Below are 57,671 nucleotides of genomic sequence, written 5' to 3'. Positions count from 1 at the left end.
TAATTTTCCATGATGGGTATTTCATCAAGGTTTACCGGACGAAGAGGAAGTGTTCCGGCATCCTTTACTTTACCGTCATACCGGCATTTTGCAAGTGTTGGAACAAGTGAATCCGGAGTTACATCAAGAGCTACAGAAATCGCTTCCCTGCTTGCAACAAGATTCATAACCGCTTTCTTACCGTCAAGATTGTGAAAAAACACCAGTTTATCTGTGTTAAAGGCAATTTTTGGTGCTTCAAATCGTGATGAAACAGGTTCATGTATGTCAGTTACAAGACCCCTCGCTCTCATTTGTTCAATAAATGTTCTCATGTAAAACCACTCCATCTGCCGCCTATCGTGTGTTCAATATTCAGGTGATCAAGTATCCGGGCAACCACTGCGTCAACAAGTTCCGTGATATCATTCGGACGGTGATAAAATGGAGGACTTGCGGTCATGATCAGGGCACCGGCATCATGTGCCTTTAGCATATTTTCCATGTGAATCCGGGAAAGAGGATTTTCTCTCAAGAGAAGAATACACGGTCTTCGCTCTTTGAGAGTTACATCAGCAGCTCTTGTCAATAGATTTGGGGTAAATCCGTGGGATACTGATGACAGGGTTTTCATACTGCAGGGAGCAATGACCATACCATCATGACGAAAAGAACCGCTTGCTACAGGGGATGCGAGATTATCCGGCGAGTGAAGAATAAGATCCGGCTCATCAAATATTACTCCTTCATGCCGAGCAATATCCTGAGCAACAGGGGTAATGATGACATGGACTTCAGCTTTTCCTGATAGGTAAAATAAAAGCCGCTTTGCATACAGCATACCCGAGGCACCGGAAATCCCAACGACAATCTTTGGACTCATATATTACTCCTGAATGTTCCTCATTCTGCAGTTTTCACACAGGAGAGATTGAACATTCTCTCCACATACTCCTGCAGGTATCTTTCTCTACATCAATATGAGTATTTCATCTGCATGAGAAGGGGATAAGAGGGATCATTTTTCGCGCATAGAAGATAATTATGACAGGGCATAACAAATACAGCGCGCTAAGGATTTATCGGATCCAATATATTGAGGTAAACCATTAATATGAAAATTATGCCCTGTTTTCCGGTCAGGACGATATTCGAAGCCTTGATTGGAAATGATAGTATTTAATAGAGCTAAGCGTACAGATTAGCACATATATCATGTGAACGGTTCACCTGATTCTACCAGGAGGACCTGCGGATGGGAGGCGTAATGATGAAGATATGGAAATATGTGCCAATTATTCTGCTCATTCTTCTATGTGGTGCGGTCACTGCAGAGGAGATTGTGTTTACTCCGTCAGGGGTATCAGAAGAGGAAATTCAGGCGGGGGACATCACGTTCACCACCCCGCAAAGTACAGGCAGCGGTATTGAAATCCTGGCGGTTTCACAAAATCCGGATGAGTATACAGTTTCCAATGTGGTTACTGTTGATACCTCAATATTTGATTTCTCCTCAGAGTCATGTGGGGGATCTGAGAAGCAGATCACGTTCGGTAACCTCAATCATGTAAATCCACGGGTTTGTGATGGAAGAGTGGTTTTTGAGGAGTGGAGCGCCGGGGTTTCAGCTGTCGGACTTTATGACATTGAGTCTGCGAGTCTGTATCCGGTCTATCCAGGAAAACTTCAGCAGAGTAATCCTGACATTTCTGGAAGAATCGTGGTATATGAACAGGCCGGACCGACATCTAATCCTATTACCAATATTGCCGGATATGACCTGCAGACAGATACAGCTGCAACAATTTCATCTTCAACTTCAAACCAGAACCAGCCGGTAATTTCCGGACGGTATATTGCCTGGGTAGACTGGAGAAAAGGGAATGCTGATATTTATATGGCAGACCTGAATTCAGGTACCAGCGATTATGTAACCAAGGATCTCGCCGAACAGAAAAACCCGGACATATCAGGAAATTACATCATTTGGGAAGACTGGAGAAACGGCAATGCCGACATCTATCTGTATGATATCGTTGCAGAAAAGGAGTACCAGCTGACAAACGATCCGAATAACCAGAGAAATCCACGTATCAGTGGAAAGATAATCGTCTGGGAGGATGACCGTAACGGTATTTCTGATGTCTTCGCAATGACACTTGATACATTCCAGGAATATCAGATAACAGATGCAAAATTCAAGGCAGTAAATCCGGATGTCTCCGGTCCACTGGTTGTCTGGGAAGAATACCGGTACGGTAATGCCGACATCTTCCTCATCGACCTTATCACCGGAAAAATCTACCAGATTACCACAAACCAGGGAGATCAGAAGAACCCGTCAATTTACGGAAATTATCTTGTATGGCAGGATTATCGTACAGGAACTGCAAATATTTTCCTCTACACCTTCTCTTCCCAGAGTTCAGCAGGTAAATATCAGCTCTATGGATCTGCCCTGCTTGGTGGATCTGCAGCTCCGGTAGGAACAAAAATTACCGCATTAATTGATGGGATTGTCAGAGGAACATATACCGTCCAGCAATCAGGACAATATGGTTCTTCATATGGCCCATATCTTGAAATTCCGATTAGTTCAGCAGATGCAGGAAAAACAATTTCATTTAAACTGAATGAATACCAGGCTGACCAGGTGGTAACCGTTGGAACAGGAGGAGTTGCAAAACTTGACCTGAGTGCTCCCTATTCCACTCCAATTCAGACCTACACCCTCTCTGGAAATGTTCTGGTAAATAATCTGCAGGCTCCTGTCGGAACAATTATTTCGGCATCCATTGACTCGCAGGTAAGAGGACAGGTAACCGTAACCAGTACCGGTTCCTATTCAAATCTAAATATTCCGGTAAATCAGAATGATGTTGGAAAAACCATCATATTTACCATAAATTCTGGTGGCTCATACCTCCAGGCAGCACAGACAATCACCGTCGGTCAGCAGATAGGCGGATGGTTTGATCTGACCTTTGGAACAAACCCAGTTCAGACAACATACATCTTTAGTGGTACTGCATTACTTGACGGACAGTATGCAAGTGCTGGAACCGTAATTTCTGCACTCGTTGACAACCAGGTCAGGGGACAGGTCACCATAACAAGTGCCGGACAATACAGCAACCTGAATGTTCCCGTATACCAGAGCGACAATGGGAAATATCTCTCCTTTACTGCCCAGTGGAACGGAGCAACATATACTGCCGGACAGCAGGTGACACTTTCAACAAAGCAGGGAGATATCATCATCGCATCTGCAGATGTCTCCACAGAAAGTGCAGCAATTCAAAAGAAACTTGATCTTACCTTTACCGTTTCCGCCCAGACAAAATATTCATTCTGGGGCAGGGCCAGCCAGGACGGATCCCCGTTACCTGCAGGGACCACCATCTATGCTCTGATTGATAACCAGATCAGAGGACAGATATCCACCCTTTCTTCAGGTTCATATGGATCTGATTACGGACCGTACCTTGATGTTCCGGTAACCAATGCAGATATTGGAAAAACCATCAAATTCCAGACTGCTTCAGGAGCTGAGGGAGACCAGAGCCAGCTTGTTGTCAGCGGAATGAAGGTTCAGAAAAATATCAATTTCAATTCCAAATCATCAGGTTCAGCTGATTTCTCCGCAATCCCGACACAGGGAAATACTCCATTAACTGTCAAGTTCACAGATAAATCATCAGGTAATCCAAAGTCATGGTACTGGGACTTTGGTGATGGAACTACTTCCACTGAAAGAAGCCCGACACATGTCTATACAAAGAACGGTGTGTATTCAGTCGGCCTGATGACAACACTCTGGAACGGACAGACAAAGACATCAGTCAAGCAGAACATGATAACCGCAGGTATTGTAAGTCCGCCTGAAGCCCAGGTCAGTCTGAACCAGGGTTGGAACTTTATTTCTGTTCCAAAAATGCTTGTAGACGGCCAGAATACCGCAAAATCACTGTTCGGGCATGTGGATGTCGGAGGTCACAGCATTTTCACATATAATCCAAGAAGCAAGACCTGGAACACGGTGAGTGCAGGCACTGTTATCAATCCACTCGATGCAGTCTGGATTTATTCAACCAAGAAAGATGCAGTATACCTCTACTTTGCCCAGGATGCCTTACAGATTCCACCGACAAGAAAACTTGTAAAGGGATGGAACACTTTCGGAGTTACCAGCCTGAATACAGTTCCGGCAAATAACGCCCTGCTCTCAGTAAAAGACCAGTGGATTTACATTATTGGATTTGATTCTTCAATTCAGCGGTATCAGGGTACGATAATGAACGTACCGGAAAGCAATACAAACTCCCTGTATCCGGGGTACGGATATTGGATCTACATGAACGAGGATGGAGATCTCGCTGCAATTGGGATATAAACGGGAATTACGGAGGTTGAAAAGAGATGAGATTCGCAATACAATCAATGGCGGTTCTTCTCCTCCTGCTGCTGGTGCCTTGTCTGGCAGATGATGAGGGAGTGGATTTCGAACCGGTTGTAAGTTTTTCAGCAGAAGAACTGATAGCACAGGCACCGGGTATTGAAGAACAGATGTGTTTTGATTCGGTGTATGACTGGGATCCCCGGGTAGATGGACAGTATATCACATGGACCCAGTATGAGGGCCAGGGCAAGGTCTGGTTCTATGACATGAAATCTGGAAACAGAGGGATGGTTGCCAATATTTTAAGCGACCAGAACAACCCGGACGTTTCGGATGGAATAATAGTCTGGGACGATAACCGGCATGGAAATTCGGATATCTACTACTACAACATTGAGATGCATAAGGAAGATCCGGTTTGTGTAGATACAACGAATAAATTCAGGCCTGCAATCTCACATGACATGGTCGTTTACGAAGATTTTGGAAACGATGATATCAGAGATATCGCTTTTACCAAAATTGGATCAACCGGAACTCCGGCTTACATCAATGCAAATGACAAAGATAAAGCCAACCCGGACATTGAAGGGGAATGGATTGTCTATCAGCAGCTTGATGACAACAATAATGACTGGAATATTTATCTCTACAATTACGATACTCAAAAGACCATTCAGGTAACCCGTGATATCAATATTCAGCAGAACCCCCGGATTTCTGAAGATTACGTAGTCTGGGAAGATAACCGGAACGGCAAATGGGATATCTTCATGTATAACATCAAAAAGGACATGACTACCGCCGTGACCTTTGATGATTATGATGATGTTGAACCCGCAGTTTCAGGATCCAAGATAGTATGGACAAGATATGACCAGGAACAGAATAGCGATATCTACATGGTCGATCTTTCTATCCCGAAGACCTATGCAGTCTGCGTAGGCCCTGGAAATCAGATTCGTCCGGATATCAGTGTTGACAAGATTGTATGGCAGGATGACCGGTTTGGAAACTGGGATATCTTCCTGTATACTCTGGAACCTACAACACCATTTACTCCATATCAGTTCTATGGACCGGTTACGTTCAATTACCTGCCGGCACCAATCGGGACAAACATCATTGCAAAAATTGATGGGGTGACAAAAGACTCGATAACTACCACCCAGGAAGGATACTATGGTGGAGAAGGCAGTATGGCTGACCAGCTCACGGTAGATATCCTCCAGGCAGACATTGGAAGACAGATTACATTCTGGAGTGAAGGCATTCAGGGTTCACCATCAATTACCGTCACTGGAGACGGTTCCATGCTGGAACAGCCACTCAACTTTGTATATGCCCAGCCCCTCGGTAACCTGTATTTCTATGGAGCGGTTAGTATTGACGGTCAGCCTGCAGCAAAAGGAACCGTTCTGAAAGCGGTCATTGACGGGGTTGTCAGGGGTTCATACGAAATAACCCAGAGTGGTCAGTACGGTGGCCAGTATGATACCGATCCGGCCCTGACTGTTCCAATTACCGTGAACGATGTAGGAAAACATGTCACCTTCATGGAGGGTGAATACACCGCTGACCAGACTTTCCAGATAACCAGTGGAGGAAGGTTCCAGCAGGATCTTACCATTACCACAATTCCACCGATGAACCCATACGAATTTTATGGGTATGTGCAGATTGAAGGACAATCTGCCCCAATCGGTACAGTAATCGAAGCGAAAATCGATGGTAAGACCGTAACAACCTATGTAACCCGGTATTCAGGATCATATGGAGCTCCAGGTCAGAATCCTGATGATCCCCGCCTGATAGTTCCGGTCACTGAAGCTGATGCAGGAAAGACCATATCATTCTGGATGGGCACCCTGCAGGCAGGAACAAACCAGGTAATCACCCGTGGAGGAGAGAGAATTCTCAGGAAAGACCTTTATTTCTCCTCTTCCCCACAATTTATCAACGCAGATTTCACTGCTTCACCAAGGAGCGGACCAGCTCCGCTGACCGTGCAGTTTACCGACCTCTCAACCGGAAACCCAACTATGTGGAACTGGGACTTCGGGGATGGAGGCATCATTCCGGCTGATGCAAATGCATCATGTGTAGACGGGGACTGCATTAATATTGCAAATCCAAGACACACCTATGCAAAAGAGGGGACATACACTGTTACTCTTACTGCATCAAGCCAGTTCGGATCTGATACCGAAACTAAACAGGCGTTTATTACAGTCGGACAGGTAACTCCTACCATAAACGCAGACTTCACAGCAGCACCAAGGAGTGGAGTAGCACCACTCACCGTGCAGTTTACCGACCTCTCAACCGGAAATCCAACCATGTGGTACTGGAATTTCGGAGACGGGGGAATCATTCCGGCTGATGCAAATGCATCATGTGTAGACGGGGACTGCATTAACATTGCAAATCCAAGACACACCTATGCAAAAGAGGGAACATACACCGTTACTCTTACTGCATCAAACAGTTACGGATCTGATACCGAAACCAAGCAGGCATTCATTACCGTCGGACAGGTAACCCCGACCATCAATGCTGACTTTACGGCATCACCAAAGAGTGGAGCAGTGCCACTCGCTGTGCAGTTCACCGACCTATCAACCGGAAACCCGACCATGTGGTACTGGAACTTCGGAGACGGGGGAATCATTCCGGCTGATGCAAATGCTTCATGTGTTAACGGGGACTGCATTAACATTGCAAATCCAAGACACACCTATGTAAAAGATGGAACATACACAGTCACTCTTACTGCATCAAACCAGTTCGGATCTGACACTGAAACAAAATCAGGTTATATTTCCGTTGGCAGTAGTCCAATACCATCTGATTCAATACCGATTTATCCAGGATGGAACTTTGTCTCTGTTCCAAAGAAACTTGCACCTGGAAAAGACACTGCAGCAATTTTCAGCCATATACAGGTTGATGGACACAGCATTTTCCAGTACGATGCAGGAACCGGACAATGGATGACCCTTAGTGCATCCAGCCAGCTAAAACCGCTCGATGCTGTATGGATTTATTCACGGACTGCAAATTCTGTGCCTTTAACCTATGATACTGATCCGCTCACAACACCTCCGACAAAAGAACTCCGGAAAGGTTGGAATGCGATTGGATTTACAGGTCTTGAATCACTTGAAGCTAAATTCACGCTTCTTTCGGTGCAGGATAAGTGGATCAACTGTCTTGGCTTTAGTGAAGAAAAACAGCAGTATGATGAGATGATTATTAAGGGTCGAAATGACGATGCACGACTCTACCCATTCAACGGGTACTGGCTGTTTATGTCTGATGTAGGGACACTGGCTGCTATTTCAGCATAATTTTTTTTTGGTGTAGAAATGGGGGGATTATGGGATGCAAAAAGATGTAGAAAACAGATGGATATCATTAAGTCGACATGAGGTAACTTACGATTTGCAGAGGTGTGTCTGGAACACATTTCGCAATAACTGGTGGTGGGAAGAATGACAAAAATAGTGTATACGCTGGCTCTATTCCTCATGCTCATCCTTGCGGCATCGGGTGTAGTATCTGCAGGAGGATTAGAGCAGGCTGTAACAAACGGTGCCGGGGAGGCCATTTGCGATGGTCCTGGCGGCGCTTGTATTATTGCTGATTTTATCGGGAGCCCGACTGACGGAGTTGCTCCTCTGAAGGTCCAGTTCCTTGATTCATCAACCGGATATCCGGCAATGTGGACTTGGGACTTTGGAGACGGTACTACTGAAGCAGGGCCTGCAAACCCGGTTCATATCTACGAGGAACCAGGTATTTATACCGTGACCCTGACTGCTACCAGCATTAGCGGAGCGAGTAGCACAAAGATCAGGCAGGAATACATCATTGTGAGGGACAAGAATGCTTTGGTTGCAGACTTCCTCGCAAACCCGACCTATGGAAAAGCTCCTCTCCTTGTCCAGTTTACTGACTGTTCAAAAGGTGCTGTAAAGGAGTGGAAATGGGACTTTGGAGATGGCGGTACAGCATATGAACAGAACCCGACTCATGTGTATCAGAAACCGGGAAAATACACGGTAACATTAACAGTCAGCAGCCCGACAGCAGGGACCAGTACAAAGGTGAAAGAAAAGTACATCATTGTAGAAGGAACCTGTGTCATCGAAGCACGGTTTAACGCTGAACCTTCATCAGGTGAAGTTCCCTTAACCGTGAGGTTTACTGATCTTTCAACCGGAGGGCCAACCATGTGGGCGTGGGACTTTGGGGATGGAACCACCGATATGGTAGCAAATCCGGTTCATACGTACACGAGTCCGGGAACTTATCAGGTTCGCCTGACAGCTTCCAGTCAGACTTGTGAATCTGGAATCAGTGAAACAACGATAAGAGTTACTCCAAAGGCAATCAAAGCTGATTTCTTAGCTGAACCAAGAACTGGGGAAGCTCCGCTGACCGTTCAGTTTACAGACCTCTCTACCGGAAACCCGACCATGTGGAACTGGGATTTCGGAGATGGAAACATAATTCCGGCGTCTGAAAACGAATCCGAAGTTGGCATGGACTGTCATGGAGGAAAGTGTCCGCCACCACAGAATAATGTGGCAAATCCAAGACACACCTACAGGTATCCCGGAACATATGCAGTTACACTGACGGCATCAAACCAGTATACGTCGGATACCGTTACAAAAACTGAATACGTAACCGTTTCACCAAAGGCAATCGTTGCAGATTTCTCTGCCGTTCCAAGAACAGGTGAAGCTCCACTGACCGTTCAGTTTACAGACCTCTCAATTGGAAATCCGACCATGTGGAACTGGGATTTCGGGGATGGAAATATTATTCCAGCGTCTGAAAATGAATCCGAAGTTGACATGGATTGTCATGGAGGAATATGTCCGCCACCACAGAATAATGTGGCAAATCCAAGACACACTTACCGGTATCCCGGAACATATGCAGTTACACTGACGGCATCAAACCAGTATACATCGGATACCGTTACAAAAACTGAATTTGTGACCGTTTCGCCAAAGGCAATCGTTGCAGATTTCTCCGCAGACCCAAGAACTGGTGAAGCTCCGCTGACTGTTCAGTTTACAGACCTCTCAATTGGAAATCCGACCATGTGGAACTGGGATTTCGGGGATGGAAATATTATTCCAGCGTCTGAAAATGAATCCGAAGTTGACATGGATTGTCATGGAGGAATATGTCCGCCACCACAGAATAATTTAGCAAATCCAAGACACACTTACCGGTATCCCGGAACATATGCAGTTACACTGACGGCATCAAACCAGTATACATCGGATACCGTTACAAAAACTGAATTTGTGACCGTTTCACCAAAGGCAATCGTTGCAGATTTCTCTGCGGACCCAAGAGTAGGGAATGCCCCGCTTTCCGTCCGGTTTACCGATCTTTCCACAGGAAATCCAACCATGTGGGCATGGGACTTTGGTGACGGATCTACTGACATGGTGGCAAATCCGACCCATTTGTATACAGTTCCAGGTACCTATTCCGTAACTCTTACCGCTTCAAACCAGTATACTTCAGATACCGTCACGAAGACCCAGTTAGTTACGGTAAACGATGCATCCATTGATGCTGATTTCATCGGAACACCAACAACCGGATATGCTCCACTGACCGTTCAGTTTACAGATCTCTCAACAGGAAACCCAACCATGTGGAACTGGGATTTCGGGGATGGAAATATTATTCCGGCTTCTGAAAATGAATCCGATGTTGATACGAATTGTGTAGGAGGAACATGTCCACCACCACAAAACAATGTCGCAAATCCAAAACACACATACCGGTATCCGGGAACATACACCGTTACCCTGACTGTTTCAAACCAGTATGGGACAACAGATACTGAAACTAAACAGGCATACATTACCGTTTCAGCAAAAGCCATCATAGCAGACTTTGATGGTAATCCAAAATCCGGATGTGCCCCGCTTACCGTTCAGTTCACAGATATGTCTTCAGACTCACCAACCATGTGGAACTGGGATTTCGGAGACGGAAACATTGTTCCGGCATCTGAAAATGATTCTGAAGTTCAAACGGAATGTAAAGGTGGAAAATGTCCGCCACCATACAGCTGGGGAAACCCGAAGCATACCTACACAGTTCCGGGAACATACACCGTTACCCTGACAGCTTCAAACCAGTTCGGTGCAACCGGAACGGTAACCAAACAGAATTTCATTACTGTTGAAAGTTGCCCGCCGGTAAAAGCTGACTTTAATGCAGTCCCAAGAACAGGGGAAGCACCTCTTACCGTAACCTTTACGGATCTCTCAACAGGAAACCCGACCATGTGGAACTGGAACTTTGGTGACGGCTCCACAGATATGGTGGCAAATCCGGTGCATACCTACACAAAAGAGGGAAAATATACCGTCACTCTTACTGCATCCAGTAAATACGGATCAGACACCATATCAAAGTCTGAATTCATCACCGTGGCAACACCGTATGATGATAATATTCCGATTTCAGGAGGATGGAACTTCATATCAGTCCCGAAAAAACTGGCTCCCGGATTTGATACCGCTTCAATCTTTAATTGCGTGGACTCAGCAGGGCACAGCATGTTCCAGTACAATACCGGCGAACACCTGTGGTATGTAATGGATCCGACAACTCCGGTTAAACCGCTCGAAGGATTCTGGATTTATTCACAGGGAACCTCATCGGTCCCACTGAAATATGATAAAAACCCTGTCCAGACTCCTCCGACAGCCTACCTCAAGAAAGGATGGAATGGCATCGGATTTACCGGAAAAACTCCGATTGAGGCGAAGTTTACTCTCCTCTCCGTTCAGGATAAGTGGGTAAACTGTGCAGGATTTAATGCACCAGCCCAGCAGTATGATCCGATGATAATCAAGGGCAGCAATGATGCAACCCTGATGTACCCCTACCGTGGATATTGGTTATACATGACCTCAGACGGAGTACTGGCAGCAAACGCTGCATAACACTTTTTTTTAAATTAGTCGTTCCTGTTTTGTAAAGGGCTTAATACTCAGCACAGAACGTGCAGCTTCTGATACTACATCAGTAAGGCCTTCAGGAGCATAGACCCCAAGTCTCCATTGACTCCGCCGGGTTTCATTCAAAGTCGTGACAAGAGGAGATACTTCCTCAAGGGGATACAGGGAGTTCCTGTCCTGGACTTCTACTTCCATCCAGATATCACGGGGAAAAGCGGGAATATCAACCAGAACCTGTTCAGGATCTACACCTGCTTCTTCTGCAACTTTTTCTGCAAGGGTACGCTCATGAAGAAATGATTCTGAGGTAAGCCGGTGAGCTTCCCGGACATTGTCTTTTCCAATGTATACTGCCCGCTTATAGAGGTGACGTTTATACAAATCCTGTGCAAGTGATGCAACAAAAGGATCCTCAGCATGAAGCAACTGTTGCATACAGCCCCCGTCATCTGCTTGTATCATAGCCGGAAGGAGCGTATGAGGAGAAGATTTGATGAACTGGTAAACCGCCATCGTAAACATCTTCTCGGCAATCCTGCTCACATGATGATAGTACACCGCCGGACGCATGAGAGTTCTGGCTATCAGAAGTGACTCAGCTGCCTGGACTCCGGACTCTTCCAGAATAATTCTGGAGTCAGATAGTCGCATGGCCCGAATAAGCCGCATTGCATCCACGGTACCATAGGGAACACCGGTGTAATGTGCATCACGGAGCAGGTAGTCCATCCGGTCAACATCAAGATCTCCATGAATGATTCCGGAGCACGGATGGGTTCCATTGATTAACTGGTAAATACTGTCCGGATCAAGGTCAGCAGCCGAAAGGGCTTCGGCTAGAAAATCTCCTTTCAGACAATCCAGAATATCAGTGTGTTCTCTTCCAAGAAACTCTACAGATAATCCCTCGATAGCATGAGAAAACGGCCCATGACCGATATCATGCAAAAGACCTGCTGCTGTTACATGCCTCTCGTCTTCTCTGGAGATTTCCAGACGTTGTGCCAGGGCATTCGCAAGGTGCATGGTTCCAAGTGAGTGCTCAAACCGGGTATGATGTGCGCCAGGATAAACCAGAAAAGAAAAACCCAGCTGCCTGATATACCGAAGACGCTGCACCTGTGGTGTATCCAGAAGAGGAAGAAAAGAAGAATCAACCTGGATATACCCATGGACCGGATCCTTAATTGACTTCACTTCGGTCCCCGCATGAGTTATGATCAGGAAGGTAACATAGAAAAGGATGATCACGTTTCTATCCGGCGGAACAGGGACTCCGAAATTATTACAGGGAGCACGAAATATTCTTGATGATGCTGATATTTCTGTTATCGTAAATACCGGCGAGGATATCTGGTACCAGGGGGGTCATATCTCCCCTGATGTGGATACGGTCATGTACCTGTTTGCAGGTATTCTGAATACCGATACCTGGTGGGGGTTAAAAAGTGACACGTTTATCACCAACGAGATTCTCATGAGGGCGTATCCGGACTACTATATCTCAATTGGAGATAAGGATCGTGCGGTGCACATTTTACGAGCTGAACTCCTGGAAAAAGGAATGACCCTGACAGATATCACAAAAAACCTATGCGGTTTTTTTGAGGCGAAAGGAAATATTCTCCCGATGTCTAATGTTCCGTGGACGACGTATATCAGAACTTCAGACGGGGAGATGCACTTTCAGGAATATTGGGTTAAACACCGGGGAACATGTGAAATTTTAGAGATAATTCATAAACCACCAACGCCTCCTTTGGCAACTTCGGAAGTACTGGATGCAATTCATAAAGCTGATGCGGTTATCATCGGACCGAGTAATCCGGTAACAAGTATTCTCCCCATACTTTCCTGCACCGGAGTAAGGGAAGAACTCAAAAAGAAAAAAGTCATCGCAATCAGTCCGTTTATTGGTGATAGTCCGGTATCCGGTCCTGCTGCCGGACTCATGCAGAGAACGGGTTATTCTGCTGATTCAAGAGGGGTGAGGGAGATTTACGGCGACCTAATTGACCATTTTATCCAGGACATACGAGATTCCATTATTGTTCCGGATGCACTTCACTATGACACGCTCATGAAATCACCAAAAATTGCAGAGGATCTAATGAGAGAGATTCTCTCCCTTATATCAGTACATTGATCCGCTGAATAATGAGAGAAAGAGCCTTAAAAGGAACTGGATGATATTTGATATCAGTTCTTCACCAAGAAGATCCTCAAGATCAAAATTATCACTCATCCCGTATTCCTGCTCACCCCAATCCTCACTCACCGAAGAAAGATCAGTATACTCTGAGTAATCTGTTTCCTCAGCGCCTGTCAGAGAGGCAATACAAAGGAATACAAAACAAAAAATAATGGCTGTAATGCCACGAATAGACCGCATACAGTGATATTAACCTATACAATAATCTACCTTATCATTGCCGGGCTGCACGATCCAGAAGATCTGTTGCGCTACTAGAGGCTCCGGTAATAATCTCCTGTTCCTGTGGGATATAACCCTCGTACATCAGAATTTTTCCATTACAAATTACTGTTTGAACAGTACATCCAAGTGCTGAATACGCGACATTTGATACCGGATTGTGCAGAGGGACCATGGACGGGTGGTTAAGAGAGAGCAGACATATATCTGCAGAAAGTCCGGGCTTAATTTCTCCGGCGCTATACCCAAGAGCCCTTGCTCCTGATGATGTTGCCATGGAAAGCACTTCTCCTGCAGGTAATAGGGTATCAGAATTCCAGAAAAACTTCTGGCATATTGCAGCGGTCTTCATCTCTTCAAACATGTCAAGGTTGTTGTTCGAAGAGCATCCGTCAGTTCCGAGACTGACATTTACCTTCTTTTCTGATAAGTGGTGGTACGGCATGGCCCGACCTGTTGCCAGTTTCATATTACTGACCGGATTGTGAGCAATATGAGCACCCCGTTCTCCAAGAAGCCTGCAGTCATCTTCAGTAAGCCAGCATCCGTGGGCTGCAACCGTTCGTGAAGAAAGACAGCCGGTTTTATCCAGAAGTGCGGCAGGTGACATGCCATTGGTTTTCTGACAATCATCAACCTCCTGTTTTGTTTCTGCAAGGTGAGTATGGAGGATAATATCTTCATTCCGGCTGTATTCCGCACAGACTTCCAGATGCTGGGGAGGGACTGTATAGGGAGCATGGGGTCCGATTGCAGGTCTGATGAGTGGATTATTTTGTGAGCGGATATGTCTGACCAGATCTTCCGTGGCTTTCATCTCCTGTTCTAATTTTGCCTCATCTCCAAACGTGATGATTCCATGACAGAGAACTGCGCGTATTCCTGCCTCTTCCACTGCCCGTGCGGTATCCTTCATAAAAAAATACATATCATTCATTGCCACGGTTCCGGATCGGATCATTTCCAGACAGGCAAGTTTTGTACCCCAGTAGACATGATCTCCGGTTAAATGCGCTTCGAGCGGCCAGATTTTTTCTGACAACCATTGCTGCAGATGCATATCATCGGCATACCCCCGGAGCAGGGTCATCGCTGCATGCGTATGAGTATTATATAAGCCGGGTATTGCAAGCGTTCCTGACCCGTCAATAATAATATCTGCATCACCCTTGTGTGCATGACTGATATCAGGACCGATTTCCCGGATTGTTCCGGTCTCATCATACCAGATATCTACCTTCCTTTTATCCGGGAGGAGTGTTCCGGTAATCAGGGTTGACCGGGTTTTTGTATATAATTCCAAATCCTTTACTGATGTTGTATCTGGCTGTTTACTCATGATTATAGGGTACTGTCTCCGGACAGCCCTATTAAACCTGATGGTACGACCATCTCCACAAAGGGTTTTCAGCGTCCCCGCTCATTAAGTAAGGGTATAATATGCGAGTTTCAATCAATACCATTACTCCGGATACACCATCAGCCGAAGTTATCGGATGGGCCCATGAAATCCGTGACCTTGGCGGACTTGCCTTTCTCTTAATCAGGGACAGGACCGGGATTCTCCAGGTAACAATTCCAAAAAAGAAAGTAGCACCTGAGATCGCTGAAACAATCCGTGCCATTTCCCGTGAGTCGGTTGTCAGGGTTCGGGGGATAATAAAACCAGAAGGAAAAGCTCCGGGAGGCAGAGAGTTGATTCCTGACCTTATCGAAATAGTCAGTCTTTCTGCAAGCCCCCTTCCTCTCGATGTAGCAGAAAAAGTCCCGGCAGAACTGGATACGAGGCTTGATAACCGGTTCCTGGATGCACGCAGACCGCGTGTATCAGCAATATTTAAGATTCGGAATGCAGTTCAGCATGCAACCCGAAACTTCTTCTTTGATAACGGGTTTATCGAGATAAATACCTCAAAAATTGTCGCTGCAGCAACAGAAGGAGGTACTGAGCTCTTTCCAATCGCGTACTTTGAAAAGGAAGCCTTCCTCAATCAGAGCCCTCAGCTCTATAAACAGATGATGATGGCTGCCGGATTTGAAAAGGTCTACGAAATAGGCCCAATATTCCGTGCAGAAGAACATAACACCACGAAACATCTCAATGAGGCAACTTCAATAGATATCGAAGTATCCTTTACCGACCATATCGGTGTGATGCAGATTCTGGAAGACCTGGTCAGGGACATCTACCAGTTCGTTGATAAAACTTGCAGTGATGCAATAGCCGATATGGATCTTGACACATTTGCAGTTCCTGAAAAAGGATTTCCCCGCCTGCCCTATGCTGAAGCGATCGAAATCGCAGCGTCAAAGTGCGAGGAAGATATCACTTATGGTGACGATATCGGAACAGCAGCAGAAAAGGCAATTGGAGAAGAGATGGGACGGATGTATTTCATTGTTGACTGGCCGTCATCCATCAGGCCGTATTATGCCATGCCCTATGAAAATGATCCGGAAATCTGCAAGGCTTTTGACATGATGCACCCGAGAATGGAACTCTCTTCCGGAGCACAACGTGTCCACCAGTACGATCTCCTGGTTGATCAGATTGCAAAGAAAGGATTAAATCCTGAGAACTTTGAGTTCTATCTAAACCCGTTCCGGTTTGGTATGCCACCACATGCAGGCTGGGGACTTGGAGCAGAAAGGATGGTAACGACAATGCTCGGTCTTCCCAATGTCCGTGAAGCAGTCCTGTTCCCCCGTGACCGTCACCGGGTAGTACCTTAACCATGCAGTCATTTATTCCTGACACAGTTCTGCCGACAACGGTTGTCGGAAGCTTCCCGGCACAGCCTCAGCGAAGCCTGAAAAGTCTTTTTGATCCATTGCACGGAGCGGTTATCACAGCGGTTGAAAGCCAGAAAAAAGCAGGAATTACTATCATCTCTGACGGACAGGTCAGGGGAGACATGATAGGAGTCTTTGCGTCTAAGCTTCCCGGGGTCAGGGGTAATGATGTAATCGGAAAAGTGATGCCTCCGGACCAGGCAATTACCATCCATGATACCCTGTACGCAGTGAGTCAGCACCCTTACGTGAAGGCAATTATCACCGGTCCTTCAACCCTTGCTCATGGGCTTCACATCAGCACAAAACAATACCGAAACAGGGATGAACTCATCCCTGACATTGCATCAGCTCTTATGGTAGAAGCCCGGGGACTTACGAAGACCGGAGCTGTCATGCTCCAGATAGATGAACCAATATTCTCTACCGGTGCAGCATCACTCGAGACCGGAAAAGAAGCCATCAGGATGATTGCAGAGTCAGTATCCATACCGGTCTGCTTGCATGCCTGTGGAAACATTGCCCATATCCTGGACGATCTTCTTGATCTTCCCATCCGGATTCTGGACTTTGAAGGCACTCAAAACCCGGATAACCTGTCTTCTTTCTCTGGAAAAGACCTGAAAGACAAGTATATCGGATACGGCATTGTTGATTCATCTTCGCCTGTTCTGGAATCACAGGATGAAGTAGTAAAACGATTGTGGAAAGGAATTGATATCCTTGGTCCGGAACGGATACTACCTGATCCCGACTGTGGACTCAGAATGCATACACCTGAAAGCGCTTACGCAAAATTGACCCGTCTTACTGCTGCTGTTTCTGAGGTTCGAAAAGAACTGGATACAGGAAAATAATGAAGGACTTGGAAAACACACAGTTAAGGTACCCCAGATGGCATTTGGTATCTCTTCAATGAATGGGAAAGAACTCTTCGCGATAGTAATTTTCATTTCATCAGTATTTATCCTCGGACTTAAACTGATGAACCCGACTCCTCTTGTAATATGGTACACCGGAGAGGATTATATCATTCAGACCGAGCAGATAGGAGACGTATATACCTCAACCGATGTCATCGTACTCATCGCAGCGTCACTAATCATATGTGCAAGCGGACTCTATCTCCTGTTATACGAACAGATACACCCTGCTTTGACTTCTCCGACTCCCCCTTCCCACTATCCGGTGCAGGAAAATACTCCGGCATTGTCACCTCTTGAAGAGCGGAAAAGAAAATGGGAGACTGTTCTTCCTACATTAAAAGAAGATCAGCAGCTCATCTATCAGACCATCCTTGATGCTGATGGAATCATTCCCCAGAGTGATATCGTTGAAAAGACCCAGCTTTCAAAGTCCAATGTCAGCAGATCACTGGATATGCTGGAGAGCATGGGGCTTATAGAGAAAAGAAGAAGAGGAATGGGAAATCTCATCCTTCTGAAGTGAAAAAAATGCAGAATAACCGGGTAATACTCCTTATTGCTCTCCTTTTTTGCGGACTGTTCCTCTCAATCAGTGCAAATTTTCTCATGGGAATTCATACACCGGTCAGGCAGGAGAGTTCACTTCTTGAAAATTACCTGATAATGCAGTCAATGGCCGGAAAAAACGCATCATATGCCAATCAGACCTACATGATCGGTGATTCCGGCATCGTTGTCAGTTTTAATGACATTCTCAATATCCGTGACAACCCGGCACAGGAATCACAAGGGGTTTTAAGTCCGAAACAGCCCCTCACCCTGCCTAAGAGTTCTAACACGACAGTTCCCTGAGTTCTCTTCTGAGAAGTTTCCACCCGGCAACCCGGGGTAACTGATCCATCAGGATAAGTTTTCTCGGGATTTTGTATCCGGCAAGGTACTCACGGGACCAGGATGCCAACTCCTCAAGAGTTAATGACTCTTCTTTATTCCGGAGGACAACAGCAGCAGCCGGGATCTCACCCTTTTCTTCATCCGGACAACCAAAGATTGCAATATCGGCTATTTTCGGGTGACGGATAAGAACCGTTTCAACTTCAGTCGGGTATACCTTCCATCCGGACATGATTATCATATCCTTTTTCCGGTCAGTAATTACCAGCATACCACGGGAATCAATAAACCCGATATCTCCGGTTAAAAACCATCCGTCTTCCAGGAACACTTCCCTGGTCTCTTCAGGACGGTTCCAGTATCCTAACGCTACAGCCGGCCCACGGAGTGCAATCTCTCCAGCTTCCGGAGACAATAGTTCCTTCGCCGGGTCAGAGATATCAACAACCTTTACCTCGGTATACCCGATGGGTTTTCCAACACTGTTATATTCATCAGCAGTCGGGTAATCCTCCGGTCGGATAACCGTACCCGTACCAAGAACAATTGTCTCGGATAGACCGTATGCATTGATGACCGGAATATGGAACCGTTCGTTAAATTTTTTCCAGGTTGGAGAGTGCATCGGACCACCACCACTGATGATGCGGCGAACCGTGGAAAATGAACGTTCAGTTCCGGCAGCTGTCTCACTCAGGGCATGAATTACCGGAGGCATTCCGGCAAGGATGGTAATCCCGTAATCCTCGGTAAGTTTTATGTATTCATCCGGGTGGTACCGTTCCATGATAACATAGGTGCCACCACTCCGGAGGACCGAAAGACCCCAGGAAATACCAACATGGGCCATCGGATAAATCCCAAGGTATATATCAGAACTGACCAGGTCAAGTGCTTCTGCTTCGGCCTGCAATGCCGCAATCCAGCCTCCGTGAGTAAGCATTGCCCCTTTCGGAGAGCCAGTGGTTCCGGAGGTATACTGAATCTGACAGATGTCCTCTGATTTTTTTGGAACCGGACGGAGAGGGGCACAGACTGATGTAAGATGTTCCCAGGAAACCCTGCCTTCCCCTCCAACCTCGATGATATTATCAAGACAGGGACACAGGTCATGCATGCAATCGGTGATATTCCGGGTAGACACTGAACTGATGAGCAGTTTTGCTCCTGAATCCCGGATTACATAGGCCAGTTCTTCACTCCGGTACACAATATTTGTCGGGACTACCACCATTCCAGCACGCCATATTGCAAAATAACTGATGAGATATTCAGGTGAACTGTCAAGATAGATGACAACCCGGTCTCCCGGAGCAAGGCCCATTCCGGGAAGGCTGGCAGCAAGTGAACCGCCCATCCTGTATAAATCAGTAAAACTATAACTCCGGCCGGATTTTGGATGGATTAAGGCCGTTTTAGTGGAGTCTCTCATCATGCAGGTGTCAAGAAAGGTGGCAATATTAAACATAAACCGGAATCGTCACTCCTGTACTAATCTGTACATGTATGTGCCAAGGAGCCATAACATGTTACAATATGTCTTCGAAAAAAAGGGGTTGTTCTGATTACTGGTACTCAGGAGGCTCTGCCTGCTTTGGGATTCCACCTTTGAAGTGAACTTTCACCCTATCATATGCTTCTTTAAGCCGGGAGTTCATCGTAGGATGCACTTTTTCAAGAGCACGCTCAAAATGTTCTTTTCTTATGTAATGGAGCTGCTCCCGCATGGCAAAAATTCCGGCTTCACGACAGAGACCTTCAAGATCAGCTCCAACATACCCTTCAGTTCTCTGGGAAATATCATTGAACAATCGGTGAATTACCGGATCATCGATGGTAATTCTGAGTTTTTCAAAGACTTCAACCAGCATCTTTCTCCTGGCCAGTCTGGACAAAATTCCCTGTGACGGGGAGATTGCCCGTATCCGCTCCTCAAGTTCAGGCCCGGATACATGAACTTCCTGGGTCAGGGAACCGGCAAGAATCTCAAAATCCTCTTCTGTAAAGTTCTGGGTCAGGTCAACCAGTGATTCAAGCACTGAGCCTTCAATTGGAATTAGCCTGGCATGGATCTTCAGGATTTCTTCCCGGTCATTTAAACCAGGCTCTCCGATATAGATAAGCCGATCAAACCTGCCGGAACGAAGCAGTGCAGGATCCACGATGTCAGGCCTGTTCGTAGCTCCCATCACGACAACATCCCTGAGATCAACAAGACCATCCATTTCAGTCAGGAACTGGTTGAGAACACTTTCCATGGTATGGCTGTCACCTGCTGTCCCTCTTGCCGGGGTAAGAGCATCAAGTTCATCAAAAAAGATGATAGCCGGTGAAACCTGGCGTGCTTTTTTAAATATCTCCCGGACTGCCCGCTCTGATTCACCTACCCACTTTGACAGCAGCTGGGGCCCTCGTACTGCAATGAAATTTGCTCCAGATTCATTTGCAACCGCCTTTGCAAGCAAGGTTTTTCCGGTTCCCGGAGGGCCGTATAAAAGGACACCACGGGGAGAATGAATCCCTAAGTCATCATACCGCTCTCTTTTCGTAAGCGGATATTCTACTGCCTCCCTTATCTCTTCAATCGGATCTGAAAGACCGCCTACATCATGCCATCTGATGTTTGATACTTCAAGCATGACCTCACGCATCCCTGACGGAGTAATCTCCCGGAGAGCCTGCCTGAAATCCTTGGCGGTGACCACCATAGTATTCAGTATTTCTTCAGGAATCTCATCTTCATCAAGGTTGATTTGAGGAAGATATCTCCGGAGAGCTCTGATTGCTGCCTCACGGGAGAGTGCTGCAATGTCAGCACCCGTGTAACCATGGGTCCGCTCTGCCAGCTCTTCAAGTCTGACATCATCAAAGAGAGGCATTCCCCTGGTATGGATTTTTAGAATTTCCACCCGATCAGGATTCGACGGAACGCCTATCTCTATCTCCCGATCAAATCTTCCCGGACGCCTGAGAGCCGGGTCAATGGCATCCAGCCGGTTCGTTGCACCGATAACTACAACCTGACCGCGTTCCTCAAGACCATCCATCATTGTCAGCAGCTGGGCAACCACACGCCGTTCAACTTCACCGGTCACTTCCTCACGTTTCGGTGTTATTGAATCAAGTTCGTCTATGAAGATGATAGCCGGGGCATTTTCCGCTGCTTCTTCGAAAACTTCACGAAGACGCTGCTCGCTCTCCCCATAATACTTAGAAATTACTTCAGGGCCGGCGATAGGAATAAAATGTGCACCTGATTCATTCGCTACTGCTTTTGCAATCAGAGTTTTTCCGGTGCCCGGCGGGCCAAAGAGGAGAACACCTTTCGGCGGTTCAATCCCAAGGTGTCTGAATAGTTCAGGGTGGCGCATGGGAAGTTCGATGGTTTCCCTGAGGCGCTGCAGTTCATCACGGAGACCACCGATATCCTCATAGGTTATCTGACTGATTCCCTCAAATCCGCTGATTGGTTTATCGGAGATAATAATCTCCGTCTGCTGGGTGATGATGACCGCTTCGGGAGGATCCAACTCAATAACCTTGTATGCTACCATCTGTGGCTGTACAAACGGCATCCCGATGGGTATCGGAACTGAATCTCCCATTGAAACAGGAAAGTCAATCAGGTTCTGAAGGATGACTGAAGAGTCAGCCATCGGAATATTCTTCGGAAGGTCTTCAGGAGGGGCAAGGACCACCGTCCCGGCTGCCATGGTATCTTCAACCCTGGTGATTTTTACCGTATCACCAATAGAGACATTTGCATTCATCCGGGTGAAATTATCAATTCGTACCTTCTGCTGATTCCAGTCTGCCAGCTGGGCACGCCAGACTTTTGCAACCGTTGTGTCTCTTCCGGATATCCGGATGATGTCACCTGGAGAAAGCCGCAGCTGCAGCATGGTTTCCGGATCCAGGCGGGCTTTGCCTCCTCCCTGGTCTCCGGGATAAGCACTGTCTACCCTGAGATACAATTCCATTACCTAACCATCATATACGCCGGGACTTAAAAGTATAGGAACCATGCGTCTTCTCGCATTTGACCCTTTTCACGGCGCTGCAGGGGATATGATCTGTGGTTCCCTGCTCAGCCTTGGAGCACCCGAAATGCCGGTAATACAGGCAATGAGTTCTGTAGTCCGGACACCACGGATAGAAACGGTTAGCAGATGCGGGATTTCTGCACTAAAAATCCATACCCTGGCCGGGCCAGCCCATAGAACGCTCGATGAGGTTCTTGAAATTGTCCGGGGAGCTGATGCTCCACACCAGGTAATTGAGAGTGCGGAAAGGATTTTTTTCCGGATTGCAGCTGCTGAAGAGTCAGTTCATGGAGATCATCATGTTCATTTTCACGAAGTGGGCGCTGATGATGCCATTGCTGACGTTATCGGGTCCTGTATGGCCCTGCATCTGCTTGCACCAGAGAACGTGATCTCCCTGCCGGTTGCGTTAGGATTTGGAACAATCAGTTGCACTCATGGAATTATTCCGGTTCCTGCTCCGGCGACAGCAGCCATTATTGCCAAAACGAACCTGCTGGTCAAATCAGGAGAGCAGGAGGGTGAGCAACTGACCCCCACCGGAGCTGCATTACTTGCTGAGTTTTGTGAAGAGGGAGTGACTGCCCTTCCAGTGGGAAAAATTCTGGCAACAGGCTATGGAGCAGGAAGTCGTGACGATCCCAGATCGCCGAATGTTCTCCGGTCACTTCTCATGGAATGTTCAGGATTTCATAAAGATACTATTGATATTCTCGAAACGAACGTGGACGATGTACCCGGAGAAATTTTAGGATCCTTTATTACCGACATTATGGATAAAGGAGCGCGTGATGCTGTAGCCATCCCCCTGTTAATGAAAAAGGGAAGGCCAGGTTTTCTGATCCGGGTGATAACACCTTCTCATCTTTCCGGAGATCTGGCAGAAATTATGGCAAAAGAACTTGGAACTCTCGGAGTGAGAGTCACTCCGGCAGTGCACCGGTTCATTGCTGACCGGGAGATTCGTGAGATCCCGGTTACAATTAATGGAAACACCATTTCTTTTCCAATAAAATTCGGATATCTTGGGGGCTGTTGTTACCTGGTCAAACCAGAGTTTGATTTTGCAGAGACATATGCAAAAAAACATCGGATTCCTGTTCGTGATATCCTCCATCTTGCAGAAGAAGCAGGTAAAAATTATGTCCAGAATGGTGATCAGGAATGATGAGGACTGGTGTTCTCTCCGGTAATGATGATCTTGATGTACTGGTGGGGAATGGTTTTCCAAGGAAGATGATTACCCAGGTATATGGCGAACCAGGGACAGGAAAATCAACGATATGCCTTCTTGCTGCAGTATCTGCGTTAAAGAGAGGAGAACCGGTAATTTACATTGACACGGAGAGTTTCTCTGTCGACCGGTTCAGCCAGATAGCAGGAGACAATGCTGAGTCACTTGCTGAGAACCTCTACTTATTCGAGCCTGTAGACCTTGACCAGCAGGCCCTGATGATCCATGAATCTGAAAAACTCATCCAGGAAACTCATCCAGGAATTATTTTACTTGATTCAGCAACCGGACTTTACAGAACAGAGTTGGATCATATGCAGGAAACCATGCAGCGGTTTAACCGGCAGATGGTTGTTCTGCTTGGATATGCAAAAAGATATGATATTCCGGTTTTAATCTCGAACCAGGTCTACATGGATTTAAACCGGGGTGAATTCGCTCCTCTTGGCGGGACAAGTCTGAACCATCTTTGTAAAGTGATACTGAGAATTGAAAGGAATGATAATGTCCGCAGGATCCGGGTCATCAAACATCATGCGCGACCTGAAGGAGATTATATTGACGTTATTCTTGTTCAGGAAGGAATCCGGACGGTTATGGAAACACCCGAATGATCAGGTTTTGTATAACACACAAGCCATAAACCATTGGGCAACCACCTTTCATGAGACAACTCAGGCAGGGAGAAGATATGAGAATTTGTTTCATCATGAAAGGGATAATTTTTATTTTTTTAGTGGTATTCCTGATTCAGGGTTCTGCAGCAAATATTGTGTTCCCTCCTGAACAGGGGCCGTATACCGGCGATTATGTATTCATCAATGAACCCGGACGGTATACCCTTGAAGAAAATGTCACTCATTCTTACCCGGTCGGGGTAATCATCACCTCTTCATCAGTAATTCTTGATGGACAGGATAGATACATCAGTCCTGCAAAAACGGGAGAACCTGTGGTGGGTATTTGGATAAGCCGAACAGATAGCGAAGGAAATCCGGTAACTGGTGTACGGGTTCTGAACTGTAATATTGAAGATGAGGTAACAGGTATCTATGTCGAGGGTGCAGATTCATCAGAATTTCCCTGGGGAAGCAGAACGATTGAGGATAATATTCATGAAAGTTTCTCAAACAGGGATGTAAAGTTTACCAATGTGCGGGTAACCGGATGCAGAAACGGAATTGGAGTATATGATTCTGGTAAACCGGCAATTTTCCAATCAGATATCAGGAATAATGAAAAAGGACTCATAGTATCCGGAGGTTCTCCTGAGATAAAGGATCTTGTGATAACAAACAATTCAGTATCAGGAATTACCATTCAAGAAACCTCCGGGGGAGAAATTTCCGGATGTAAAATAGAGGGGAACACCAAAGCTGGGATTGTCCTGGAAAATGTATCCGAAGTCCGGATATGGAACAATATTCTTGATAATTATCAAAATATTGAAAGTTTAAATAGCAAAGACGTAATCCTGAACACGACTTTGATAAACCAGACCAATATAATAAACGGACCAGTTACCGGAGGAAATCTCTGGTCCCAGGCAGGAACACCGGTTTATAAATCCCACCAGATAAGTGATGAGAATTTGGACGGAATCGGTGATTCTCCCTTTATTACGGATAAGGATCTGACAGATTATTACCCTCTTATTCCATCAGGAACTGGTTTTTCTCCCGATAACAAAGTTATTCAGGATATTCCGGAAGTAATGCCGGCTATAACCCCTGAACCAGTTTCCACTCCTATGTCAATAATTACCGGAATTCATGCTGCCATTTCAGGAGATACAATTCCTGCCGAGATGAAAACTAACACCAGGTATGAGGCCGGACTAATAATGGTCAATGACGGATCTGATGACTGGCTCCAGATGCATGCTATCGGAATTAAGGCTTACAAAGATGCGGCTATTTGGGGACCGGAGTGGATGCCTGTTCCTTCAGATGTACCCTCAAAAAAATCCTGTACCATAAGTTTCCCGATACAGACACCAGATGAACCAGGAACATATGAACTGCAATACCAGGCAATCCGGATGGGGCAGGGTGTCTCAACCACCTTTGGAAGACCATACAAAAAAGTTGTTACGATAATCTAAACCTTGAAAATGAGAATTAGTATCTACGGCCTCCGCCGTATCCACCGCCACGGTTGTACCCGCCACCTCCGGATCCACCACGGTCAAATTCCCGTCGTGGCTGCATAGGTCTGGCTTCATCAATTCTCATTGTTCTTCCTTCGAAGACGGTCTGGTTAAGGGCATCCATCGCTGCTTGTGCTTCTTCGCTGGTGGCCATTTCCACAAATCCAAACCCTTTCTGCTCGATGATTTTTACGCTGACAACTTCACCATACGCAGAGAACAGGTCCCTGAGCTGGTCTTCTTTTATGGAATACGTCAGATTACCGACGTACAGTCTCTTTCCTTCCATATGGATCTCACAATACCGGTGCATAACGCAGATGACAACAAAGATACATTGTTTTTCTGTGTGTCATGATGCCGGACATAGCAACTAAGTAGCCTGCCACCAGCAGGAAGCGTTCCATTACTATTCAGGACTATACTGCGTCTGCAATGTATCAATGGGTATCACTTATTTATCAGTATTTCTCACTATCAGAAACATCAGGAGATTTAAAGAGATCCCGTACCATTTTCACCGCACAAAGATCCCCACACATCGAGCAGGTCTCATTCTCCGGATCCCGACCATGGATTTCACGTGCAGTTTTTGGAAATAATGCGAGACTGAATTGTTTTTCCCAATCCAGTTTCTGGCGTGCCTCTCCCATTAACCTCTCCCGGTTACATGCATCAGGTCTTCCAGATAGCAGGTCACCAACATGTGCTGCAAGTACCGCAGCCCGAGTACCCTCAGCAATGTCATGTACCCGTGGCAGGGCAAGGTGCTCACTGGGTGAGACCATACAGAGGAAATTTGCCCCGTATTTACAGGCAATAGCCCCGCCGATAGCTCCGGCAACATGGTCATATCCGGCAGCGATGTCGGTAACCAGGGGGCCGAGCAGGTAGAGGGGAGCATTTCTGGTCAGTTCCTTTATCATCCTGACATTGTACCCAATCTGTTCGAGGGGCATATGACCCGGACCTTCTATCATCCGGGGAACACCTAAATCATGTGATCTTCTGGCAAGACGACCGAGGTTTAGATATTCGACGGTCTTTGCTTCCCGTACTGCGTCTTCATAACAACCAGGCCGCATGCCATCTCCCAGGCTTGCAACAACCCCATATTCAGAGAGAATTTCACAAAGATAATCAAACTCAGTCCAAAGGGGATTATCTTCTTCTCTTGCCGCCATCATTGCGACATGAAAGGCTCCTCCCCTTGACACAACGCCCATCCTTCGGGGATCTTCGCAAAGCGAAGAGAATACTTCCTGGTTCACCCCACAATGAAGGGTAAGAAAATCTACTCCCTCCTTACACTGATCCCTGATAACCCGGAAAAGGAGGTCAGCATCCACATCTACTGCATTGCCTGCTCTCCGGACTGCTTCATACACCGGGACCGTTCCGACCGGAACAGGAAATGACAATATCATCCGGCGGATTGCTGTCAGATCCCCTCCCGTAGAGAGATCCATTAAGGTGTGAGCGCCTTCTGATAGTGCCGATTGTGCCTTTTCACGCTCCAGATCAGGGCTGCAGAGATCCTGCGAGGTCCCCACATTGACATTTACTTTAACCTTTGTTGCTTCACCAATTGCAAGAGGTGGATGCTCCCTGATTGTATTATGAGGAATTACCACCCTTCCCTGCTCTATCAATCGCAATAACCGGTCTTCCTCGATTGATTCTGTTTGAGCAATGGTACGAAGGACTGACTGGTCAGGTAGGTAATCCCGGGTATTCACCATATCTTACATGTTGTATGCAAGGGAATATGATAGTCACATGGCTGTGAAATTCATCCCTGGAGGGGGTATGTACGCAAATGCCTATGTTGCACGGGAAACAGTCCTCGTTGATGCGGGAGTGACACCCATGGCTATTGAGGCGCATCGGGACTCAATCACCCATATCATCCTGACTCATTGCCATTTTGACCATATTGCATATCTTCCGGTAATTCAGAAGATGACAGGTGCAAAGGTATGCATACATGAAGCAGATGCAGAAGGACTCCGGAATGACAACTTAAGTCTTTCAATGCATTTTGGTGCTCATTCTCCCGGAATTATTCCAGATATTATCCTTCAGGACGGAGATATCATTGAGGGGTATAAAATAATCCACACACCCGGGCACACCCCCGGAAGCATCTGTCTGTATGATGCAGAATCTAGAGACCTGATATCAGGTGACACGGTCTTTTCAGATGGAGCATTCGGCAGATACGATTTTCCCGGTGGGAGCAAAAGCACCCTGGCACAATCGCTTGAAAAACTGACCACCCTGAAAGTCGGGGGACTTTATCCTGGTCATGGTATTCCGACACGGGAAAATGGAGAACGTTTCATCAGGGCTGCGGCGACCCTGATTCATTCCACTTATGGATAAGGGCGTATATGTACTCCTCATAGAGACGAAGGCCTGTACTATTAAGGCCGGCTCTCTTGGTTCAGTTTTTATCCGGCAGGGATGGCACGCTTATGTCGGATCGGCTCTTGGAACCGGAGGGTTTGCCAGGGTACAAAGACATCTCAATCTAAACAGGAACAAAGACAAAAACCCCAGATGGCATATCGATTACCTCCTCCTTTCCCCACTATGCTCTGTGAAAAACGTGTACTGTATTATTACTGACAAAAGGCTCGAATGCGTTGTTGCAGCGGGAATAGAAGGAGAAGAAATCCCTCATTTTGGTTCATCTGATTGTTCATGTAAAAGTCATCTTTTTTACTTCCCTGACAACCCGCATAAAAACCTGCTCGCATCACTGAATGAAATATCAGGACAATACAAGACCGAAGCAGATCCTTGTACCATACTATCCCGGGAGATCCTTCCAGGGAAGGGAATAGTATAATTATACAGGGATCAGATACCTCCACACAGCCACTTTTAAACAGAGGTCCTATGATGATTAAAGTTGCAGTGAACGGATATGGAACCATTGGAAAGCGGGTTGCAGATGCTGTGGCAGCTCAAAAAGACATGGAGATTATCGGTGTCTCCAAAACAAAACCTTCATCTGAAGCCCTGATTGCAGTCCAGAGAGGATACCCGATTTATATTGCAGATCTCAGTAAAAAGGACGCATTCGAAAAGGCAGGAATTCCCGTGGCCGGTTCAGTGGAAGAGATGCTGAAAAAGGCAGATGTAATTGTGGACGGGACTCCCGGAGGGGTGGGAGAAACGAACAAGAAACTCTATGAAAAAGCAGGAGTCAAAGCCATCTGGCAGGGGGGAGAAGACCATGAAGTTGCCGGATTTTCTTTTAATGCACATGCAAATTACAAAGACGCTATCGGAAGGCAGTTTGTCAGGGTTGTCTCCTGCAACACCACCGGTCTCTGCCGGGTAATTAAGGTGGTAGATGATGCTTTTGGAGTTGTAAAAGTTAGAGCAGTCATGGTCAGGCGGGGCGCAGATCCCCATGTTGTGAAGAAAGGCCCGATAGATGCTGTAGTCCTCGACCCGCCCACCATCCCCAGCCACCATGGGCCGGATTTAAACACAGTACTTCCTCATATCAATATCGTCACTATGGCCATGATTGTGCCTACGACACAGATGCATATGCATGCCATCACCATGGAGCTGAAAAAAGATGCGTCCCGTGATGAAATACTTGCAATCATGAGAAAACATAATCGTATCGGACTAATACAGCCAAAGACTGCCATCAAGAGCACTGCAGAACTAAAAGAATATGTTATGGATATGGGGAGACCCAGGTCTGACCTCTGGGAAAACGGGGTTTTTGAAGCTTCAGTCAATATGGTTGGAAAAGAGCTCTTCTTCTTCCAGGCCATTCACCAGGAAGCAGATGTTGTCATCGAGAACGTGGATGCAATCCGCGCGATGATGGGTGAAGTAAAAGACCCGGAGACATCCATAAGGATGACGAATGAGGCTTTGCAGTTTACTGCCCTCTAACCACTCATCCTATTATCACGGTATAGCACAAACCTCTTGAGAATGGATACATACGCCCGTGTAATACGGAACACGGTCGAGGTTGTTACTGACGAGGAACTGCGTTCCATCCTTGACCGTCCGGTCAAAAAGGTGTACGCAGGATACGAACCAAGTGGAGAGATCCATCTTGGGCATCTTGTTACCATCAATAAACTGATCGACCTGAAAGAAGCAGGTTTTGAAGTAACTGTTCTTCTTGCTGACCTCCATGCTTTTCTGAACCGGAAAGGGACCATGGAGGAGGTTCGAAAACTGGCAGAGTATAACCGCCGTTGTTTTGAAGGTCTGGGCCTTACTGATGTCAAATATGTTCTGGGATCCAGCTTCCAGCTCTCCCCCGAATATCAGCTTCTGGTACACGAACTCTCCCAGGCGATTACCCTGAACCGGGCCAAGCGGAGCATGGACGAAGTAGGCAGACAGATGGATAACCCGACAGTCTCTCAGATGGTCTATCCTATTATGCAGATGGCTGACATTGCACTCCTTGGTGTTGATGCAGCACTCGGTGGAATTGACCAGCGGAAGATCCACATGCTGGCACGGGAATACCTTCCGGCGAAAAATTATCCATCTCCGGTCTGCATTCATGTGCCTATTCTCCATGGACTTGACGGAAAGAAGATGTCATCCTCTCAGGGGAATTATATCTCCGTCGCAGAGTCAGAGGATGATATCAGAAAAAAGATGAAAAAAGCATTTTGCCCGCCTGAACTTGAGGATAATCCGGTCCTTCAGGTCTTGCAGCATCATATCTTCCCACGGCTTGAAACCGTGACCGTTGAGCGTCCGGAAAAGTTCGGAGGTAACCGTTCTTTTGGATCATACGAGGAGATGGAACAGGCATATGCAAAAGGAGAGATCCATCCGGCCGACCTGAAAGCTGCTGTTGCAGAGGGTCTTGTAACAATTCTTGCACCGGTCCGTGAATATCTAAAATAACCCAGGTGAATCCGTGAGAGATCGACACACAGATAAATTTGACAAACAGGTCGATGAACTCAGGACAAAAATCAAGGGCCTGGACCAGTTAAAAGTGAGGGATGATGTATTTGATGAATACACCCTCCTTGGACTTTATAAGCTCCTCACAAAGGGCTGGATCAGTGCAATGGGAGGTCCGATATCCACCGGAAAGGAGGCAAATGTCTATCTTGCCGACCGGAATGGAACTCCCGTGGCGGTGAAGATATACCTCACAAGAACTGCCAATTTTAAAAAAATGCTGGACTACATCGCCGGTGACCGGAGGTTTATAAACATCGGGAAAAGCCGGAGAGATGTAATCTTTGCCTGGACGCGGAAAGAGTATTCAAACCTTAAAAGGGCAAAAGAAGCAGGAATCAGAGTCCCTGAACCACTGGTGTTTGACCGGAATGTTCTGGTCATGGAATATCTCGGAGATGAGAGCAGGGCATTTCCACAACTCCGGCTGGCTGAACCTGATAATTTTCAGAGGGTTTACGACGAGTTAATCGAGGTGGTAAAAAACCTCTGGAAGACTGCAAAACTTGTCCATGGAGACCTTTCCGAATACAATATTCTGTATGGAGAAGGACACCCGTATCTCATTGATATGGGCCAGGCAGTTACCCTGGACCACCTGAATGCTCCCGGTTTTTTAAAGCGGGATCTTGAACAATTAAACAGGTTTTTTTCCGAACGGTGCACTGTCAGGGATGTACCTGGATTACTAGAAGAATTATGTGGAACTTCACCACAATGAGAAGAGAGATAGAAGATTTATGCAACAGGAAACGCGAATAACCCAGGAACGCATTGGCGTTCTTATCGGGAAGAAGGGACAGACAAAGCGGGATATTGAAGAAAAAACAAAGACCCGGATCCAGGTTGACAGCGAGGAAGGCCTCGTTGTGATTGAGGGTGAAGATGCTGACGGGTTTGTCCAGGCTGTAGAAACGGTAAAAGCAATTGCACGGGGATTTTCACCTGAACGGGCATCAATTCTTCTTGATGATCCGGACCTCTACCTTGAAATCATTGAACTTAACGAGTTTGCCGGCAGTGATTCGAAAATTGAGCGAATCCGTGGAAGGATCATCGGACGGGACGGGAGGTCGAGGTCGCAGATAGAAGACATGACGGCTACTGAGATATCGGTATACGGGAAGACTATAGCGATCATCGGAACGGTAGAACAGAGTAAGGTTGCCCGTGAAGCAGTAGAGATGCTCATCAAGGGTGTCTCCCATGAGTCGGTGTTTTCGTTCCTTGAAAAGAAAAAACGTGAATTAAAACAGGATATGATCAGTTACTACTACTAACCTGACAGCATCATGATCCTCTTTCTCACCATTCCATACTGGTGATGTGAATGGATATCCAGTCTCTTCCTCTCCCTGAACCTTTTATTCGTGCATGCAAGAACAAGGGAATTACATCCTTGTATCCACCCCAGGCTGAATGCGTTCATAATGGCCTCCTGGAAGGAAAAAATCTCCTTATTTCTATTCCGACAGCAAGTGGAAAGACTCTTCTTGCAGAAATGGCCATGTGGTCACGGATTGGAGCAGGGGGAAAGTGCCTGTATATTGTACCCCTCCGGGCACTGGCAGCGGAGAAGTACGATGAGTTTTCAAAGAAAGGAGTAATCAGGGTAGGTATTGCAACTGGTGACTTTGATCGGACTGATTCGTATCTTGGAGATAATGATATCATTGTTGCAACCAGTGAGAAGACCGATTCTCTGCTCAGGAACAAAACTCCCTGGCTCTCCCGGATAACCTGCATCATCCTGGACGAAGTTCATCTGATTGGATCAGAAAACCGGGGTGCAACCCTGGAGATGGTAATTACCAAGCTTAGGTACACAAACCCTGGTTTGCAGGTTATCGGTCTTTCTGCAACCATTGGAAATCCCGGCCAGCTTGCAGAGTGGCTTGATGCGAAACTTGTTACAAGTTCATGGCGTCCGGTGGACCTGAAACAGGGAGTTTATTATGACGGGAAGATCAGGTTTGCCGGATCAGAACGACCAGTCCATGCAAAGACAAAACATGACGACTTAAATCTCTGCCTGGATACCATCGAAGAAGGAGGTCAGTGCCTGGTCTTTGTCTCATCCAGGAGAAATGCGGAAGGATTTGCAAAAAAAGCAGCCGGAGCACTCAAAGCCGGAACCCCTGACACACGGGAACTGGGACGGCAAATCAGGAAACTCCGGGACAGGGACGAAGGAAACCTTCTCGCTGATTGTGTGGAAAAGGGAGCCGCCTTTCACCATGCAGGTCTTCTCAGACAGGAGCGTGCGATAATTGAAGAAGGATTCAGAAATGGATTCATCGAGGTTATCTCTGCTACTCCCACCCTGGCAGCAGGCCTCAATCTTCCAGCACGAAGAGTCATCATCAGGGATTATTCACGGTTTTCTTCAGGACTTGGGATGGTTCCCATCCCGGTTGGTGAATACCACCAGATGGCCGGCAGAGCAGGAAGACCACACCTGGACCCCTATGGTGAAGCGGTTCTTATTGCAAAAGATGCCCCGACTGTAGAAAGACTTTTTGATACCTTTATCGATGCAGAAACAGAGCGAATTGATTCACAATGTGTTGATGACAACTCACTATGTGCTCATATTCTTTCACTGATTGCCACCGGATTTGCATCAGATGAGCAGGCTCTCACTGAATTTATGAACCGGACTTTTTATGTGCACCAACATCCGAAAACCCGCTCTCTTCCAAGGATAATATCCGATGCAATCCGGTTTCTTACACAGGCAGAGATGATCCACCAGTCAGAGCAGACATTATCAGCTACCTCCCTTGGAAACCTGGTCTCACGTCTCTATCTGAATCCCTGTACTGCTAGACTCATCCTTGAAAACCTTAAACCTGGAAAAACTCTCACCCTCATCGGACTTTTGCATGTCATCTGTGTATCTCCGGACATGCAGCGGTTATACCTGAAATCTGCCGATACACAGATGCTCCGGACATTTCTTTTCAAACACAATGATGACCTGATCCTTCCACTTCCATTTGAACAGGAAGAGGAGGAATTGTGGCTTTCAGGATTGAAAACTGCCCTTGTATTAGGTGATTGGGCTGATGAGATATCGGAAAAACAGATAGAAGAACGATATGGTATCGGGGCTGGTGATCTGTATAACATCGTCGATTCAGGTAAATGGCTCTTACATGCTACTGAGCGATTGGTATCCACCCATATTCCTGAATTGGGTAAAACAATTGCAACCCTTGCAACAAGGGTCCATCACGGGATAAAAGCAGAACTCCTGCCACTCATTACCCTCAGAAATATCGGCCGGGTAAGAGCTCGAACTCTTTTCAATGCAGGATATCCGGATCCGGAATCAGTAGCAAAAGCAGGTGTTTCAAGGATTGCACGGTTAATAGGAGAGGGAATAGCACGACAGGTCATTGAAGAAATTTCCGGAGTAAAAAAATCAGGAAAATCTGGTTTTGAAGCAGAAAATAAACCGGAATATAAACCACAAAAACTGACTGATATTCCTGGCATCGGCCCAAAAATAGCTCAAAAATTACAAAATGAAGGAATAAATACCATATCAGATCTTTTGACCGCAGACAAGGTCTCCTTGTCTAACATTTTAGGTTCAGCCAGAACTGAAAAAATTCTTGCAATCCTATCAGAGCTTACCCCTGAAACGGGAATAAAAGCTGAAAGAAATGAATCCCCTTTACGTGAACAGAAGATTACCGGACAGTCATCCTGGGAGGATTTTGGATGTTGACTAATAGAAGAATTTTCACTGATGATTATTGCATCATTCCGGTCAGGTTTACCATGGATGACAGAACTTCATTCCTTTCATTTCTCCGGGAAACCGGAGAACAGTATGGAGTTTCAATTGTATGCCTGAACCGGAATATGATGGCAGGGTTTAGTCATGTTGAGACAACCCTTGTTCACGCCATCAGATCATGGAAAGAAGGAAAACAGATAGCCCGCAGTCTTGAGATAGAAGTTCTATTGTATGCCGGAGGTACCAGACAGACCGGTCAGATAGGACCATTTGGTCCGGATAAAGGGGAAAACTCCTGTTATCTCTGTATCATTCCTCCTTCAGAAAAAGTAGTTACCGTTCTTTTAACCCGGATGAAAGAGATCTTAGATGAAGACTGGAATGATCTGGATGAAGAAAAAATAAAAAGACTATCCAACTTTTTTGGAATAACTCCAGAAGAACTCAGTGTGACCGGAGAAGAAAAAATTGCAGAATTGGTTTGTGAGCGGTCAGCTCTTCTCACGGTAAACCATTGATATAATTTATACCCTTTTTGCACCTGATTTAATAATGATATGGATTTTATTTTGAAAAATTCCTCTCCTTTTTATGAAATTACGAATATCCCTATAAACCTGGGTGGCAATTAACCAAAAAAGGATTTTTACGATTTTTATCGGTTAGCATGAGTAAGGATATGACTGATTTCCGGAAGAATAATATCCCGGGTAGCCAGTTCTGCTGCATTTTTCGAACCTGGTATACAAAAGACTGCTTTTCCATCGATGATACCGGCAGTAGCCCTGCTAAGAACCATTCTTGTTCCAATTTCTTCAAAACTTTTTGATCTGAAAAGCTCTCCAAATCCGGTAAGACATTTCTGCAAAAGAGGTTCTACTGCTTCAATGGTACAGTCATCATGAGTTATTCCTGTTCCTCCGGTAATAATTACACAATTTGCTTTTTTCAGAGCAACTTGTAATTCGCCTCTGATTTTTTCAATATTATCCGGAATAACTACATAATGATCAACAGGAATTGAAGCATCCTTACAAAGAGACTGGATTTTTTTCCCGGCTGTATCTTCCTTTTCAGTTCTGGATGAAGATATAACCATAACTGCAACGTGTACAGCTACATCCTGAACATGCGATGGATCCATACACAGTTGTCAGATTTTTGTAAGATATAGTCTTTTATGTACTAAGCCCCACCCCTTAGTTTCCATTGGAAACACATTAGGTTGTAACTCATTATTCTTTTGAACAGTTTTTTTGTATTTTCTTTAAAGTAAAAGAATTGAAAAAATGCATAATATGAAGTAAAAAGTTTAGAAAATTATATATGTACAAACACTGACCTTTACAACAAGGAAATATTCTTTTTTTCATTTTTTATCCCAAGGTAAGGAAAAAATCAGTTCCAGTGGAAACTAAGGGGTGGGGGTACACCATATTTTTGTCTTCTGAGTCCAGTAGTATTATTGGAATATCCATCTAACCATAGAAGGATTACTTATTTCATGACTGATGATACACAGGAAGCTCCCGGCCTTTTTGACAAATTTCTTTCAGAAAATCGAATTTTCCGGGATCGTGAAGTACTCAGACACTCATACCGGCCTCATATTCTTCCTCATAGAAAACCACAGATTGATCAGATAGCTTCGATATTAGCCCCTGCTCTCCAGATGGAAACACCCTCCAATATCCTTATCTACGGAAAAACAGGAACAGGAAAAACAGCCTCAGTCAGATATGTTGGAACTGAGCTTGAAGCAGTTAGTTCCCGGAGAGGGACCATCTGCCGGGTTATTCATCTTAATTGTGAAGTAATTGATACTCAATACAGGGTTTTAGCCCAGATATCCAAACTCATTCTTGGAGAAGATGAAACTCCAAGTGATAAAACCAGAACTCACATTCCAATGACCGGCTGGCCTACTGATCAGGTATACAGTGAATTAAAAAATCAGATAGACAATAGTTCCGGAGTTTTCATAATAATACTTGATGAAATTGATAAACTGGTAAAAAAGAGCGGTGATGATACACTCTATAACCTTACCAGGATCAATACAGATCTTCACCGATCCAAGGTTTCCATTATTGGAATCTCAAATGATCTTGGTTTTAAAACATTTCTCGATCCCCGTGTGTTATCGTCACTTTCAGAAGAAGAACTTGTTTTTCCTCCATATAACGCTCCTCAACTCTGTGATATTCTTCAGCAGCGTGCAGTTATTGGGTTTGCAGAAAATGCTCTGGAGGATGAAGTAATTCCTCTTTGCTCAGCCCTTGCAGCCCAGGAACACGGAGATGCCCGGAGAGCACTTGATTTACTCCGGATATCTGGAGAACTGGCTGATCGGGAGAATAATGTAAAAGTGACTGTTGCCCATGTAAAAAAGGCACAGGCAAAAATTGAAACAGACAGTATGGTTGAGTGTATCAGGACACTTCCAACCCAGAGTAAAATTGTTCTGTATTGTATGCTTCTTCTTCACCGGGCTGGTCAGAAAATTTTTATTTCAGGTGATGTTACCCGAATCTATAAAGAACTCACTCCTTTTCTTGAGATAGATGTCCTGACTTCCCGGAGGATTTCTGATCTTATTTCTGAACTGAATATGCTTGGAGTAATAAACACGAGGCTGGTTAACCGGGGAAGACATGGAAGGACAAAAGAGATGTGGTTTGATACCAATACAGATAAAATCTGGGAAGTTATCATGGATGAGTCTGAAGGCCGGCTTGCACAGGTAGATGAACAAATAGTAATCCAGATACTACGATAGTATATATTTACGGGACTGAAATCAGATGGATGATATTGACCGGTCACTACTCTCCCTTCTGGAAGAGGATTGCACAATCCCTCTACATAATCTTGCAGTTATGCTCGGGTGTAATGAGGAAGAGGTTGCAGGTAGAAAAAAACAACTCGAGGAAGATGGAATCATCCGTCGGTACTCTGCGGTTATCAACTGGGAGCAGGTGGATAAAGGTGCAGTGTACGCAATTATCGAACTGAAAGTAGCTCCGGAGCGTGATCATGGGTATGATCGGATTGCAAGCCGGATTTCCAGATTTGCAAATGTCCGGTCGTTACGGCTTCGAACCGGGACGCATGACCTTCAACTTCTGGTTACAGGAAAAAGTATGCAGGAGATTGCACGGTTTGTTTCTGAACATATTGCTCCCATGGAACGGATCAGGGAGACTGCTACACATATCATCATGAAGACATACAAAGAAAACGGAGTGCTCTATGTTGAGCGTGAAGACGGACAACGATTGCCATTCTCATTCTGATCAAAAGAAACGCGATTTCGTCTCAGAACGGGCGAAAATTATTCCTCCTTCGGGAATCAGGCGTTTTTTTGACCTTGCCAGCCAGATGGAAAATGTTATCTCTCTCGGAGTGGGAGAACCTGATTATTCCACACCCTGGCATATCTGTGATGCTGCAATAACATCAATTGAGCAGGGGCATACCGCATATACTTCAAACGCCGGGATGGAATCCCTCAGGTGTGAATTAAGCCGGTTTTTACAGGACCATTATCAGGTTGAATACAACCCGGTGAATGAGATGATCATTACCACCGGGGTATCGGAGGGTCTTGATATTGTCATTCGGGCTATTGTAAATCCTGGCGATGAAGTACTTGTTGTTGACCCTTCTTATGTCAGTTATTCTCCCTGTGTAACCATGGCAGGAGGAATTCCGGTTCCATTACCTTGTACGGAGAAAGACCGGTTCCGTCTGACGCCGGATGTCCTCATGGAGCACATCACTCCACAGTCAAAAGTTCTGGTTCTTAACTTCCCCAATAATCCGACCGGGGGAGTTATGCGTCGTGAGGATCTTGAAGGAATTGCAGATGTGGCAATAGATCATGATCTTCTGATCCTTTCTGATGAAGTATATGCAGAACTGACATACGAAGGCAAACATACTGCCACTGCTTCAATTGAAGGGCTTTGGGAACGTACCGTTACGTTATCAGGTTTTTCAAAAGCATTTGCGATGACCGGCTGGAGACTTGGGTACGTATGCGCTCCACCTGAAATAACCGCAGCAACATTAAAAATTCACCAGTACGTCATGCTTTCCTCTCCGACCATGAGTCAGTACGCAGCACTTGAAGCACTTAAGCATGGTGAGGATGCAATGCGGGAGATGATTCGGGAGTACCATCTCCGGAGGAACCTTTTTGTTGATGGATTAAACCGGATTGGTCTGACCTGTCACACACCTGAAGGAGCATTTTATGCCTTCCCATCAGTAAAAGGAACCGGCCTGACCGATTACGAGTTTGCTGAGCGATTGATTACCGAAGCCGGAGTTGCAGTAGTTCCGGGTAGTGTCTTTGGATCCGGAGGAGTCGGGCACATCCGGTGTTCCTATGCCGTTTCAAGGCAGGAATTATCAGAAGCAATTCGAAGAATGGATGAATTTATCAGGTCATTACCCTGATTTTTCCATTATAAAAAACCGGTAAGTGTGAGGATACGGATTGCGAGATGAGCTGCGTTATCACCATTATCCACACCTACACAAGCTACGGGAACACCTTTTGGCATTTGTACAATTGAGAGAAGAGCATCAAGTCCTCCCATCAGTTTTCCTGATACCGGGACTCCGATAACCGGCTTTTTTGTTTTTGAAGCAACTACACCCGGAAGGGCTGCAGAAAGCCCTGCAATGCAAATAAAAATACTTGCATCTGATTTTTGTATGTATTCATCCAGTTTATCAGGATCACGGTGGGCAGAGATTACCTGGTAATCATAAGTGATATTATGTTGTTTCAGAACTTCCCAGGCTTTTTTTGCGATCTCTTCGTCTGATACTGAACCACAAAGTATACTCACATGCGGCATGGTCTTTCCACGCATATAATCAGTCAGGAAGAGTAATAGTGTACTCGATTTTTATGGAAGATGAGACGCTCCTGATGCTTCCGGGCCCGGTCCCAATGCCTGAACGGGTTCGTTCAGCTATGGCCCGGCAGGCTATTAATCACCGGGGGGCAGAATTCGGCAATGCATATGCAGATATCGTTCGTGTTCTGAAAGGTCTGTTTGGAACGAAGAATAACCCTCTTGTAATTTCCGGCTCCGGGACATCCGGTATGGAAGCTGCAGTTTCAAATTTTGGAAAAGGCCGCAAAATGGCTCACCTGATTAATGGGAAGTTCGGGGAACGGATGTATACCATCGGACAGCGGTATGCATCAGAAGCCCTTCCGATTGAATCAGAATGGGGAACTCCGCTCAATCTTGAAAAATTAACATCGGCTCTTGAAGATGGTGTTGAGGTTGTCACCATGGTCCATAATGAGACTTCAGCCGGCATTCTCAATCCTGGAGAAGAAGTAGGTAAGATTTGTCGCAAACATGATGCGCTCTTTATCATGGATGGTGTGACATCCATCGGAGGAGACGTATTTAAGGCAGATGACTGGTTTGTCGATGTTGCAATTGTCGGATCACAAAAATGTCTTGCCGCTCCTGCCGGTCTTGCAGCAGTTTCTGTTTCAGACCGGGCCTGGGATCGTGTCGTTAAAAACCCACCATATTACCTGGACCTTCCGGCATATAAGAAAAATGCAGCAAAGGATCCCATGGAAACGCCTTATACACCGGCAGTTCCGATCTTTTTGGCACTTCGTGAAGCCTGTCTTATCATTGAGGAAGAGGGAATTGAAAACCGGATATCACGGCACCACAAGATGGCAAAAGCGGTCAGAAGTGCCGTTGCAGCATGGGGAGTCGACATGTTCCCGAAAACTGATGCAATTCATCAGTATTCAAACACTGTGACTGCTGCATGTATTCCGGCGAATTCCAATGACAAGGACTTCAGAGGTTCTGTCAAGAAATTTGGTATCCAGATTGCCGGAGGACAGGACCACCTGAAAGACAAAATCTTCAGGATAGGTCACATGGGAGCAGTATCAGCACCAGAGCTCCTTGCAACTATTGCAGCAACGGAGTATACCATCCGGAAAACTGGCCATAAGGTTACTGATTCAGGAGTTATGGCTGCGGCAGAGGTTCTTGGATGAAAATAGGAATCGCGGACACAACTTTTGCCCGGGTGAACATGGGTAAGTTCGCGATAGATGAACTAAAAAAACACGGAAGCGTTGTAATCGAACGGTATACAGTCCCTGGTGTCAAAGACCTGCCTGTGGCCTGTAAAAAACTTTTCGAGGAGTACCGGTGTGATATCTGCATGGCTCTTGGTATGCCGGGTGGCAAAGAAAAGGACCGGATGTGTGCCCATGAAGCCTCTCTTGGTCTTATTACCTGCCAGCTGATGACAAACCGGCATATCATTGAGGTTTTTGTCCACGAAGATGAAGCAGTGGATGATGCAGAACTTGCCTGGCTTGCTGAAAGCAGGGCAAGAGAACATGCAGTCAATGTAATCAAACTCATGCGCCCAGGCACTCTTGAACGGGAAGCAGGTACAGGTCAAAGACAGGGTTTTTCTGACGCAGGGGCAGCAAGACAATAATTGAGGTCGAAAATATGGCACAAAAAAAAGCCGATTCAGGAATCAGACTGGGTTTTGTTGTTGCGGAATTTAATCGTGACATTACCTACATGATGGAAATTGAAGCTGAAGAACATGCAAAATTCCTTGGTGCGGAGGTGACGGAGCGTCTCTATGTTCCAGGTGCATATGACATGCCGCTCGCAATTAAGAAGATGCTGAGAGAGAACAAGGTTGATGCTGTAGTGACCATTGGGTGTGTCATCGAAGGGGCAACCCAGCATGATGAGATAGTGGTCCAGCATGCAGCCAGGAAAATTATTGATCTCTCTCTTGAATTTGAAAAACCGGTTACCCTTGGAATATCCGGGCCGGGAATGACACGACTTGAAGCGACTGAACGTATTGATTATGCAAAACGTGCAGTTGAATCTGCGATAAAACTGGTACAGCGGTTAGCATGAGGCCTCTCTCGACAAAAATTGCTGCAATTGCTCCTTCAGCAACGATCGAGATAACGGAGAAAGCCAGGAAGATGCAGGCAGCCGGGATGGATGTTATCAGTCTCTCAATAGGTGAGCCTGATTTTCCAACTCCGGAACACATTACCGATGCCTGTATTGATGCTCTTCGTCGGGGTGAGACTCACTATGCGCCAGGAAAAGGAATTCCTGCACTTCTCTCTGCAATAGCAGAAAAAATTGAGCAGGAAAATAATATTCCCTGTACACCTGATCAGGTTATGGTCGGGTGTGGGGCAAAAGATTCCATTTACGAAGCATGTGAAGCAGTTCTCAGTCCGGGTGACGAGGCTATCATATTGGATCCCTCCTGGGTAAGTTATGAGCCCTTTGTTCAGATTGCCGGAGGAGTTCCTGTTCATCATCCGCTCAATCCCAAAAATTTCCAGGTGGATGACACCCTCTTGGAAAAAGTTACGAATAAGACAAGGCTTGTCATTATCAATACTCCGTCCAACCCTTCAGGAGCGATCCTGAACAGAGAATCGTTAGATCTTGTGGCTGATATCTGTCATGACCATGATCTCATTGCGATTTCTGATGAGATTTATGAAAAACTGACGTATGGAAAGACTCATCTGTCTCTTGGTTCATTACCCGGAATGGCAGAGCGGACAATAACGGTAAACGGTTTTTCCAAAGCATATGCCATGACCGGGTGGAGACTTGGGTATGCGGTCTCGTCAAAAGAGATCATCGGTTACATGAACCGGGTACAGCAGCATACCATATCCCATCCGACTACCTTTGCAATGTACGGAGGGGTTGCTGCTCTCAAGGGACCCCAGCAGTGTATTGAGGACATGAGATCTGAGTTTGAGAAGAGGAGAGCATTTGTTCTCCGGAGCATGGATGATATGGGGCTTTCTTATGCACCGGCTGACGGTGCGTTCTATGCGTATGTCCGTGTCAATGGAAATGATACAGAAGTTGCATCCCGCTGGCTTGAAGAGGCTCATGTTGCCGTAACTCATGGAACTGCATTTAACCATCCGGGCTGGATACGGATTAGTTATGCTGCATCCATGGAGCGGCTCGAAGAGGCGATGAAAAGGATCTCTTCTGTCCTCTGATTTTTTTAAAAAAGATTAGTTGGTAACCTGGTAGGTTACATTATCTGTTACATACAGCCAGTATCCCTGCCATGGCAGGAGTATGAGGCTGTCACTTGTGGAATTTCTGATGATTGGTTCTTCATATTGTCCTGTTTTTGCATCATATCCGACAACATATGTCCAGTTATCTCCGATCTGCAGTAATGTATCTTTAGCCGGGAGAGTTACTGTTCCGTATACTCCAAATCCATTCCATCCGGTCAGAAGTTCTTTTAAATAAACACCACTTTGGTTTTCATCTGGTTTTACCGTGATATTCTGAGTATCACCGGTCCATATCCAGTATGATGAAAGTGGACTGATTATTTCATCTCCCTGGACTGTAATCCAGGTGGTATTGAAGTATTTCAGAACCGAGTGACCCGATGTATTGGTCACTTTTCCAAATACATCAGAGGCAGTATCATTTCCACTCATCAGTCTTTTGGCCACAGAAACATGGTTCCATCCCGGATACAAGCGGATTTTATCAGTATCAGGATTTTTCAGATAGACCATTGCTGCAGAGAGATTTACTCTTCCTCCGGTTACCGTTTTATTCTGAAGGTCCGCGAGAGGATCGCTGCTTTTCATAATAGCCTCTTTTATCATAGAGTATGAGGCGTCAGGAGCGTATGTTTTCAGATTAGCACTCATTCCACTGACAAAAGGAGCTGCCATCGAGGTTCCGGACATATATCCATACCTGGTTTCCGTCAGAGTGCCGTATCCCTCAGAAAGAGTAACATTGTCAAGGAAACAGGTTATGAATGTTCCATCTCCAATGAATCGCAGATACAGGGGATTTTTTAATAAATCTGTGGTGATTTTACATTCACGATGGGTAAAAGGCATCAGTACGAATGATTTCCGATCATACTCCAGTTTTGTCCAGGAGATATTATCGTTTGATCCCTCGATAGAAAAGGTGTAATTCGCCCCAATCAGCTGGAGATCATACGAGATTATCGGATTTGTCAGGTTTTCTATCCTGAGAGGTTCTTTGAGTGTCAGAATTGCAGGAATTTCTGTGTAATTTCCGGTATTATTCACTGTTCCCTGAGCACTGGAGGGTGGTGAAGTATAGTATTCTGTATTGAGTGTCCAGTTTCCATGGGTTGTCCAGTTGGACAAGGTATCAAAACTGTCATACCAAAGGGGTTCGGGACTATAGAGATTGTGTTTGGCTGAGTAAATATCCTCTCCCGGAGCTGCAATGTCCACAGAGGTTTTTCCATAATTTGAGAAAGATGCCAGGTTATCCTGGGCATTTGTTGCTGCGACTGATATGATATTTTCAAGGTCATAAGATGTCGGGTAATGGGGAATTGCATCGTTATCGAGTCCACTATTTCCTGCAGCACAAATAAAAAGACCTGCTGTTCCGGCCATCACTTCATATTCTGCCTGACTGGGATCAGATCCTCCATATGAACATGAATAAATGGTTGCACCATTTCGTGCAGCCCAGAGAATAGCCTCAATCTCATCTGATACCGTTCCGGTGCCAAAACTATTCAGGAACCTGACTGGAAGAATCGTTGTATTCCAGTTTACACCGGTAATGCCAATACTATTGTTGCCAACTCCTCCGATGATTCCGGCGCAATGGGTTCCATGTGAGGCAAGGTCCATTGGTTCCAGTGTTCCGGTAATGGCGTCATATCCATGGGTCCATGTTGATGGGTCTGTCCAGATATTAGAAGATAGGTCCGGATGAAGATAATCAATACCAGAATCAAGTACTGCAACTATTTCTTTGGAGTTTGTGCTGGTATTCCATGCAATTGGTGCATCAATGTCTGCCCCGGCAATACCAGAAGCAGTATCCTCTTTGAATACCTGTCCGGTATTTGAAAGACCCCACTGTCTCCAAAAATCCGGATCATTCGGGACCAGAGATGATTCCCGATAATAATCAGGTTCGGCATACAAAACTCCTGGAATATTCTGGTAGTAACTGACAGCCTCTTCAACAGAGATGGTATCCGGCAAAGCGACAAGTTGTAAGCCTTTTACGCCTTCCGCTGAAAAATCCCTAACTATTTCTGCATTGATGGTTGCATGTGCAGAGGTAAGGGCATCAGAGTTTTGATTTATTCCTGAATTCGATGATTTTATAAGAAGGAATCCTGGCATATATCCTGTTCCCTCTTCCTGTTCTGAAGACGGTATTCCGGGGGGAAGAGCAGGCATGGCAACGGTAACCGGGATAGTGAAGAGTGCGATTATCCCGCATATGAGAATTATTCTCATACCGGTCAGTAGGATTTTTTCATTCATGAAATAGAACCACCTGATATTAGGAGATTATGCGGCGCCTTATATGTAACTGATGTTTCATACCTGAATTCATTGATTTTCATCTGACATGTTTCCGGATTATGCGAAGTCAGCATTTTAATTTTTAAATAGAAGACACCAGAGAGGTTTTGTATGATTAAAGAGAAAGATGAACCCAAAATAGATATCCCTGTCTGACAGATCTCATCCTATGAAATATGTGCTGCTGATAGTAACTTCCCTTCTTTTTATCATGGTTCCTATCACAGCAGATTCAGGTTCACTTGAGATCTCCTCTGACATAGATTCTGTTCCAATTTATATTGATAATACATTTGCCGGAGTAACCCCTCTTACAGTTACGGATATTGAACCGGGATATCACCTGGTAAAAGCATCCCCTGAAGGATTATTCCAACAGACCCGGAACATTTCAGTTAATTCAGGAGAATTATCTCCAATATCCTTTATTTTTCTTTTATCTGATTACCAGATTCCTGCCATGGTTCGAATAGGTGATTGTGTCGGAACTCCCGAATCTTCTGACCTTGATGGAACAGCATTTGATCTACACCGGATTTCTGATGATACTCTGATGGCATATTTTAGTGGAAGGAATGAAGGTATTCAGTGTATGGCCTCATCAGATGGGATATCATGGGACAAAATGCCGGATTCATGCCTTGAAGGGATAACAAATGAACCGGAGTTTCGAAATGATCCTTGGGTATTCCTTTTACCTGACGGCAGTTACCGGATGATTTTTAGTAAAACGGTAGGAAATGATCATTCCCTGTACTCAGCAACTTCTCCTGATGGAATCCGGTTTACCGGAGAAGAAAAGATAATCATTTCCGGAGACGAAGAGGGATTCATCTCTGCAAGTCCTGCTGTTCCTTCGGGAATTGTGTATGCTGACGGGACAGTCAGGATTTATTACCATATATCCGGTGTCGGTATTAAAAGTGCCATATCTGATGACATGGGTATTTCCTGGAAATCCGAAGAGGGTGTCCGTATTAAGAATGGAACTGATCCAACCCTGATTTTATTGCCGGATGGAAGAACCGGTATTGTTTATGTAGATACCACTCCGAAATCAAAGGGCCAGAGAATCTTTTATTCGCTTTCAGAAGATGGCCTTGATTTCTCCAGATACAGGCCTGTTCAGATTCTTGAATCAATTGAACCCGGAGTATGGCTGATGGATCCGGAGGTTATTACAGAAGATGAGACTTTTTACCTGTACTTTTCTGTAATGGGAATCGAAGGAATGCAAAACCAGGGGCTTCCTGGAATACTCCGAAGCATTATCAACCCCGATTGCCTGGAAAGATCTGCAGTACTGGTTTAATTTTTATGGACCCGGCGGGATTTGAACCCGCGGCCTCTGCGTTGCGAACACAGCGATCTCCCACTGATCTACGAGCCCAAAAAAGAAGATCAGAGAATTATTTCTATATCCAGTTTTTCTGCCAGTTCCTTATACCGGTTTCTAATGGTAACTTCGGTAACGCCCGCAACTTCAGCTACTTCACGCTGTGTTCTTCGCTCACCACCGAGTATTGAAGAGATATAGATTGCAGCTGCAGCAACTCCGGTTGGCCCCCTTCCTGAAGTAAGTTCACGCTCACCTGCCTGTCTCAGAATTTCAACAGCTCTGCTCTGCACTTCACCTTTGAGTTGCAGTCCGGAACAGAACCGGGGAACATAGTCGATTGGGGAGGTCGGGAGAAGTTTCAATCCAAGTTCACGGGATATAAACCGGTATGTTCTGCCAATTTCCTTTCTTGAAACCCGTGATACTTCCGCTATCTCGTCAAGGGTTCTTGGAACACTACATTGACGACATGCTGCATATAATGCAGCTGCTGCTACTCCCTCTATACTTCTACCACGGATGAGGTTTTTATCGACCGCATCACGATATACCACTGCAGCTGTTTCACGAACATTTCTGGGAAGACCCAGTGCAGAAGCCATCCGGTCAAGTTCAGATAATGCAAATGCAAGGTTTCGTTCGGTTGCATTACTTACCCTGATACGACGCTGCCATTTACGCAGACGGTAGAGTTGTGCACGGTTTTTTGATGATATCGCTCTTCCATAACTGTCCCGGTTTCTCCAGTCAATCATGGTAGAGAGACCCTTATCATGGATGGTAAAGGTCATCGGAGCTCCAACACGTGACCGTTTCATCCGCTGGTCATGATCAAAAGCACGCCACTCAGGACCTCTGTCGATAAATTCGGCGTCAATAACCAGACCACACTGCTGACAGACAAGTTCTGCCCGTTCATAATCATGAACAAGTTGTCTGCTCCCACACTCAGGACATTGAGATTCGGTCTGGTTTTCTATTTTTTTCTGTTTCTCAACTACCTTTCCGGTCAGTCTGTTTTTCAGGGCTTCCCGCTCTTTCTGAAGGGTCCGGAGTTTTTCTATCTCTTCTGACATTCTTTCCTCTATTTAATAAAGAGCCGTTCGCCAATGAGGCGTGAAGGCTCTTCGATATCGGTCAATACCGCTGCATACGGCGATGTGACATTACCGAAAATATCGATAAGTTTCCCCACAGGTTTCCATCTTTTATCAAGAACTTTACTATACAGGCGGGGGAGTTTCGCAGCATCACATTCCACGATCAGAATACGATGACCAAAATTACTTTTAACTCTTCCAATAGCCCGTACCAATACATCGCCCCCAAAAATGCTCGTATCACCCCACCGGAGATACGATAAGCAACCTATATATGTGTCGATAAGTAGTATTTATGTATTATGGCAATTATTAAGTATTACGTAAACCGCTTGTAAAATTCATTTCCGTGTATGGAGAGTACTGATTCCAGCTTTTCATCCGGAATACCGGCACCACTGCCGATGAGGACTCTATCTCGTGGGGACATGATATCACCAGGATCATGGGTATCTGAATCCACTGTCAGAAGACATCCGGTTTTTTCTGCAATCCTGGCTACATGACCATTTGTCCGGTTATGACCCCCTCGTGCGGTGATTTCAAGAGCGACATGGTTTTTTGCAGCCAGAACAGCATCTTCAATACTTATCAGTCCGGGATGAGCCAGAATATCGACATATTTACAACTGACTGCGGCATGATTTGTTCCAGGTGCAACCGGTTCCACCGGAGTTTCTCCATGTACAACCACAATATCTGCACCCTCACTTTTTGCAAGTTCAGCCAGTAGTGGAATTTCCTCAGGGGGAACATGAGTGATTTCAACCCCTGAAAGAAGCTTGATACCCATTCTGGATGCAGAAGGGGAGACTTTTTTTACCGCTCTGATTGTTTCAGATATGTTACTGTAATCGACATGATCAGTAATTCCAACAACAGAATAACCCAGAATTTGCATCCGTCTGAGTAATTCAGTTGGTAAGAGCTCACCATCCGAAAGCAGGGTGTGGGTATGAAAATCGTACATATCAGGTTTATTCCGGACTTTTTAAGCCCATACTTACAATATTTATGAGTTCTCCCTTTGTTCCGGTGAATTCTGCTACGAATCGTCCCTGTCCTTTCCACCAGTATGAAGGATGAGATTTTTGTTCCCGGTTATATGGTATCTTCTGCTTTTTGAGAATTCGTTCAATAGCTACTGGTTCAGGATTCTGGACGCCTTTTGAACGTGGAACTCTGCGCCCCTCTGTTCGTGTCAGGTCGCTATCAAAGTAACAGGGATAAAGTATTACTCCCTTGTCCATTCTTAATGATCTGAAATCTAAACCTATTAAGTACCAGCGGGAATGATGGTATGTTATGCATCACATCGATATTTCAATAGAGAAAGATATTTTTTCAGCCAACAAAAAACTGGCCGAAGCGAATGCCGCGCACCTGAAGTCTCACAAAGTAAGGGGTTTTGATCTGCTCGGTGGCATTGGTTCAGGAAAAACAGCGCTTATCGAAAAAGTGGTTCCAAAATTAAAAAGCAGGGGTCTTACAGCTGCTGCTATTGCAGGGGATGTGTACGGTGATGATGATTTTCAACGCATTGTTGCTCTTGGGATAGCTGCTGAAAATGTGAATACCGGAAAAGAATGCCATCTGGATGCGCACATGATAGAACATGCCCTGGATCATCTTCCTCTTCAGGACGTTGATATCCTGTTTATAGAAAATGTCGGAAATATGGTCTGTCCGACTGATTTTGAACTTGGTGCTGAAAAGAGGATTGTTGTTGTTTCATCAACAGAAGGTGATGACGTTGTGAATAAACACCCGATGATGTTTCGTGGGTGTTCAATTGCGGTTTTGAACAAGATTGATCTTGCGGATGCCGTGGGAGCCGATCTGAACCGGATGGAACGTGATATGCTGCGGTATAATCCGTCCATGAAAATATTCAGAACAAATATGAAGACAGGGGAGGGAGTTGATTCACTTGTGGAGGAGATCCTGTCCTGAGCGGAGTCTTATATACTGATGCGGGAGACATGTATAAGACTCCGTGGTTTACCCGGTTCTCCCACTCCGGGTAAATGATACTTGAGGATGAGATAATATGCAATGGCATGGACGTTCTGTTCGAAAATCCACCGGGGGCAGGTATTGTCCGTCCCGTGGAAAAAAGCGCAGGGAAATTGGGTCAGCACCCGCTGAAACCCATATTGGTATAGACCGGAGAAAAATTTCCAGAACCTATGGTGGAAATAATAAAGTCCGGGCACTTCGGTGTGAGTTTGCAGTAATAAGCAACACGAAAACCGGTGAAACAAAGAAAGTTAAGATTGAGACGGTAGAGGAGAACACTGCAAACCCGAACTATGTCCGGCGTAACCTCCTTACTCGTGGTGCAATTATCAGGACCGAGATGGGCCGTGCACGCATTACCAGCAGACCTGGTCAGCATGGCGTTATCAATGCTATCCTGATTGAATAATTTTTTATCTGTTTTTTTCACTTTGATTATTTTTCATTGACATCCTGTAACTTCCAGTTTAAGATAAAAAGAAAACTATTCTCTATCCTAAGGTTACACACTAATGGCGACTCCTGGTATTCTGACATGACTCTGAAAACAGCATTAGCGGCACCGTTTTACCACAGCAGGGTTCAAAAACTGGGAAAAAGTGAACTCATTTATTATTATGCTTTTGACCGGCGGTGGATGACCCGTGATGAGGTGGATCTTCTGATTCAACGGGGGATAGAACAGAACCTGCTGGGAATAGATGACGATATGTATTATCCCCTCTTTGATCTTGCAGATGTTCAGATTCCTATCGGATATAAACCATCATCTTCTTTTTTTGATGCCCATGATCCCTTTGAGGAATTGCTTGGTCGTATCACGAGCATCACTGGTAAGGAGCCTGAAGAAATCATTGCCCGAATGAACGAGATCATGAAAGATGAATTTGACGGAAACCTGAAACCGGAAGCTGCCCTGGTCATCATCGCTAAACAGGATGGGATAGAGGCTTTAGACCTGTTACAATCCCTGAAACAGGCAATTCTTAAAAAAGAGTAAAAAATTTATTCTGCAGCCGGAGCATCCTGCGCTGGTGGTGCAAAGTATTCTGCAAGGCTTTTTGCACCGGCTTTAGAGACGATTACATTTATCTGGACAAAGTCCTGGGTGATTTCTGCTCCACGGACCATTTTTCTTCTCCGCTCTCCATCAGTTACCGGGTGGAATCCGACCCCGCCTGCCATCAGGACCTTACGTCTCCCAGCAATTGGAAGGGTCTTTCTTGCCGGAGTTCCATTACGGTCTGAGGCTCCGGTAATTTTTATTTTGTACCCGTCAAATCCAAGACCTGATCCGTCGATTTCATCTCCGATACGCTTTCCAATAAATGCTCCTGCACCTGCACCGCTGGCATCGATATTGTATGCCTTTCCGGTTGCAGGATCAGATAGAACTACTTTAAAATCTACCATATTTTTTCACCAATTTCAATTCAACGATCGCTTCTTACTGTTTTTAAATATCGTCCGATCCGATGAACCCATCACTCAGGTTTAGCTGAGAAGTCTCCACACATATTAGCGGGGTACCCTATTAATGCTACTTTCCCCAGAAGGGGTTTTCACGTCGAAACAGTCTGGTGTATTCTTCAAGGACTTCCTTTGCATCTTCACTTAAATGAGAGAGCATCTCGGTTTCCAGCACTTTAACGTGCCGTTCAGGAATTCCCACGATAAGTTCATCTTCAACGTCAAATTGTCTTCCAACTGTTGCACCTTCAATAGAAATTGCAACCTCATCTCCAGCGTGGGCTTCCTGGATATTCTCCTTTCGAAGTTGCATTGATTTCAGGCTTCCTGCTTTTTTTCCGTCCCTTCTAATAAGATTAACACCGGTACGCAGTGTTCCGGATAATATTCTGACCCCGACAACTGCCGGGTTATTCTGTCTGAATACACATCCTGGCAGAATAACAATTTTTGCCGGGAAAATAATCTTTTCAAACCGTTTCTGGTCCATATCTCTCTTGAGATTGTTTCTCCATTCAAGATAATCCTCAAGAATATGGTAAATAACATTTCCAGTGAAGAACTGAACCATTTCAGCATACGAAGGTTCATGAAGCAGGTCCTGTGCGTCAGGAAGTACCGGAGTGTTAAATGCCATTAAAACCCGATAAAGGGGATTTTTAATGGTTTCGGCCTCGATAACATCATGCCTGCTGACCTGTCCCACTTCTGCTCTCATTACCGGGATTTCATGCGCGGTTAGTTCCTTACACAGTGCTTCGAGTGCACCGATGGTATCTGCCTTAATGATAAGACCTTCCGGGGAGAGTGTGACATTTATTTCTGTCATCTCCCGAGCAATACTGGTCTTAATCTCTTCAGGGTCATCTCCTATGACCTTGATAGGTGAACCTGCAATAACCTGGTCAAGACCCGGAGCACTTACCTTTACTCCGGCAGCAGCTGCGACCTCTTTTACCCGTAAAAATCGGTCTTCAATTAATATCTCTTTCATCGGTCTTGGCTGGAGCAGAGATCTGACTTTCGTTGTCTGAACTCCGGTGGTTGTTGCAATTGCAATTTCATCTCCAACACAGATAGTCCCGTCAAAAAGGATGACATCAATCGTAGCACCCAGGCCCTTCTCCTCTTTTACTTCAAGGACCGTTCCTGAACCAGGTCCGTCAACGGTGAGGGCAAGGGATTCTTCCATGTATCGTTGGGAAAGGCCGATGAGAACCATTAGAAGATCTGATATTCCTTCTCCGGTGTGGGCACTAACCGGAACTATGGCGAGATTCCTTGCAAAATCTGTAACTCTGTCAAATCTCTCGGATGAAAATCCATGTTCTGCAAGAGTTGCAACGATATCATATACCTTCGTCTCAACAAGAAGTATTACCCGTTCATTTTGTCCTGCAAAACTTTTCAGAAATGGAGATTTTTCTGTTTTTCTCCATCCCGGGATCCGGTCCAGTTTCGTTGCCGCGACAACAAAAGGAGTTTTACAATTTCGAAGAATCTGAATGGCTTCTATTGTCTGTGGTTGAAAACCTTCTGTAATGTCAACAACAACAATGGCCATATCAGCAAGAGCCCCACCCCTTGCCCGCAGGGTCGTGAAAGCATGGTGTCCGGGAGTGTCAATAAAAAGAAGACCTGGAATGCTGACATTCAGGTTTTTCATTGCTCCGCTCATACTCGTTATCGAATCAATTGGAACAATGGTAGCACCTATGTGCTGGGTGATTGCCCCTGCCTCACCTGACACAACAGAAGAACCACGAATGCGGTCGAGCAGAGATGTTTTTCCATGATCCACATGTCCAAGTACGCAGACAATGGGAGTTCTGATATGGGGTGTCTCTCCTCCTTTTTTACTTGTTTTTACTGCCTTTTTACCCACCTTTGCACCACCGCATGTATTTTGCAATCCAGTCCCGGAAATATTAGAAAACAGGAGAAATCCTACCGGGGATTGGATCTGATAATGTGGTATACATCAGCGGTCACGGCTAATAATCATTCACAACAAAGATGGGGATATCGCTATCATCTACTCTGATGATGTGATGATCGAATGACTGGATAGTTTATATCAGGGCTAGAGTGAGTGGATACATTCAAGTGATAGTTTGTGTAACATATATGGTGCAACCTGCCTGGGTGGGGTAATGGCTATCCTAAGGGATTGTGGTTCCCTCGATCTGGGTTCAATTCCCGGTCCAGGCCTGAAAAATTAGGTTTTTACTTTTTATCTGACAGGGTTCACTGTTTTTCTCATAACATTTGTTATCTTTTCTGAAGATAAAAAAGAAAAACTGGATAATTGATAAATTCATCAAGAACAAGAGATGGTTAATTTTTCTTTTCAAGTCCGGCTGCAACCCACCCGGTATATCCTCCGGCAACATTCAGGATATTTGAAAAACCATTTCTTTTCAGGATGCTGCAGGCGATTCCTGATCGGGAACCTGTTCCGCACATAACCGCAAGAAGATCCTGTTTTCTAAGTTCATTATGTCGTATCCTGAGATCCGGCCAATGGATATTGACAGACCCTTTAATATGAGATCCTGAAAATTCTCCTGGAGTTCTGACATCAAGGATCTGGAGTTTATCATTTTCTGATATGAGCCGGTCCAATTCATGGACTGATATTGTGCGCACATGATTCAGGTCATACCCAGCCAGAGCCCAGGCGAAAATTCCTCCCTGAATGTACCCTATTGTTCTGTCAAGACCCACTCTCCGGAGTTTTGTTATGATTTCGGGGATATCCTCTGGTTTGTGAGCTGATATTACAATATCACGGTCAGGTGGGACAATCCAGCCGGCAAATGTGGAAAAATTCACTTCACCATCGATGTTTAAACTGTTGGAAATGTGTGCGGACCCGAAGGCATCATATCTTCGGATATCCAGGATATCACAGGTATCCTCATTTAGTATCTCCCGGACTTTCCGGGGACTTAATTCACGAATTTTTGGAAGTTCTGATAATAATACGGGCCCTTTCCGGTTAATGTCCGAACATCTGCGGAAGTGGTCAGGGGATGGAGGCATATTTTCTGTCAGTTCCCTGACAAACGATTCACAGTCCGGAATATGAAGCGCGGAGTTATATCTCCGCTCATAGCCGATAGTGGTTGATCTCTTTGAGGATAATGATCTTCCACAAAATGATCCGGCGCCATGGGCCGGATATACCTCACAAAAATCCGGAAGTTTCAGAATTTTCTCGTGAAGAGATGTATATAAGGCTGATGCCAGTTCCCGTGCACGACCAGGAAAGAGGTCAGGTCTTCCGACATCACCAACAAAGAGAGTATCTCCGGAAAAGAGAGCAACCGGTTCATCTCCTCTGCTAAGGTGCGTGACCGTGTAACTCACATGTTCAGGGGTATGACCAGGAGTTTCCAAAACATTGATGGAGCAGTCATCAAGAGTGATTTTGTTTCCCTCCTGAACTGGTGTATGAAGAAAGGTACAGTTTCCCGATTTAGGGGCATAAATTGGGGCATTTGTCAGTTCATGAAGGTCAAGATGACCAGAGATGAAATCGGCATGGAGGTGTGTCTCAAGAATGCCGGTTATCTTGAAATTTTCCTCTTCTGCAGCACGAAGGTACGGTTCCGGGTCCCTGGCAGGATCGATTATAAAACAGGATGATATTCCGCCAAGAAGGTACGAATTATGTGCAAGACCAGGGATGAAAAACTGCCTGATTATCATATCACTTCACTTTGATCAACCTGCAAGGAAATGAATTCTTTCCTTCAGTAAATGAGGTATTTCAATGAAATGTTCTCCGGAATTTTATAGAGTATACTTACCATTTTATCGCGATTCCTCTCTAAATCGGTAATTTTTTTCTGGATTCGAAGGGTGTCATGGTAAGATTGTGAATATTTCAGTTTTTGCAAAAGAAATGATCGTTTCTTCATACAATTGCTTATTTCATGAACGAGGGTCTGTTCTTCCTCGTCATACCAGTCAGGACGGCATATCGGGAGTAATGAAATAGCAACTGGGGGATTTTTACCATCTCCCACATCCTGGGTATGTTTCCAGTAATACTGAAGAACCGAGGAGGTTAGAACTCCCTCTAGAAAATTATCAGTTCCTTTCATGATGATTGCTGATTCAGGGTCTGGTTTATTGCCTGACTTAATTATAAGAACATCTTCTCTTGCAATACAGGAGATCCAGAAATCATCCTCAAAAAACTCTTTGATTTCATCATGAAGATACAAAGCACCAAGACAGTATTCAGATAGTGGTATTGAATCATCCCTGATTAAATCAAGAATTAATGAAGAAGAAGGATCTGTAAGGCTCCATCCGCCATGTAGAGAGAGTTCTCTCTTTTCAATCCTGAATGATTTTGTTTTCCCGTTTTTGTTGGTCCGGATGATTTCTATATCAGGTGATATGGAATCAGCGATCAGGCATGTCCATAATTCGTCATTTGGATTCTTTGTACTGTCATCAATAACGATTTTGCTTATTCTGTTTTTTCTCACCCATCTACGGAAAGGTTCTGAAGTGCTTTCAGACAACCATGTTCTCCGGATAAAGATAAATGCCGGGTATGGTATGGTCAAAAGGATGTTTTCAGCAGCAATAGTAGAAAAAGAAGGTTCTGTTGAGTACGAATTGTATTTTTTGCAGAGAAACTGCCTGATTTCAGGAATTTTCAGATCTACATGTCCCGATGGAGCAGTTATCACGAGGACAGAAGTTTTTGGTGGAATATCTGGCCATCCTGTAAAAAGGGGTCTGTAGGTTAATTCTGCAGTTCTCTTTTCATTTTCAGACAAAAATTCGTCTGTTACTTCGGGAGAAAAAAAACAAGAGCCAATTCTTGTATGTTTGATAAGTTGTGATATACTCTCATTGTGAGCCGGTTTTACCAGCTCCGGAGTGGAAAAATCTCCCCCGATGATGGTAAGGGCCAGTCCGAATCTGGTTATAAGAATCGATGATATTGAGTTATCCGAACAATAAACTGCAGATGAGAGATTTTTTAGTCTTTTATTCAATTCATTACATTTTAGCCCTAAAAATCTGGCAAACAGAAGGACAATCTCTCCTCTACCTGAAAATGGGTCGAAAATTGCATCAATTGATGGATTCCTGCTGATAATGTCATGAAATATTGAAGAAAAAACCGGAGATAAGAGATAAGAATCAGGATCGCAGTCCGATACCTTTTCTATCTTTTTTTTATTTTCTTTGGTTTTAATTCGAGATAGGAGGCGGTGGATTCCCCTGACCAGCAGGATAGGATCAATACAGGGTATTGCAAGTCTTTGTGGAATAGGGAGAGATAAACCAGATTGAATCATTTTCCTTCGTACTTCCTTGTCAAAGACTGAGGTATTCACCTGTTGTTGAGAATAATAAGGAATGGTTGAACCAAATTGAACCAGATAAAAAAATAAGGAATTTTCTAAGATATCATCTGAATCACTGGTTATTTTTCCGCCTATTCTTCGTAAGAGGATCTCTAATACGGCAGAGAGAATGGCAAGTCTTCGCAATTTTTTTTCATTCTCACCATATGACTGGAAATAAACCCGTGATACTGTTTTCCAAATTGTATCCAGGTATTGATCAAGAACTTCAGAAAAAACAGGGTGCTCTATGATAACTGTATCAGAGATTATCTCCTGGACCGGAATTATCTCACTTCTCCATCCTGGTCTTATTGGTGTGTTAATTATCTGAATTTTTGTTGATTCAGAGCAGATAACACCACAGATAGCCCCGGTTGCGTGAAGATAAAACTCTAGTCTTTCTCTCACGAGAGTATCTTCTATTATCTGGTCACTTACCGTCCATATCAGAATTTGGTGCATGGAGGAAAGAGTTATCAGATCCATGAAAACCGAATTTTCATGGATAGAAATAGTAAAAGCCGCCTTTTTTATTGTGTATGGGTCATTATGGATTCCAAGAGTTTTTAAAAGATAATCAGAAATAACAGATTGATTATCAGAATTCATGAAAACCCTGAAAAAAGTATAGCGAGGGATGGATTTGAACCATCGGTCTACGGGTTATGAGCCCGTCGGGATATCCTGACTACCCCACCTCGCTGAAAGTGGATATGAATGTCTGACTGATGAGCATATATAACTTTTGTTTTTTCGATGAGAATTCTTATCCATAACTTGAACAAAACATCCGGTATGGATGATGAACTTGAACATATACGAGCGAAAAGAATGGAGGAGATCAAACAGCGCATATTGGTTTCACAATCAGGGCATGCTGGGATTATCACCATTAACCAGGAAAATTATGACCGTATTATCAGGGAACATCCAAATTTAGTCATTGATTTCTGGGCACCATGGTGTGGACCATGCAGAATGCTGACCCCGGTAATTGAAGAACTTGCGCACATATTTTCCCAAGGGATATGGTTTGCAAAGTGCAACACTGATGAAAATCAACAGATTGCATATCAATATGGAATATCTGCAATACCCTCCCTTTTTTTCTATAAGAACGGGGCTGTTATCCATACTCTTTCCGGAGCACTTCCGAAGGAACAACTTGAATCAGTAATACGATCTTTATACGGGTTTTCATAAACCTGAATTTATGAATTTATATCTCATTTTGCATAGCGTGATCTGAAAAAATTAGTTTAGAATTCTCTATTTTTTAAACGATTCGCAATTTTCAAGCGAAAGGCTTATCTAATTGTAAGTTATAATTATAACTTACATGCACATTAA

At 45.2% G+C, this 57,671-nt stretch carries 51 protein-coding genes and 3 tRNA genes (1 of these 54 running past the window's edge); 32 read left to right on the top strand and 22 right to left on the bottom strand.

The window, feature by feature from the left end; all coding sequences use genetic code 11:
• Together DLD82_RS14460 and DLD82_RS14455 are read right to left on the bottom strand one after the other, a co-directional pair.
• Nucleotides 1-314, bottom strand: partial view of a UbiD family decarboxylase gene (locus DLD82_RS14460; protein WP_109941849.1) — the beginning only. It extends 931 nt beyond the left edge of the window; only the first 314 of its 1,245 coding nucleotides appear in the window; its start codon is at nt 312-314; its stop codon lies off the left edge, out of view.
• Nucleotides 311-862, bottom strand: a complete 552-nt coding sequence (locus DLD82_RS14455) for a UbiX family flavin prenyltransferase (protein ID WP_109941832.1) — start codon at nt 860-862, stop codon at nt 311-313. Before DLD82_RS14455 ends, DLD82_RS14460 begins: the two co-directional genes overlap by 4 nt.
• Before the next feature lie 372 nt (nt 863-1,234).
• On the opposite strand from DLD82_RS14455, the gene DLD82_RS14450 reads away from it, so the two are divergent.
• The 3 genes from DLD82_RS14450 to DLD82_RS19220 all read left to right on the top strand — a co-directional run bounded on the left by DLD82_RS14450 (nt 1,235) and on the right by DLD82_RS19220 (nt 11,370).
• A complete protein-coding gene (locus DLD82_RS14450; RefSeq protein ID WP_109941831.1) occupies nt 1,235-4,372 on the top strand; it encodes a PKD domain-containing protein in 3,138 nt (1,045 codons plus the stop codon).
• Nucleotides 4,373-4,398: 26 nt separating this feature from the next.
• Nucleotides 4,399-7,728, top strand: coding sequence for a PKD domain-containing protein (locus DLD82_RS14445; protein WP_109941830.1), 3,330 nt, complete (start codon nt 4,399-4,401; stop codon nt 7,726-7,728).
• 144 nt (nt 7,729-7,872) lie between these two features.
• Nucleotides 7,873-11,370 carry a PKD domain-containing protein gene (locus DLD82_RS19220; protein WP_109941829.1) on the top strand — a complete coding sequence of 1,166 codons (3,498 nt, stop codon included), beginning with the start codon at nt 7,873-7,875 and terminating at the stop codon, nt 11,368-11,370.
• Nucleotides 11,371-11,379: 9 nt separating this feature from the next.
• On the opposite strand, the gene DLD82_RS14435 is transcribed toward DLD82_RS19220, so the two are convergent.
• Nucleotides 11,380-12,582: an HD domain-containing protein gene (locus DLD82_RS14435; RefSeq protein WP_109941848.1), complete on the bottom strand. Its 1,203-nt coding sequence runs from the start codon at nt 12,580-12,582 to the stop codon at nt 11,380-11,382.
• Nucleotides 12,583-12,628: 46 nt separating this feature from the next.
• On the opposite strand from DLD82_RS14435, the gene cofD reads away from it, so the two are divergent.
• The gene (gene cofD, locus DLD82_RS14430; protein ID WP_109941828.1) at nt 12,629-13,531 is read left to right on the top strand and encodes a 2-phospho-L-lactate transferase; all 903 of its coding nucleotides are present in this window, start codon (nt 12,629-12,631) and stop codon (nt 13,529-13,531) included.
• Here cofD and DLD82_RS14425 read toward each other — a convergent pair.
• Both DLD82_RS14425 and DLD82_RS14420 read right to left on the bottom strand, forming a co-directional pair.
• Nucleotides 13,520-13,777: a hypothetical protein gene (locus DLD82_RS14425; protein ID WP_109941827.1), complete on the bottom strand. Its 258-nt coding sequence runs from the start codon at nt 13,775-13,777 to the stop codon at nt 13,520-13,522. The two genes, cofD and DLD82_RS14425, sit on opposite strands and share 12 nt — an antisense overlap.
• Before the next feature lie 34 nt (nt 13,778-13,811).
• On the bottom strand, nt 13,812-15,158 hold the full coding sequence (locus DLD82_RS14420; RefSeq protein WP_109941826.1) for an amidohydrolase family protein: 1,347 nt from the start codon (nt 15,156-15,158) through the stop codon (nt 13,812-13,814).
• A gap of 101 nt (nt 15,159-15,259) precedes the next feature.
• On the opposite strand from DLD82_RS14420, the gene aspS reads away from it, so the two are divergent.
• Genes aspS through DLD82_RS14400 form a run of 4 tightly spaced genes read left to right on the top strand, consistent with a single transcriptional unit; the run spans nt 15,260 to nt 18,390 of the window.
• Nucleotides 15,260-16,552: an aspartate--tRNA(Asn) ligase gene (gene aspS / locus DLD82_RS14415; protein WP_109941825.1), complete on the top strand. Its 1,293-nt coding sequence runs from the start codon at nt 15,260-15,262 to the stop codon at nt 16,550-16,552.
• A gap of 2 nt (nt 16,553-16,554) precedes the next feature.
• Nucleotides 16,555-17,469, top strand: coding sequence for a methionine synthase (locus DLD82_RS14410; protein WP_109941824.1), 915 nt, complete (start codon nt 16,555-16,557; stop codon nt 17,467-17,469).
• Nucleotides 17,470-17,506: 37 nt separating this feature from the next.
• The gene (locus DLD82_RS14405; RefSeq protein WP_109941823.1) at nt 17,507-18,061 is read left to right on the top strand and encodes a helix-turn-helix transcriptional regulator; all 555 of its coding nucleotides are present in this window, start codon (nt 17,507-17,509) and stop codon (nt 18,059-18,061) included.
• A 5-nt stretch (nt 18,062-18,066) separates the two neighbouring features.
• Nucleotides 18,067-18,390, top strand: coding sequence for a hypothetical protein (locus DLD82_RS14400; protein ID WP_146199819.1), 324 nt, complete (start codon nt 18,067-18,069; stop codon nt 18,388-18,390).
• Here DLD82_RS14400 and DLD82_RS14395 read toward each other — a convergent pair.
• Both DLD82_RS14395 and DLD82_RS14390 read right to left on the bottom strand, forming a co-directional pair.
• Nucleotides 18,371-19,900, bottom strand: coding sequence for a class I adenylate-forming enzyme family protein (locus tag DLD82_RS14395; protein WP_109941821.1), 1,530 nt, complete (start codon nt 19,898-19,900; stop codon nt 18,371-18,373). The two genes, DLD82_RS14400 and DLD82_RS14395, sit on opposite strands and share 20 nt — an antisense overlap.
• Nucleotides 19,901-19,997: 97 nt before the next feature.
• Nucleotides 19,998-22,412, bottom strand: a complete 2,415-nt coding sequence (locus DLD82_RS14390) for a CDC48 family AAA ATPase (protein WP_109941820.1) — start codon at nt 22,410-22,412, stop codon at nt 19,998-20,000.
• A 43-nt stretch (nt 22,413-22,455) separates the two neighbouring features.
• Between DLD82_RS14390 and larC the strand changes: the two genes are divergently transcribed.
• The 3 genes from larC to DLD82_RS14375 all read left to right on the top strand — a co-directional run bounded on the left by larC (nt 22,456) and on the right by DLD82_RS14375 (nt 25,813).
• Nucleotides 22,456-23,643, top strand: a complete 1,188-nt coding sequence (gene larC / locus DLD82_RS14385) for a nickel pincer cofactor biosynthesis protein LarC (protein ID WP_109941819.1) — start codon at nt 22,456-22,458, stop codon at nt 23,641-23,643.
• Nucleotides 23,640-24,323: a DNA repair and recombination protein RadB gene (gene radB, locus DLD82_RS14380; protein ID WP_109941818.1), complete on the top strand. Its 684-nt coding sequence runs from the start codon at nt 23,640-23,642 to the stop codon at nt 24,321-24,323. Before larC ends, radB begins: the two co-directional genes overlap by 4 nt.
• A gap of 77 nt (nt 24,324-24,400) precedes the next feature.
• On the top strand, nt 24,401-25,813 hold the full coding sequence (locus DLD82_RS14375; protein WP_181391457.1) for a NosD domain-containing protein: 1,413 nt from the start codon (nt 24,401-24,403) through the stop codon (nt 25,811-25,813).
• 16 nt (nt 25,814-25,829) lie between these two features.
• Here the strand turns inward: DLD82_RS14375 and DLD82_RS14370 are convergent, their stop codons facing one another.
• Both DLD82_RS14370 and thiC read right to left on the bottom strand, forming a co-directional pair.
• Entirely contained in the window at nt 25,830-26,147 is a 318-nt protein-coding gene (locus tag DLD82_RS14370; RefSeq protein WP_109941816.1) for an RNA recognition motif domain-containing protein, read from the bottom strand.
• 172 nt (nt 26,148-26,319) lie between these two features.
• Complete coding sequence (gene thiC / locus DLD82_RS14365) at nt 26,320-27,600, bottom strand: phosphomethylpyrimidine synthase ThiC (RefSeq protein WP_109941815.1); 1,281 nt, start codon at nt 27,598-27,600, stop codon at nt 26,320-26,322.
• Nucleotides 27,601-27,667: 67 nt separating this feature from the next.
• Here thiC and DLD82_RS14360 point away from each other — a divergent pair, with 67 nt between their 5' ends.
• The 8 genes from DLD82_RS14360 to cgi121 are packed head-to-tail and all read left to right on the top strand — an operon-like array spanning nt 27,668 to nt 35,098.
• A complete protein-coding gene (locus tag DLD82_RS14360) occupies nt 27,668-28,243 on the top strand; it encodes an MBL fold metallo-hydrolase (RefSeq protein WP_109941847.1) in 576 nt (191 codons plus the stop codon).
• Nucleotides 28,236-28,712 (top strand): GIY-YIG nuclease family protein, encoded by a 477-nt coding sequence (locus DLD82_RS14355; RefSeq protein ID WP_109941814.1) that lies wholly within the window; start codon nt 28,236-28,238, stop codon nt 28,710-28,712. Before DLD82_RS14360 ends, DLD82_RS14355 begins: the two co-directional genes overlap by 8 nt.
• A gap of 53 nt (nt 28,713-28,765) precedes the next feature.
• Nucleotides 28,766-29,785: a type II glyceraldehyde-3-phosphate dehydrogenase gene (locus tag DLD82_RS14350; protein ID WP_109941846.1), complete on the top strand. Its 1,020-nt coding sequence runs from the start codon at nt 28,766-28,768 to the stop codon at nt 29,783-29,785.
• 42 nt (nt 29,786-29,827) lie between these two features.
• Nucleotides 29,828-30,769: a tyrosine--tRNA ligase gene (locus tag DLD82_RS14345; protein WP_109941813.1), complete on the top strand. Its 942-nt coding sequence runs from the start codon at nt 29,828-29,830 to the stop codon at nt 30,767-30,769.
• A gap of 13 nt (nt 30,770-30,782) precedes the next feature.
• A complete protein-coding gene (locus DLD82_RS14340; protein WP_109941812.1) occupies nt 30,783-31,553 on the top strand; it encodes a serine protein kinase RIO in 771 nt (256 codons plus the stop codon).
• Nucleotides 31,554-31,572: 19 nt separating this feature from the next.
• A complete protein-coding gene (locus tag DLD82_RS14335) occupies nt 31,573-32,112 on the top strand; it encodes a KH domain-containing protein (RefSeq protein ID WP_109941811.1) in 540 nt (179 codons plus the stop codon).
• Between the two features lie 50 nt (nt 32,113-32,162).
• A complete protein-coding gene (locus tag DLD82_RS14330) occupies nt 32,163-34,568 on the top strand; it encodes an ATP-dependent DNA helicase (protein WP_109941810.1) in 2,406 nt (801 codons plus the stop codon).
• A complete protein-coding gene (gene cgi121 / locus DLD82_RS14325) occupies nt 34,562-35,098 on the top strand; it encodes a KEOPS complex subunit Cgi121 (protein ID WP_109941809.1) in 537 nt (178 codons plus the stop codon). The genes DLD82_RS14330 and cgi121 overlap by 7 nt, the downstream gene beginning before the upstream one ends.
• 137 nt (nt 35,099-35,235) lie before the next feature.
• Here the strand turns inward: cgi121 and DLD82_RS14320 are convergent, their stop codons facing one another.
• Entirely contained in the window at nt 35,236-35,724 is a 489-nt protein-coding gene (locus DLD82_RS14320) for a MogA/MoaB family molybdenum cofactor biosynthesis protein (RefSeq protein WP_109941808.1), read from the bottom strand.
• Nucleotides 35,725-36,084: 360 nt separating this feature from the next.
• Here DLD82_RS14320 and DLD82_RS14315 point away from each other — a divergent pair, with 360 nt between their 5' ends.
• From DLD82_RS14315 to DLD82_RS14305, 3 genes are read left to right on the top strand one after another with little or no spacing between them, the layout of a single operon-like run.
• On the top strand, nt 36,085-37,359 hold the full coding sequence (locus tag DLD82_RS14315) for an ORC1-type DNA replication protein (RefSeq protein ID WP_109941807.1): 1,275 nt from the start codon (nt 36,085-36,087) through the stop codon (nt 37,357-37,359).
• 25 nt (nt 37,360-37,384) lie between these two features.
• Entirely contained in the window at nt 37,385-37,876 is a 492-nt protein-coding gene (locus DLD82_RS14310; RefSeq protein ID WP_109941806.1) for an Lrp/AsnC family transcriptional regulator, read from the top strand.
• A complete protein-coding gene (locus DLD82_RS14305) occupies nt 37,833-39,044 on the top strand; it encodes an aminotransferase class I/II-fold pyridoxal phosphate-dependent enzyme (RefSeq protein ID WP_181391455.1) in 1,212 nt (403 codons plus the stop codon). Before DLD82_RS14310 ends, DLD82_RS14305 begins: the two co-directional genes overlap by 44 nt.
• Before the next feature lie 8 nt (nt 39,045-39,052).
• Here DLD82_RS14305 and purE read toward each other — a convergent pair whose 3' ends face one another.
• Complete coding sequence (gene purE, locus DLD82_RS14300; RefSeq protein WP_109941845.1) at nt 39,053-39,451, bottom strand: 5-(carboxyamino)imidazole ribonucleotide mutase; 399 nt, start codon at nt 39,449-39,451, stop codon at nt 39,053-39,055.
• A gap of 53 nt (nt 39,452-39,504) precedes the next feature.
• Here purE and DLD82_RS14295 point away from each other — a divergent pair, with 53 nt between their 5' ends.
• Genes DLD82_RS14295 through DLD82_RS14280 form a run of 4 tightly spaced genes read left to right on the top strand, consistent with a single transcriptional unit; the run spans nt 39,505 to nt 42,666 of the window.
• The gene (locus DLD82_RS14295) at nt 39,505-40,638 is read left to right on the top strand and encodes a pyridoxal-phosphate-dependent aminotransferase family protein (protein ID WP_109941804.1); all 1,134 of its coding nucleotides are present in this window, start codon (nt 39,505-39,507) and stop codon (nt 40,636-40,638) included.
• Nucleotides 40,635-41,093, top strand: a complete 459-nt coding sequence (gene ribC / locus DLD82_RS14290; protein WP_109941803.1) for a riboflavin synthase — start codon at nt 40,635-40,637, stop codon at nt 41,091-41,093. The genes DLD82_RS14295 and ribC overlap by 4 nt, the downstream gene beginning before the upstream one ends.
• 14 nt (nt 41,094-41,107) lie before the next feature.
• A complete protein-coding gene (gene ribH / locus DLD82_RS14285; protein ID WP_109941802.1) occupies nt 41,108-41,536 on the top strand; it encodes a 6,7-dimethyl-8-ribityllumazine synthase in 429 nt (142 codons plus the stop codon).
• A complete protein-coding gene (locus DLD82_RS14280; RefSeq protein WP_109941801.1) occupies nt 41,533-42,666 on the top strand; it encodes a pyridoxal phosphate-dependent aminotransferase in 1,134 nt (377 codons plus the stop codon). Before ribH ends, DLD82_RS14280 begins: the two co-directional genes overlap by 4 nt.
• 15 nt (nt 42,667-42,681) lie before the next feature.
• Here DLD82_RS14280 and DLD82_RS14275 read toward each other — a convergent pair whose 3' ends face one another.
• On the bottom strand, nt 42,682-44,970 hold the full coding sequence (locus DLD82_RS14275; RefSeq protein WP_109941800.1) for a S8 family serine peptidase: 2,289 nt from the start codon (nt 44,968-44,970) through the stop codon (nt 42,682-42,684).
• 211 nt (nt 44,971-45,181) lie between these two features.
• Here DLD82_RS14275 and DLD82_RS14265 point away from each other — a divergent pair, with 211 nt between their 5' ends.
• A complete protein-coding gene (locus DLD82_RS14265; protein ID WP_109941798.1) occupies nt 45,182-46,324 on the top strand; it encodes a PEGA domain-containing protein in 1,143 nt (380 codons plus the stop codon).
• A 6-nt stretch (nt 46,325-46,330) separates the two neighbouring features.
• Here the strand turns inward: DLD82_RS14265 and DLD82_RS14260 are convergent.
• The 5 genes from DLD82_RS14260 to DLD82_RS14240 form a co-directional block, all read right to left on the bottom strand.
• Nucleotides 46,331-46,402, bottom strand: a tRNA-Ala gene (locus DLD82_RS14260).
• An 11-nt stretch (nt 46,403-46,413) separates the two neighbouring features.
• Nucleotides 46,414-47,427 carry a transcription initiation factor IIB gene (locus tag DLD82_RS14255; RefSeq protein WP_109941797.1) on the bottom strand — a complete coding sequence of 338 codons (1,014 nt, stop codon included), beginning with the start codon at nt 47,425-47,427 and terminating at the stop codon, nt 46,414-46,416.
• Nucleotides 47,428-47,435: 8 nt separating this feature from the next.
• Entirely contained in the window at nt 47,436-47,666 is a 231-nt protein-coding gene (locus tag DLD82_RS14250; protein ID WP_245920461.1) for an H/ACA ribonucleoprotein complex subunit GAR1, read from the bottom strand.
• Nucleotides 47,667-47,770: 104 nt separating this feature from the next.
• Entirely contained in the window at nt 47,771-48,421 is a 651-nt protein-coding gene (locus tag DLD82_RS14245; RefSeq protein WP_109941796.1) for a histidinol phosphate phosphatase domain-containing protein, read from the bottom strand.
• 7 nt (nt 48,422-48,428) lie between these two features.
• Nucleotides 48,429-48,701 carry a signal recognition particle subunit SRP19/SEC65 family protein gene (locus DLD82_RS14240; protein ID WP_109941795.1) on the bottom strand — a complete coding sequence of 91 codons (273 nt, stop codon included), beginning with the start codon at nt 48,699-48,701 and terminating at the stop codon, nt 48,429-48,431.
• 55 nt (nt 48,702-48,756) lie between these two features.
• Here DLD82_RS14240 and hypB point away from each other — a divergent pair, with 55 nt between their 5' ends.
• From hypB to DLD82_RS14225, 3 genes are all read left to right on the top strand, one after another.
• Nucleotides 48,757-49,404 (top strand): hydrogenase nickel incorporation protein HypB, encoded by a 648-nt coding sequence (hypB, locus tag DLD82_RS14235; protein ID WP_109941794.1) that lies wholly within the window; start codon nt 48,757-48,759, stop codon nt 49,402-49,404.
• Between the two features lie 97 nt (nt 49,405-49,501).
• A complete protein-coding gene (locus DLD82_RS14230) occupies nt 49,502-49,879 on the top strand; it encodes a 30S ribosomal protein S8e (protein WP_109941793.1) in 378 nt (125 codons plus the stop codon).
• A 126-nt stretch (nt 49,880-50,005) separates the two neighbouring features.
• The gene (locus tag DLD82_RS14225) at nt 50,006-50,470 is read left to right on the top strand and encodes a DUF2240 family protein (RefSeq protein ID WP_109941792.1); all 465 of its coding nucleotides are present in this window, start codon (nt 50,006-50,008) and stop codon (nt 50,468-50,470) included.
• 5 nt (nt 50,471-50,475) lie between these two features.
• Here the strand turns inward: DLD82_RS14225 and DLD82_RS14220 are convergent, their stop codons facing one another.
• Together DLD82_RS14220 and infB are read right to left on the bottom strand one after the other, a co-directional pair.
• Complete coding sequence (locus tag DLD82_RS14220) at nt 50,476-50,883, bottom strand: 30S ribosomal protein S6e (RefSeq protein ID WP_109941791.1); 408 nt, start codon at nt 50,881-50,883, stop codon at nt 50,476-50,478.
• 127 nt (nt 50,884-51,010) lie between these two features.
• Nucleotides 51,011-52,825 carry a translation initiation factor IF-2 gene (gene infB, locus DLD82_RS14215; protein ID WP_109941843.1) on the bottom strand — a complete coding sequence of 605 codons (1,815 nt, stop codon included), beginning with the start codon at nt 52,823-52,825 and terminating at the stop codon, nt 51,011-51,013.
• 254 nt (nt 52,826-53,079) lie between these two features.
• Between infB and DLD82_RS14210 the strand changes: the two genes are divergently transcribed.
• Nucleotides 53,080-53,151: transfer RNA gene (locus DLD82_RS14210), tRNA-His, on the top strand.
• A gap of 126 nt (nt 53,152-53,277) precedes the next feature.
• On the opposite strand, the gene DLD82_RS14205 is transcribed toward DLD82_RS14210, so the two are convergent.
• The 3 genes from DLD82_RS14205 to DLD82_RS14195 form a co-directional block, all read right to left on the bottom strand.
• A complete protein-coding gene (locus DLD82_RS14205; RefSeq protein ID WP_109941790.1) occupies nt 53,278-54,654 on the bottom strand; it encodes an MBL fold metallo-hydrolase in 1,377 nt (458 codons plus the stop codon).
• Nucleotides 54,655-54,698: 44 nt separating this feature from the next.
• Complete coding sequence (locus DLD82_RS14200; RefSeq protein WP_109941789.1) at nt 54,699-56,930, bottom strand: hypothetical protein; 2,232 nt, start codon at nt 56,928-56,930, stop codon at nt 54,699-54,701.
• A 19-nt stretch (nt 56,931-56,949) separates the two neighbouring features.
• Nucleotides 56,950-57,024 (bottom strand) — tRNA-Met (locus DLD82_RS14195).
• Nucleotides 57,025-57,116: 92 nt separating this feature from the next.
• Between DLD82_RS14195 and trxA the strand changes: the two genes are divergently transcribed.
• Nucleotides 57,117-57,524: a thioredoxin gene (trxA, locus tag DLD82_RS14190; protein WP_245920460.1), complete on the top strand. Its 408-nt coding sequence runs from the start codon at nt 57,117-57,119 to the stop codon at nt 57,522-57,524.
• The last annotated feature ends 147 nt before the right edge of the window (nt 57,525-57,671 follow it).

Origin of the sequence: Methanospirillum stamsii (genome assembly GCF_003173335.1) — an archaeon.
GTDB classification, from domain to species: domain Archaea; phylum Halobacteriota; class Methanomicrobia; order Methanomicrobiales; family Methanospirillaceae; genus Methanospirillum; species Methanospirillum stamsii.
This window is presented reverse-complemented; position numbering and strand designations above follow the sequence as displayed.

Coding starts and splice junctions, on each gene's coding strand:
- DLD82_RS14455 (WP_109941832.1), bottom strand. CDS start 862: ATGAGTCCAAAGATTGTCGTTGGGATTTCCGGTGCCTCGGGTATGCTG.
- DLD82_RS14450 (WP_109941831.1), top strand. CDS start 1,235: ATGGGAGGCGTAATGATGAAGATATGGAAATATGTGCCAATTATTCTG.
- DLD82_RS14445 (WP_109941830.1), top strand. CDS start 4,399: ATGAGATTCGCAATACAATCAATGGCGGTTCTTCTCCTCCTGCTGCTG.
- DLD82_RS19220 (WP_109941829.1), top strand. CDS start 7,873: ATGACAAAAATAGTGTATACGCTGGCTCTATTCCTCATGCTCATCCTT.
- cofD (WP_109941828.1), top strand. CDS start 12,629: ATGATCACGTTTCTATCCGGCGGAACAGGGACTCCGAAATTATTACAG.
- DLD82_RS14425 (WP_109941827.1), bottom strand. CDS start 13,777: ATGCGGTCTATTCGTGGCATTACAGCCATTATTTTTTGTTTTGTATTC.
- DLD82_RS14420 (WP_109941826.1), bottom strand. CDS start 15,158: ATGAGTAAACAGCCAGATACAACATCAGTAAAGGATTTGGAATTATAT.
- aspS (WP_109941825.1), top strand. CDS start 15,260: ATGCGAGTTTCAATCAATACCATTACTCCGGATACACCATCAGCCGAA.
- DLD82_RS14410 (WP_109941824.1), top strand. CDS start 16,555: ATGCAGTCATTTATTCCTGACACAGTTCTGCCGACAACGGTTGTCGGA.
- DLD82_RS14405 (WP_109941823.1), top strand. CDS start 17,507: ATGGCATTTGGTATCTCTTCAATGAATGGGAAAGAACTCTTCGCGATA.
- DLD82_RS14400 (WP_146199819.1), top strand. CDS start 18,067: ATGCAGAATAACCGGGTAATACTCCTTATTGCTCTCCTTTTTTGCGGA.
- DLD82_RS14395 (WP_109941821.1), bottom strand. CDS start 19,900: ATGTTTAATATTGCCACCTTTCTTGACACCTGCATGATGAGAGACTCC.
- DLD82_RS14390 (WP_109941820.1), bottom strand. CDS start 22,412: ATGGAATTGTATCTCAGGGTAGACAGTGCTTATCCCGGAGACCAGGGA.
- larC (WP_109941819.1), top strand. CDS start 22,456: ATGCGTCTTCTCGCATTTGACCCTTTTCACGGCGCTGCAGGGGATATG.
- radB (WP_109941818.1), top strand. CDS start 23,640: ATGATGAGGACTGGTGTTCTCTCCGGTAATGATGATCTTGATGTACTG.
- DLD82_RS14375 (WP_181391457.1), top strand. CDS start 24,401: ATGAGAATTTGTTTCATCATGAAAGGGATAATTTTTATTTTTTTAGTG.
- DLD82_RS14370 (WP_109941816.1), bottom strand. CDS start 26,147: ATGGAAGGAAAGAGACTGTACGTCGGTAATCTGACGTATTCCATAAAA.
- thiC (WP_109941815.1), bottom strand. CDS start 27,600: ATGGTGAATACCCGGGATTACCTACCTGACCAGTCAGTCCTTCGTACC.
- DLD82_RS14360 (WP_109941847.1), top strand. CDS start 27,668: ATGTACGCAAATGCCTATGTTGCACGGGAAACAGTCCTCGTTGATGCG.
- DLD82_RS14355 (WP_109941814.1), top strand. CDS start 28,236: ATGGATAAGGGCGTATATGTACTCCTCATAGAGACGAAGGCCTGTACT.
- DLD82_RS14350 (WP_109941846.1), top strand. CDS start 28,766: ATGATTAAAGTTGCAGTGAACGGATATGGAACCATTGGAAAGCGGGTT.
- DLD82_RS14345 (WP_109941813.1), top strand. CDS start 29,828: ATGGATACATACGCCCGTGTAATACGGAACACGGTCGAGGTTGTTACT.
- DLD82_RS14335 (WP_109941811.1), top strand. CDS start 31,573: ATGCAACAGGAAACGCGAATAACCCAGGAACGCATTGGCGTTCTTATC.
- DLD82_RS14330 (WP_109941810.1), top strand. CDS start 32,163: ATGGATATCCAGTCTCTTCCTCTCCCTGAACCTTTTATTCGTGCATGC.
- cgi121 (WP_109941809.1), top strand. CDS start 34,562: ATGTTGACTAATAGAAGAATTTTCACTGATGATTATTGCATCATTCCG.
- DLD82_RS14320 (WP_109941808.1), bottom strand. CDS start 35,724: ATGGATCCATCGCATGTTCAGGATGTAGCTGTACACGTTGCAGTTATG.
- DLD82_RS14315 (WP_109941807.1), top strand. CDS start 36,085: ATGACTGATGATACACAGGAAGCTCCCGGCCTTTTTGACAAATTTCTT.
- DLD82_RS14310 (WP_109941806.1), top strand. CDS start 37,385: ATGGATGATATTGACCGGTCACTACTCTCCCTTCTGGAAGAGGATTGC.
- DLD82_RS14305 (WP_181391455.1), top strand. CDS start 37,833: ATGTTGAGCGTGAAGACGGACAACGATTGCCATTCTCATTCTGATCAA.
- purE (WP_109941845.1), bottom strand. CDS start 39,451: ATGCCGCATGTGAGTATACTTTGTGGTTCAGTATCAGACGAAGAGATC.
- DLD82_RS14295 (WP_109941804.1), top strand. CDS start 39,505: ATGGAAGATGAGACGCTCCTGATGCTTCCGGGCCCGGTCCCAATGCCT.
- ribC (WP_109941803.1), top strand. CDS start 40,635: ATGAAAATAGGAATCGCGGACACAACTTTTGCCCGGGTGAACATGGGT.
- ribH (WP_109941802.1), top strand. CDS start 41,108: ATGGCACAAAAAAAAGCCGATTCAGGAATCAGACTGGGTTTTGTTGTT.
- DLD82_RS14280 (WP_109941801.1), top strand. CDS start 41,533: ATGAGGCCTCTCTCGACAAAAATTGCTGCAATTGCTCCTTCAGCAACG.
- DLD82_RS14275 (WP_109941800.1), bottom strand. CDS start 44,970: ATGAATGAAAAAATCCTACTGACCGGTATGAGAATAATTCTCATATGC.
- DLD82_RS14265 (WP_109941798.1), top strand. CDS start 45,182: ATGAAATATGTGCTGCTGATAGTAACTTCCCTTCTTTTTATCATGGTT.
- DLD82_RS14255 (WP_109941797.1), bottom strand. CDS start 47,427: ATGTCAGAAGAGATAGAAAAACTCCGGACCCTTCAGAAAGAGCGGGAA.
- DLD82_RS14245 (WP_109941796.1), bottom strand. CDS start 48,421: ATGTACGATTTTCATACCCACACCCTGCTTTCGGATGGTGAGCTCTTA.
- DLD82_RS14240 (WP_109941795.1), bottom strand. CDS start 48,701: ATGGACAAGGGAGTAATACTTTATCCCTGTTACTTTGATAGCGACCTG.
- hypB (WP_109941794.1), top strand. CDS start 48,757: ATGCATCACATCGATATTTCAATAGAGAAAGATATTTTTTCAGCCAAC.
- DLD82_RS14230 (WP_109941793.1), top strand. CDS start 49,502: ATGCAATGGCATGGACGTTCTGTTCGAAAATCCACCGGGGGCAGGTAT.
- DLD82_RS14225 (WP_109941792.1), top strand. CDS start 50,006: ATGACTCTGAAAACAGCATTAGCGGCACCGTTTTACCACAGCAGGGTT.
- DLD82_RS14220 (WP_109941791.1), bottom strand. CDS start 50,883: ATGGTAGATTTTAAAGTAGTTCTATCTGATCCTGCAACCGGAAAGGCA.
- DLD82_RS14205 (WP_109941790.1), bottom strand. CDS start 54,654: ATGATAATCAGGCAGTTTTTCATCCCTGGTCTTGCACATAATTCGTAC.
- DLD82_RS14200 (WP_109941789.1), bottom strand. CDS start 56,930: ATGAATTCTGATAATCAATCTGTTATTTCTGATTATCTTTTAAAAACT.
- trxA (WP_245920460.1), top strand. CDS start 57,117: ATGGATGATGAACTTGAACATATACGAGCGAAAAGAATGGAGGAGATC.